This is a genomic window from Acidovorax soli, assembly GCF_900107605.1.
Lineage (GTDB): Bacteria > Pseudomonadota > Gammaproteobacteria > Burkholderiales > Burkholderiaceae_C > Acidovorax > Acidovorax soli.
Genome location: NZ_FNQJ01000011.1, coordinates 1 through 57194, shown reverse-complemented (window position 1 = coordinate 57194; position 57194 = coordinate 1). Strand labels below are relative to the sequence as shown.

Genomic DNA, 57194 nt, shown 5'->3' with positions numbered 1-57194 from the left:
GCCGCACCCAGTAGGCGCTGCCCACCGCGATGTTGCGGTCCTCGAAGTCGTAGCCCGGGTTGTGCACCATGCAGGCGCCATGGCCGCCGGTGGCTGCGTCGCCGTTGCCGATCAACAGGTAGCTGCCGGGCACGTCTTCCAGCATGAAGGCAAAGTCCTCGCTGCCGGTCAGGGGCTCGGCCTGCTCGGTTACCTGCGCGTCGCCCACCAGTTCGCGGCCCACCTGGCGCGCAAACTCGGTCTCGGCCGGGGTGTTGACCAGCACCGGGTAGCCACCGCGGAAGTCCACCTCGGCCCGCACGCCATAGCTCTGCGCCTGGGCTTCCACCAGCTCACGGATGCGGCGGTTGAGCAGTTCGCGCACGCCGCGGTCCAGCGAGCGCACGCTGAGCTTGAGCGTGGCCGTCTGTGGAATCACGTTGTTGGCCTCGCCCGCCTGGAACGCGCCCACGGTGATCACCGCCATCTGCAGGGGCGGCACGTTGCGCGCCACAATGCTCTGCAGGCCCAGCACGATGGCCGAGCCCGCCACCACCGGGTCGGCGCTGTGGTGCGGCATGGCGCCGTGCCCGCCCACGCCGTGCAGCGTGATGGTGATGTTTTCGCTGGACGCCATGAAGGCCCCGGTGCGAAACAGCAGGTGCCCTGGCGGGTGGCCGGGCATGTTGTGCATGGCAAAGAGTGCGTCGCACGGAAAGCGCTGGAACAGGCCGTCGTCCATCATCTTGCGGGCGCCGCCCAGGCCTTCCTCGGCGGGCTGGAAGATGAGGTTGAGCGTGCCGCTGAACTGCCCGTGGTGCGCCAGGTGGTGCGCTGCGGCCAGCAGCATGGCGGTGTGGCCGTCGTGGCCGCAGGCATGCATCAGGCCGGCGTGGCAACTGGCATGGGGCAGGCCCGTGGCTTCGGTGATGGGCAGCGCGTCCATGTCGGCGCGCAGGCCCAGGCGGCGGGTGCCGGCGCCGCGGCGCAGCTGGCCCACCACGCCGGTGCCGCCCAGGCCGCGCGTCACGGCATAGCCCCACTGCGTGAGCTTTTCGGCCACCAGGGCGCTGGTGCGCAGTTCCTGGAATCCCAGCTCGGGGTGGCGGTGCAGGTCGCGCCGCAGCGCCACAAAGGTGTCGGCCTGCGCGAGCAAGGCCTCGGGAATCGCACGGTCCATGGGTTTACTGCGCTTGAAGGTTGATGGACTTGGCAATCGCACGGAACTGCGCCGTGCCGTCGGTGTAGGCCTTGGCGGCCTCTGCGACGGAAAGCGTCGGCGCTGGCGTCTGGCTGGCGGCCTCGAGATTGGCGCGCACGGTGGGCTCGGTGAGCGTACCGGCGATGGCCTTGTGCAGGGTGGCGACCACGGCCTCGGGCGTGTCGCGCTTGACGAAGTAGCCGGTCCAGATGTTGAAGGTGAAGTCCTTGAGGGCCTTGCTCTCGGTGATGGCGGGGATGTCCTTGGCGGTATCGAGGCGGGCGGAGTTCAGCAGCGCCAGCACCTTGATGCGGCCGGCCTTGCGCAGATCGACGTGCTTGGTGGCAAAGGGCGACAGGAAGATGTCCACCTGGCCGGAAATCAGGTCCTGCTCGGCCGGGGCGCCGCCCTTGTACGGCACATGCACCATCGGGATGCCGGTGACCTTGGACAGGTGCTCGCCCAGCAGGTGGTAGAACGAACCCGGGCCCACGCTGGCGTAGGTGATGGGGCGGCCCTGCTGGGCCTGCTTGCGGGCGTATTCCACGAACTCGTCGATGCTGTTCACCGGCAGGTCGCCACGGGTGAGGAAGCCGATCTGCGCGGTCGCGATCATGTTCACCAGGCGGAAATCCTCGCTCTTGAACTTGATGGCCGAGATGGCCAGCGGCGCCAGGATCAGCTCGTTGGGCGAGCCCTGAAAGATCATGTGGCCGTCCGAGGGCTGGCTCAGCACCTTCTGCGCTGCGATGGAGCCGCTGGCACCCCCGAGGTTTTCCACGATGACCGGCTGGCCCAGCTGTTTGCCCAGCGTGTTGTTCACCGTGCGGGCGATCACGTCTGAAACCCCGCCGGCCGGATAGGGCACCATCAGCGTGACGGGCTTGGCGGGGTAGGTTTGTGCGAGGGCGCCCGCGCTCAGCAGCAGGCCTGCGACCAGGGCGGCCGTCCGGCGCGCCAGGCGGGAGGAGGAAGAGGGCATGGTATGTCTCCGTATCGATGGTTGTAAGCGCATCCTAGGGAGTGCAACGCTATGCGTCCAATGTATTATTTTTCTGAAAACCATTCGTTGAACTCATATATCGCATGAACCTGCGCCACCTGGAACATTTGCTGGCCGTTGCCGATACGGGATCGTTCAGCCGCGCGGCGGCGCGCCTGTTCATCACCCAGTCGGCGCTCAGCCGCAGCATCCAGGGGCTGGAGCTTGAACTCGGTGGCCCGGTGCTGGACCGCCTGGGCAAGCGCAACACCCTCACCCCGCTGGGGCAGGAGGTCGTGGCCCGCGCGCGGCCCATCCTGCGTGACCTGGAAGCCTTGCGCGACAGCGCTCGCCTGCTGCAGCAGGGTGACCTGGGACGCATCAGCGTGGGGCTGGGCTCGGGCCCTGCCGCGCTGCTTACCGTGCCGCTGCTGACAACGGTCGCGCGTGACCACCCGGGCCTGCGCGTTTCGGTCACCCATGGGCCGGCGGAGCTGCTGGTAATGCAGCTGCGCAACCGGCAGTGCGATGCGCTGGTGGTGGACCTGCGCCGCGTGGTGCCCGCGCCCGACCTGCAGATCGAGGCGCTGGCCGAGCAGCGCGCCGATTTCATCGTGCGCTCCGGCCATCCGCTGGCGGGTGCTGCGCGTGTGACACTGGCGCAGGTGCTGGCTTACCCCGTGGCCTGCACGCCGCTGTCGGACGAAGTGATCCGGCTGATGGTGGACCAGTTCGGGCTGCAGGCCCATCCGTCGGAGATGGTGCGGCTGGAGTGCGACGACGTGTCCGCCTTGCTGGCGACCGTGGAGCAGTCGGATGCCGTGTTCCTGGGCGTGCGCGCGGCTGCCCGCGCGGGGCTGGATGCGGGCCGGCTGGTCGCGCTGCCCATGCATCCGGACATGCGCGCCGGCGCCCGCTACGCCGTCATCACGCTGGCGGGCCGCACCACAGCGCCCGCCATGGCCAGCTTCCGGCAGATCCTGCAGACCCACCTGCACGACGACGCGCTCTAGATCGCCAGCGGGTCCACGTCCACCAGCCAGCGGATCAGTCCCTTGTGCTCGGGCTGGCTGCGCGTGGCCTGCAGCACCGGCTGCCACGCGGCCAGAAAACGCTGCAGGGTGGCGCGGCTGTGGCTTTCCATCAGCATCTGGGCGCGTTCCACATTGGCCACTCGCTGGATCGTGAGCGGCACGGGCGGGAACAGGATGACCGTACCGTCGGGCAAACCGGGCAGTTGTGCGGCGTGGGCTGCGGCGGTGGCAGCCGTCAGAAAGCCCTGCGCCACCTCCTGCGTGCGCGCATCGGCCCGCACCAGTGCCTGGTAAGAGAACGGTGGCATGGCGGCCTCTTCGCGCTCCTTGAGCTGCCGGGCGGCAAAGGCGGGGTAGTCGTGCGTGCGCAGCGCCTCGAACACCGGGTGCTGGGGGTGAAAACTCTGCACCCACATCTCGCACTGCGTGCCCTGGGCGGCCATGTAGGCGGCGTCGCGCCCGGCGCGGCCTGCCGCCTGCATCAGCAGCGCAAACAGCCGCTCGGCTGCGCGGAAGTCGCTGCTGAACAGCGCGCCGTCGGGTTGCACGGCGGCCACCAGCGTGATGCGGCGAAAGTCGTGGCCCTTGGCGATCATCTGCGTGCCCACCAGCACGTCCACCTCGCCCGCATGCACCTGCGCCAGCTGCGCCTCCAGCGCGCCCTTGGCCTTGGTGGTGTCGGCGTCGATGCGTGCGATGCGGGCCGGGTTGCCGTCGGGGCGCTGCACGTTGCGCAGCAGGGCGCCGAGCTGTTCTTCGAGCTGCTCGGTGCCCCGGCCCATGGGGTGGATGTCGGGGCTGCCGCAGGTGGGGCAGTGAAACGGCACGCGCACCGTGTAGCCACAGTGGTGACAGCGCAGGGTGCGGTCGGTCTTGTGGAACACCTGGTGCGCGCTGCAGTGCGGGCAGTCGCTCTTCCAGCCGCAGTCCACGCAGTGCAGCACGGGGGCGTAGCCGCGGCGGTTGAGCAGCACCATGCTTTGCTCGCCGCGCGCCACGCGCTCGGTGATGGCCTGCAGCAGCGGGGCGCTGAAGACGGTGCGCCGGGGCTGCTGGTTCATGTCCACGCGGCGCACGCGGGCCAGGGCACCCGCGCCGATGCGGCTGGGCATTTCCAGCCGCAGGTAGCGGCCCACGGCGGGGTCGCTGGCATGCCAGCTCTCCAGCGAGGGCGTGGCCGAGCCCAGCAGCACCTTGGCGCCCTGCTCGCGCCCGCGCCAGATGGCCAGGTCGCGCGCCGAATAGCGGGCGCCCTCCTGCTGCTTGTAGCTGGGGTCGTGTTCTTCATCCACCACGATGAGCTGCAACCCCGGCAGGCTGGCGAACACCGCCATGCGTGTGCCCAGCACGATGCGCGCGCTGCCGCTGTGGGCGGCCAGCCAGCTTTTCAGGCGCTGGGGGTTCGTCATGCCACTGTGCAGCGAGACCACGGCGCCGGGGCCGAAGCGCGGGGCAAAGCGGCCCACGAAGCGTTCTTCGAGCTGCGGTGTGAGGTTGATCTCGGGCACCATCACCAGCGCCTGGGCGGTCGGGTCGGCCTCCAGCATCTCCTGCACGCAGCGCAGGTAGACCTCGGTCTTGCCGCTGCCGGTGCTGCCAAACAGCAGGAAAGGACCATTTTCCGAGGCAATTCGGCCTCTTGCAATTTCCTGCTCGGTGGTGAGTGCTATGTTTTGAATAGCATCTTGTGAAACCTCCGATGCCGTGCCGGGGCGGCGCAGGCGGCGCGCCAGCTGCTCGGGCCGCAGGTCGCGCAGCTGCGGGGGCAGGGCGGCCAGTGCCACCTCGCCCAGGGCGCGCTGGTAGTAGCGCGCGGCAAATGCCACCAGGCGGCGCCAGGGCAAATCCAGCGGCGCCACGCCGTCGAGCACCCCGGCAATCGGCCGCAGGGTGGCGCCATCGGGCAGCTCGCCGGTGGCTTCGTCGGCATCCCACACCACGCCCAGCACCTCGCGGCTGCCCAACGGCACGCGCACCAGCGTGCCGGGCGCGAGCGGGCGCTCACTGGCGTAGCTCAGCAAATCGCCCACACCGCTGTGCGCAGGCGTCTGCAGGGCGATGTGGACGATGCAGGAGGGTGAGGACACGGAAAAGTGCGGGGTTGCAGCGGCTTGTGGATGCCGTGTGGAGATTGGGCGGCTAAGTGCTTGATTTGACGGGGTTCGCCAGGTCATCCCGGATTTCTGTGGATAACTTTGTTGACATCCTGCCCGGAAGCACTGCCAAGCCGCATGAATACTGGCTTGGGACAGATTGCCCGGAAAAAAGGCATGGGCAAAAAATCCTTATGAATCAATCGTCTGAAGAAATTCTGGTGCAAATTTTGTGCTAGCGCGTGCCGCCGCCATTTTGCTGCGCCGCACCACGGAAAGTGTGCATAAGTGGTACGGGCCGGGGACGTCAAGTGGGGGAAACGCCCCCGATTTGTGCTAGCCCTGGGTGGGTGTTCTTCAAGGTTTTCTTCAATTTGGCGTGCAAGTGCTTGATTTCATGGGGAATTTCCAGGAAATTCATGATTTCTGTGGATAACTTTGTTGATATCTCGGGGATTTGGCGCGCAAGTCCTTGAAATAACGCACTCTGGTTGATTTGCTTACAAAAAGAGCAAAAGTGCTCAATCGTTCAAAATCAACCACTTAGAATCGTTTTGCCGAATTCCCACAGATTCTTTAGCGCAGGTGCGGGGCCCATGCAGTGGCCCCGGTGGCTGCACCCGTTGTGTGCATAACCATGGCAGGAATGCCACAGCCAGCGGTGGGGCCATCAACCCTGGCGCTGCGCACGCGAATGGCTGTGCACCGCCTCGACCAGCGCCGCCACATGCTCGGGCGGGGTGAACTGGCTGATGCCGTGGCCCAGGTTGAAGATGTGCGTGGGGCCGGTGGTGCTGCGGTCGGTGTGCGGCTTGCCAAAGCTGTCGAGCACGGCGTGCACCTGGGTGACGATCTGCGCGGGGGGCGCAAACAGCACATTGGGGTCGATATTGCCCTGCAGCGCCTTGCCGGGGCCACCCACCTGGCCACCGACGGTGGCACGCGCCTTGCCCAGGTTGGCCGTCCAGTCCAGGCCCAGCACCTCGCAGTCGATGTCTTTCATGTCGTCCAGCCAGATGCCGCCGCCCTTGGTGAAGACGATGCGCGGTACGTCCTGCCCGTCCACGCCCGTGCGCTGGAGCTGCGCCAGCACGCGCCGGGTGTATTCCAGGCTGAATTGCTGGAAGGCGCCGTCGGCCAGCACGCCGCCCCAGCTGTCGAAAATCATCACGGCCTGGGCACCCGCATCGATCTGGGCGTTGAGGTAGGCCGCCACGGCGTCGGCGTTCACGGCCAGGATGCGGTGCATCAGGTCGGGGCGGCTGTACATCAGCGTCTTGACCAGGCGGTAGTCGTCCGATCCCTTGCCCTCGACCATGTAGCAGGCCAGCGTCCAGGGGCTGCCAGAGAAGCCGATCAGCGGAACCCGCCCATTCAGGGCCTTGCGGATGCTGGTGACGGCGTCGAACACATAGCGCAGCTTGTCCAGGTCGGGCACGGCGAGTTCGGCCACGGCAGCCTCGTCGCGCACCGACTTGGCGAAGCGCGGGCCCTCGCCCTCGGCGAACGACAGGCCCAGGCCCATGGCGTCGGGCACGGTGAGGATGTCGCTGAACAGGATGGCGGCGTCGAGCGGGAAGCGGGCCAAAGGCTGCAGCGTGACCTCGGTGGCGAAGTCCACGTTCATCGCCAGGCCCATGAAGCTGCCCGCCTGGGCGCGCGTGGCCTTGTATTCAGGCAGGTAGCGGCCCGCCTGGCGCATCAGCCACAGGGGGGTGTAGTCGGTGGCCTGGCGGCGGCAGGCGCGCAGGAAGGTGTCGTTGGTGAGGGGGGCGAAGGTGGTGCTCATGCCCGCAATTGTCGCAGGGCGGAAGGGAAGGCACCCCCTGAGACGCTTCGCGTCTTCCCCCTCTCCTGCGGGAAGGGGACGCGCCCGGTGGCCTGGCAAAGCCAGTTCCACGGGTGCACTGGCCTGGGCCGCGCCGGCTGTAACGCGCGGGCGGCTCGGGGGGAGCTATCTTTCAGCGATGTAGTGCGACATGCGCGCCGTTTCGCCGGGGGCCAGAAACGCCCGCACCTCGGTCTCCAGCGCCTGGTCGGCCATGGTGGCGCGGGCGCGCTGGTGCAGGTAGTCGGCCCAGGACTCGACGATGAAGCGCTCCACATAGCGCGAGGGCTCGCCCAGATCCTTGTACACGCGCCAGAAGGTGGCGCCGTCGCGGCGGCGCGGGGCCTTCATGCGGCTGATGGTGTCCAGGAAGGCCGCGTCGGTGCCGGGGGCAATGCGGTAGCCCACCTCGACGGCCACCGGGCCGGCTTCGGGCAGGGGCTCGGATTCGATGAACAGTTCATCCCAGGGCGTGGCCTGCGTCACCTCGTGCAGGGCGCCCATGCGCAGCGGCATCGGCTTGGCCAGCAGCAGGCTGGCCACCATCAGCGCGGCGGCCAGGCACAGCGTGGGCGTGAGGCCGATCAGGTCGGACGCAGCGCCCCAGAAGGCCGAGCCCATGGCAAACGCACCCAGCGCCGCCACCATGTGCATGGCCACGGCGCGCGAGCGCACCCACTGTGGCGCGCTGGCCTGGGTGGCGGTGTTGAAGGTGGACATGGACGACATCCAGGCCGCGCCCGCCAGCAGCATCCACAGGTAAATGAACCAGGCCACCTGCGTGAGCGCGGCAGCCAGCATGGCGGCGGCAAACACCCCGCCGCCGGTGCCCACGATGGCCTCCATGCCGAAGCGCGTCCGCAGCCGCCCCAGCACCAGGCCCACCAGCACGGCGCCCGTGCCCAGGCAGCCCATGAGCAGGCCAAAGCCCTGCGCGCCCGTGCCCAGGCGCTGGGCAATCACCGGCAGCAGCGCCCACAGGGCCGAGCCCGCCGCGCCGAAGGCCGTCACGCGCACCAGCTGCGCCAGGATCATGCGCGAATGCCAGGCAAAACGCAGGCCGCTGAGCGTGCCGCCCCACAGGCGCTCGGCCGGCAGCTTGGAAGGCGGGTGCGCCTTGGGCGGCCAGCGCCGAATCGACTCCCACATCACCAGCGTGGTCGCCACCGTGACGGCGAACACCCAGCCTGCCCCGAGCAGCGCGAACAGCAGCCCCGCCAGCGTGGGCCCCACGGCGCGCGCGGCGTTGTAGGCAATGCTGACGGCGGTGATGGCCTGCGGCCATTCGTCGCGCGGCACCGGGTCGATGACCGACGAGTTCCAGGCCGGCGTGAGCATGGCCGTGCAGCAGCCGCACACGAAGACGAGGAACAGCACCGAGGCCGGGCCGCTCCAGCCGCCCAGTGTGAGCAGGGCCAGCAGCGCGCAGGCGCCGGTCTGGGCCAGCAGCGCGCCCGCAATCAGGCGCCGGCGGTCGGTGGTGTCGGCCAGCACGCCGGCGGGCAGCGCCAGCAGGAACATGGGCATGAACACGGCCGTCTGCACCAGCGCCGCCAGAAACGACGAGCCCGTGAGCTCCACCATGAGCCAGGCGGCCGCCATGGTCTGCATGCCGTTGCCCACAAAGAACACGCCACCGCACATCCACAGGCCCCGGAAGGCGGTCTGGCGCAGGGGGCTCCACAAGGAACTTGAGGGCTGGGACATGAAACGGTGGGAGCGTGGACGGGCGGTGGGGTGGAGGCGGACGTCGTGGCGTACCGGCGGTGCCGATCCTGCCGGGCTTGAGGATATCGCCACCCGGGTGTTTTGGGGGAGTGCGCCGGGCTTGTCCCTTGAAGGCCACCGCCGTGGCAAGGTGTGCTGCGCCCCGCCGTGAACATTTGGCCGCCATTTTGGCCAAAAGCGCTGGATGGGTCAGCGCCAACAGCTATTCATCAAGGCGCGATCCGCGCTGCCCCATCTCCAGCGGCCGGGCCGCTACAGCGCCGCCAGCGCCTGCCGCACCTCGGCCACGCTGAGGATCTCGGTCAGCACCACCGGCGCCTTGCCGGGTGCGTACAGCACATACACCGGCACGCCGCTGCGCCCGAGCTGGGCGAGCGCGGCGGTGATGGCGGGGTCGCGGCGCGTCCAGTCGGCGCGCAGCAGGGCCACCTTGCGCTCGGCGAAGTCGGCCAGCACGCTGCTGTCGGTGAGGGTGGTGCGCTTGTTGTACTGGCAGGTCACGCACCAGGCGGCGGTGAAGTCCACAAACACTGGCTGGCCTGCGGTCATCAGTTCGGCCGTGCGCTCGGCAGACCAGGCATGCCAGGCGCTGTTGGCGCCCACCGCGACCTGGGCGGCACGCTCCACTGGTTTGGTGATGTTTTGGCCAATAGCGCTTGCCAGCCATGCGCCACCAGCTATTAAACAAGAAGCAATCACCATCCGGGTGCGGCCGCGCAGCGTGAGCGACCACACCAGCGCACAGCCCGTCACCAGCAGCGCCAGCAGCGCGCCGGCGCCGTCGATGCCGCTTTGCTGGCCCAGCACCCACACCAGCCAGACCACCGTGGCAAACATGGGGAAGGCCATGGCGTGGCGGAAGGTCGCCATCCAGGGGCCGGGCCGCGGCAGCCAGCCCACCACGGCCGGCACCAGGCTGGCCGCCAGGTAGGGCAGGGCCATGCCCAGGCCGAGCGCGGCAAACACCGCCAGCGCCTGCGCGCCGGGCATGGCCACGGCAAAACCCAGTGAAGCGCCCATGAAGGGTGCGGTGCACGGCGAGGCAATGGCCACGGCCAGCACGCCCGACAAAAACGCATCGCCTACCGGGTGGCGGGCCTGCAGCGTGGCCAGGCGCCCCGGCACGAACTGGCCGAACTCGAACAGGCCCGCCAGGTTGAGCCCGATCAGCGTGAACAGCGCGGCCAGCAGCGCCACCACGGCGGGTGATTGCAGCTGAAAGCCCCAGCCCAGCTGCTCGCCCGCCGCGCGCAGGCCCAAGAGCAGGCCGCCCAGCGCCAGGAACGACAGCACCACACCGCCGGTATAGGCCGCGCCGGCCAGGCGTTGCGCCCTCCGGTTGCTGCCATGCTGCGCAAAGCCCAGCACCTTGATGGCCAGCACCGGAAACACGCAGGGCATGAGGTTGAGCAGCAGGCCGCCCAGCAGCCCACCTGCCAGTGCCGCCAGCAGCGTACCCAGCGAAGCGCTGGTGGGGGCGGGTGTAGGGGAGGCGGCCTGGTTGGCCTCCAGCGCCGCCGCCAGCGCGGGCGACACGCTGGCGCGCGCGGCGGCGGCCCAGGTGCCGTTCACATCGGCCACGGTGCGCCAGGCATGGGGGGCCGCGCGGTCTGCGGGGCGCTGCTCCAGCGCCAGCACCAGCGGCAGGCGCTCGGGCGTGTCACCCCGCTGGGGAGACAGCGGCAGGTCGGCGGTCCAGGCATCGCCATCCCAGGCCTGGGTCCAGTCCTTGCCGGACACGGCGGCGGGAACCAGTACCTCGGGCGTTTCCGCGAACAGAGCCAGCGTCTGGCCGCGTGCCGCGGCGGGCAGTCCGTGCACGCGCAATTGCAGGCGCTCGCCCTGCACCTGGACCTGGCTTGTTCCGGCCAGCGCCAGCGGTTGATCGGCCTGGCTCTGGGCGAAGGCGGCAGCATGCAGCGCGGTGGAGCCGCGCACGGGCAGCTGCAGCGCAAATTCGCCTTCTTCGGGAATGCATTCGACGCGGCACACCAGCCAGGTCGCGCGCAGGCGCACATCGAGCGTGCCATTGCCCGCCAGCGGCGCCTTGAAGTCCGGGCCCACCTGCACCGGCACGGGCAGCAGCACCGTGCCTTCGTAGCCATGGTTGGCCAGGGTGCCGATGCGGATGGTGTGGGGCACGGGCCAGGCGATGTCGCCCGCCGTGAGGCCGGCGGGCAGCGTCCAGGCCAGCTCGGTGGGCAGGCCCGAGTCGCCGGGGTTCTTCCAGTAGGTGTGCCACTCGGGCTGGTGGGTGATTTGCAGGCCCAGCCACAGCGGCTGGCCGGGGCCCACGCCCTCGGGCGCGTGCGCCACGAGTTCGGCACGCACGCGGGGCGTGGTGACCACGCTGCCGGCACGGGCGCCGGGTTTTGGGTTGAATTGGGCGCTTGCGCCTGTCCATGAAGCGCTGGAAGCTATGAAAAGCAGAGCGAAGAGAAAGTGGGAGAGCAGGCGATGGGGCATGGTTACAGGGTGTGAGCGCTGGCGCTGCGGTTGGTTCCGGTGCGCCGTGCGCGGCCCGTTTATTGGGTGGCCAGGCTGAGCTGGGCCTGGGGCGTCCATTTTTCGTCCGGCGTGGCAGCCTTGGGGGCGGCCAGGAACAGGCGCTCCTCGGGCAGCTTCTGCTCGGCCAGGTAGGCCTTGACGGCCTGGCCGCGGTGCGTGGCCAACTCGGTCGCCAGCTCTTCGGTAGCGGCGGGCAGGTGGGCCAGCAGCAGGGCTTCCATCTCGGGCACGGGCAGGTCCTTGGCCATGCCCACCAGGTTGCGGGGCTTGGGCATGTCGGCGCGGCGGTACACCGCCTTGAGCAGCGCCGGGTATTCGGCGGCCTGCACGGGGGTGGTGTCGGCGGGGGTGGCGCGGCGCTTTTCGGCGCGCACCAGGTCTTGCAGGCGCTCGCGCTGGATGGCTTCGCGCTCGCGCGCCAGGCTGGCCGTGCCCGTCACGGTGAGCTTGAGCGCGGGCCGCTCGGCCAGGGCCTTGGCCACCTTGTCCAGGCCCTGCCGGGCCTCGGGCGTGAGGCTGGCGCTGCCGGGGGCGAAGGCCACGGTGCTCAGTTCATCGCCGCCCCCGAAAGCGCGGGCCAGCAGGCTGAAAGGGGCCGTGATGGCCTTGCCGATCAGGTTGACGATGATCTTGAAGATGACGGGGCCGATGCGGAACTGCGGGTCGTTCAGCGAGCCGCTGATGGGCAGGTCCAGATCGATCACGCCATGGCTGTCTGCCAGCAGGGCCACGGCCAGCCGCACCGGCAGGCTGTTGGGGGCCCCTTCCACGGGCTCGCCAAACGTGAGCTGGTTGAGCACCAGCTTGTTGCTGGCCGTGAGCTGGCCGTCGGGCAGCACCTTGTACGACACGTCCATGCTGAGCTTGCCGCGCTCGATGCCATGGCCCGCGTATTTCACCGAATAGGGCGAGAGGGGCGGCAGTTCGAGGTCGCGCACCTTGCCCACGATGTCCAGGGCCAGGGGCTTGGCCAGCGGGTTGAGCTTGCCGGTGATCTCCAGCGCGGCCGAGCCCTCGGCGCGGCCGCGCAGCTCCAGATCGGCCAGCACGGGCTCGCCGCCCGGGGGCTGGGACGAGAACGCGCTGAGCTTGCCGGTCAGCTCGGTCAGGTCGGCCGAGTAGTTGGGCCGGATGAAGTAGTCCGAGAACAGCACCTTGCCGTTGACCAGGCTCACCGGGCCGAACACCACCACCGGGGCCAGCGGGTCGGGCGGGATGGCTGGTGCCGGGGGCAGCGGGGCGCTGGCCGATGCCGTGGCGTCCGCGGGCGCCGACGGGGCGGGGGATGCGGTGTCTGCGGCCGGCGCCTGGTGGCTGACCTCCGCCGGGCTTTTGGCGATGTCGCTCAGGTTGATGCGGCCGTTTTCGTTGATGGTGACGCGCGCAAAGAAGTCGGCCAGGCTGGTTTCCTTCACCTCCACACGTGGGGCGGTGTTCGGTGCCAGGGCCACGGCCAGGCCGCGCAGGCCCAGGCTCTTCCAGGCCAGCAGTTCTTCGCCCACCTGTGCGGCGGTCTTGGGCGTGGCGGCGGCCGTGCTGTTGGCGCGCAGGTCGTCGATGGCGGCGTCGCCGTTCACGCGCAGCGTGGTGCCGCGCGCGCTCTGGGACAGGGCCACCTGGCCGCGAAAGCCCAGGTCGGCGCGCAGCAGTTCGATGGCCAGCTGGTCGGCCAGGTAGCCGTCCAGCGCGTACAGGGGCAGGCGGCTGGCTTCCAGGCGCCCTTGCGTGGCAAACGGCTGGGGGGTGAGCGTGCCGCGGTAGGTCAGCTGGCCGGCCTGGCCCCGGCGTGCAGCCACCCGGGCCGAGAGTTCGACGGCCTCGGGTTTGCTGCCGTCCGGCGCCAGGTTGCGGGCCTTCAGGCTCAGCGCCGACAGGTTCAATGCCACGGGGCGGGGCTGGGCGCGGTCGGCAAAGGCCACGCTGCCCTGGTCCACGGCCAGCTCGCCCAGGCGCACGCGCCAGGCGGGCGCGGCAGGCGCCTTTGCCTTGGCGGTGCCGGTGGTGGGCGCGGCCTTGAGCCAGCGCTCGTACATCCAGCGGCCGTCGGCGGCGCGTTCCACCGTGGCCTGGGGCTGGGTGATGGCCAGGCGCTCGACGTCCACGGTGCGCTGGTCCAGGTTGAGCTTCAGGCCATCCAGCGCCAGCTTGCCCACCCCGGCCAGTGCGGTCTTGTCCTGTTGCAGCGCCAGTTGTTCCAGCGCCAGGGGGCCGGCGCTGAGGGTCACGCCCGTGGCGCCTGCCTTGGCAGCGTCGCCGACCGGGGCCTGCCACTGCAGGGCCAGTTCACCGTTGACATGGCCGGTCAGCGCGGGCTCCAGTGTCTGGGCCAGGTAGGGCGCGGCCAGTTGCAGGGCCAGGCCTTGGGCCGACAGGTTCACCTCGGCCGCCCGGTCGGTGGCCTGGCCCTTGAAGGCCAGGGTGCTGCCTTGCAGGCCCAGCGCGCCCTGGAAGGTGAGGGGCGCCTGGAAGGGATAGGCCACATTGGCCACATCCAGCGTGAGCTCGGTGGCCTGCAGCGCGGCGGCGGGCCGGGTGCTCTGGTCGCTCCAGCGCACCTGGCCCTTGCGCACGGCGGCCTGCGCCACGGCCACGGTCCAGCCGGGGGCGGTGGCGGGCGGGGTGGCGGGCGGGGTGGCGGGCGGGGTGGCGCCGCTGGCGGGGGCCTGGGGTGCCGGTGCGGCAGGTGGTGGCGGGGTGGCCGCTGGTGACGCGGCCGGGGCCGACAGTTGCGCGAGGTTGATGGCGCCCTGGGCATTGCGCGTGGCCGTGACCACGGGCGCCGCCAGCTCCACGCTGGCCAGGCGCACCACCTGGTCGAGCGGCCGCACCTCGGCCATGTCCACCGTGAGGCGTTCGTAGGACAGCAGGGGCTGGTTGCCGCGGTCGGCGATCTGCACGTTGCGCGTCTGCACCTTGCCCGACAGCGTGACGGCCAGGCGGGGTCTCTGCTCGAACGCCAGCTTCACATCCAGGTCGAGCAGGGCGCCCTGCAACCGCACCGGCAGGCTGGCAGGCAGATAGGGCAGGTAGGGCGCCAGGTCGAGCCCCTCCCACTTCAGCGTGGCGTCGCCCTTGCCGGTCTGGGCAAACGGGGTGGCCTGGGCCGACGAGTCAAACCGGCTGTCGCCCACCGCAAACGACAGGTGGGGCGCCACCGTGATGTCGCGCTGCGCGGGCAGGGTGCTGATGAAAGGCACTTTCAGGGTCAGCTCGCGCACGGCGTGCACCTTGTCCACGGTGCGGTCGTCGAAGTCGATGGCGCCACCGGTCAGCACCAGGTTGTGCAGCGCCAGCCGCGCCGGGCCGCTGGCGGGTTGGTCGGAGGGGGCGGTGAGCCGGGCCAGGATGTCGTCCACGTCGTAGTGGCCGTCGGCCAGGTGCGTGAGCCGCAGATGGGGCGCATCGATTTCCAGGGCATCGACCACCGGCGCCAGGCGCAGCAGCGACTGCATTTCGGCATCGGCATAGATGCGCGCAATCTCCAGTTGGGGCGGGCCGCCCTGGGCGCCGCCGATGGCGATGTCGCGCAGCGTGACTTCGAGCGTCCAGGGCTTGAAATCGATGGCCCCCACGGTGACCGGGCGCCCCAGCTGTTCGCTGGCGATGCGCTCCAGCGGGCCCTTGGCCAGCGCCGGCACCGACAGCCAGCTCAGCAGCCACAGCAGCAACAGCGCCAGCAAGGCCCACAGGCCCCGGCGCACCCAGCGGTGGTGGCGCAATGTGGCAAGCGACGCGGAGGCAAAGGGCTGGGGCATGGGGCGTACAGGCTCTGGATGGTGCGAAATGCGGCACCAGGCCCATCGTGCCAGGTGGCGTGGGCTGGTGCATCTCTCGGATTATCCGCCCGCGCCGGTGCTCCACTACCATGGCGGGCATGACCGCCGCTGCCACCCCACCCCTGCCGTCGCGCTTCTGGGCCGACCTCACCACCCGCGACTTCACCCGGCTGCACGCCAGCGGCCAGGCCCGCCAGGCCGTGGCCGTGCTGCCCGTGGCGGCCATCGAGCAGCATGGGCCGCACCTGCCGCTGTCGGTGGATGCCACCCTGCTGCAGGGCGTGATCGACGCCGCCCTGCCGCTGCTGCCTGCCGCGCTGCCCGTGCTTTTCCTGCCGCCGCAGGTGGTGGGCCTGAGCCCGGAGCACATCCGTTTTCCGGGCACGCTCACGCTCTCGCCCGCCACGGTGATCGCGCTGTGGACCGAGATCGGCGAATGCGTGGCGCGCGCCGGGGTGAAAAAGCTCCTGCTGTTCAACGGCCATGGCGGCCAGGTCAGCGTGATGGACATCGTGGCGCGCGAGCTGCGCACGCGCAGCAAGCTGCTGGTGTACAGCAGCAGCTGGTTCAGCCTGCCGCTGCCCGATGCCGTGGCGGGCCAGTTCAGCGCCCAGGAGCACCGCTTCGGCATCCATGCAGGCGAGATCGAGACCTCGATGATGCTGCACCTGGCGCCGGGCACGGTGCACATGGCGCACGCGCGCGATTTCCGCTCCACCTCGCAGGACCGGGCCGAGCGCTATGCCATCCTGGGCAACGGCAAAAGCGCCAAGCTGGGCTGGCAGATGCAGGACTACCACGCTGCCGGTGCCGTGGGCAACGCCGCCGCCGCCACGGCCGACAAGGGGCGGGCGGTGGTGGATGCCGCCGCGCAGCAGCTGGTGCGTCTGCTGCAGGAGCTGCACGACCTGCCGCTGGCCACCCTGGTGGACGGCCCGGGCGGGCTGGATGAGTAACGAATTCTTGCGTTTTTTGGGGTTGTAGCGCTTATGTGGCCAGCGCCAGCAGCGCTGTTTGGGATGGTGACGGACTACATCACCCGACCGAACCACCACAGCGACAGCCCTGCCGCCAGCACCGCCAGTGCGGCGCCCACCAGTGCCAGCAGGGCCGAGATTTCGGTTTCGCGCTTTTCCACCGTGAGGCGCGAACTCAGGGTTTCATAGACCTTCTTCAGGTCGGCCGCCGTGGCGGCGTGGAAGTATTCGGCCTGGGTGCGCAAGGCCACCGCCTTGAGGGTTTCTTCATCCAGGCGCACGCGCATCGACCAGCCCTCGAAACCGATGGTCTCGCCCTGCAGCGTGCCCACGCCCACGGTGTACACGCGCACGCCCCGGTCGGCCGCCCACTGGGCGGCTTCGAGCGGGTCCACGCCCGTGGTGCGCTGGCCGTCGGTCAGCATGATGATGGCGGCCGAGTTGTAGGAGCCGGGCGCCACGGGCGTGAAGGTCTTGGCCGGGTCCTGCGTGGTCACCTCGTCGAGCGAGCGCGATCGCATGGCCTGGCCCCCGCCCAGGGCGGCGATGTCGATGCCCGCATCGGGGAACAGCGTGGCCAGCGCCACCATGATGCCGTTGCCCGTGGCGGTGCCGCGCTGCAGCTGAAAGCTGTCGATGGCCTTGACCAGGTCTTCATGGCTCTGGGTGGGCAGCTGCGCCAGCTGGGCGCTGCCCGCAAACGCCACGATGCCCACGCGCACATGGCGCGGCAGCTCGGCGATGAAGGCCTTGGCGGCGTCCTGCGCGGCGGTGATGCGGTCGGGCTGCACGTCGGTGGCGCGCATGCTGCCCGACACATCCATGGCCAGCATGATGGTCTGCTGCTCGGAGGGCAGCTTGATGACGGCCAGCGGCCGCGCCGCCGCCAGCAGCAGGGCCACCAGCGCCAGCAGCAAGAGCGCGGGCGGGATATGGCGGCGCAGGCGCTGGCCGGGGCCGAGCGCGGCGCGCACCAGGCCGAGGCTGGGGTAGTTCAGCGCTGCCTGCTTGCGCCGGTGCAGCAGCCAGGCATACAGCAGCACCAGCAGCGGCACTGCCAGCAGCAGCCAGAGCAGGTTGGGCCAGAGGAAAACCATGGTGGGAGCTTTCGGTGTCAGGGGTCAGCCAGCGGCATGCACGGCCGGCGGGCGGGGGGTGGGCTGGAAGGCGCGCAGCCGGGGCCCTGCACGGCGCTGGCGCAGGTCCATGAAGCGCAGCAGGGCGTCGATCAGGTCGTCATCGGTGCGCAGTTCCAGCGTGTCGGCGCCCGCGGCGGCCAGGCCCGCGCGCAGGGTGGCCTCGCGCTCGGCGGCCAGGCGGGCAAAGCGCTGGCGAAAGCCCTGGTCGTGTGTGTCGACCTGCAACTGCTCGCCGGTCTCGGCATCGCGCAGGAGCACCAGGCCGAGGTCGGGCAGCTCCAGCTCCAGCGGGTCGAACAGGCGCACGGCCACCACGTCGTGGCGCTGCGCGAGCTGGGCCAGCGGCTTGTCCCAGCCGGGCGCGCTGATGAAGTCCGACACCACGAACACGGTGGAGCGCCGGCGAATGGCGCCCAGGCCGGCCTGCAGCAGCACGCCCAGCTGGGTGCCGCCTGCGGGCTGGCCGGTGGCGGGCTGCAGCAGCTGGTGCATGAGCTGCAGCACCTGCGCGCGGCTGCTGCGCGGGGGCAGCACCGCATCCACCGCGCGCACGCCGTCGCGGCCGGTGCCATACAGCAGGGCACCCACGCGGTTGCCGTGGCGGGTGAGCAGGCGCGCCAGCACCGCCACAAAGCCGGTGAGGATGTCGCGCTTGGCGTGGCCCTGCGGGCCAAAGTGGATGGAAGGGCTCAGGTCCAGCAGAAACCAGGCCGACATTTCGCGGTCTTCGGTGAATACGCGCACATGGGGCGCGTTCAGGCGCGCCGTCACGTTCCAGTCGATGTGGCGCACATCGTCGTGGGGCTGGTATTCGCGCAGGTCGGCCAGGTCCAGGCCGCTGCCGCGCACCAGGGTGCGGTAGTCGCCCTGCAGCAGGCCGTCCAGCCGCCGGATCACCTTCCATTCCAGCGCGCGCAGCAGCCGGTCGGCCTGCCCCGGCAAGGGGTGCAGGGCCTGCACGGTGGCGGTTTCAGGCGGCTTTTTGTTCATGGTGCAAAGGCCTTGCGGGCGCCGGTATCTTGGCCATGATGCGGGCGATCAGCGCATCGGCGTCGAGCCCGTCCGACAGCGCCTCGTACGACAGCGACAGCCGGTGGCGCAGCACATCCAACGCCAGATCGGTCATGTCTTCGGGCAGCACGTAGGCGCGTCCGCGCAGCATGGCCAGGGCCTGGGCACCCTCGGCCAGGCAGATGGTGGCGCGCGGGCTGGCGCCGCAGGCGATGAAATGCGCCATGTCGCTGATGCCGTGCTGCGCGGGCGCCCGCGTGGCCGCCACCAGCTTCACCGCATACTGCAGCAGCGACGGGTCCACATACACGCTGCGGCATTCGGCCTGCAGCGCCGACAGTTGCGCCGTGGTGGCCACCGGCAGCACCTGCACGGGCGCATCGAGCGCGCGCTGGGCAATCACGAACTCTTCCTCCTCGGTGGGGTAGCCGAGCAGCACCTTCATCATGAAGCGGTCCACCTGGGCTTCTGGCAGGGCGTAGGTGCCTTCGGTCTCGATGGGGTTTTGCGTGGCCATCACCAGAAAGGGCTCGGGCACCCTGTGGGTCTCGCCGGCAATGGTCACCTGGCGCTCCTGCATCACCTCCAGCAGGGCGCTCTGCACCTTGGCGGGGGCGCGGTTGATCTCGTCGGCCAGCAGCAGGTGGGTGAACACCGGGCCCAGCGAGGTGCTGAATTCGCCCGTCTTCTGGTTGTACATGCGCGTGCCCACCAGGTCGGCGGGCACCAGGTCGGGCGTGAACTGGATGCGCTTGAAGCTGCCCTGGATGGTGCGGGCCAGCGTCTTCACCGTGAGCGTCTTGGCCAGGCCGGGAACCCCTTCGACCAGCAGATGGCCCTGGGCGAGCATGGCCACCATCACGCGTTCCAGGAAGCGGTCCTGCCCGACCACCACGCGCTTGACCTCGTAGAGCACCTGCTCCATCAGGGTGGCGGTGGAGGCGTTGTTCGTTGCGGCTTCCATGGGTTTCCTTCCGTGTCAGTGATCAACGATGCTGCGACCCGTCACCCGCCCAAGCAACTGGCGCGGCCAAGGCGAGGGACACCGAGCAAGGGCCGCCCCGACATGCAAATGTCGCCTCCGCTCTGGGTGAGGGTTTCGTCCCCCTGGAGGGGGAAGGCGCCGAAGGCGACTCAGGGGGCTTCATATCAGAACGGCGGCATGCCGATGGCGGCGGCTGCATTTTCAATGGGCACGGCAAAGCCGATGCCAATGAAGGTGCGCGCCTTGGTGGGGTTGAGGATGGCGGTGACGATGCCCACCACCTCGCCGTCCATGGTGACCAGCGGGCCGCCCGAGTTGCCGGGGTTGGCGGCGGCGTCGAACTGGATCAGGTGGGTCAGCGGACCGTTGCCCTCGGGCGAGTCGAATTCCCGTTCCAGGCCCGACACCACGCCCGCCGACGCCGACGGCCCGATGCCGAACGGAAACCCGATGGCCACCACCTGGTCGCCCGCCCGCAGGTTCTGTGTGGAGCGCAGGGGCGCGGCGGCCAGGTCGTCGGGCAGCTTGTGGGCCTGCAGCACGGCCAGGTCGTTTTCGGGCTGGACGCCGGTGACGCTGGCGGTGGTTTCCAGTCCGTCGTGGAAGGTGACGGTGACGCGGCTGGCCCCCTGCACCACATGCAGGTTGGTGAGGATGATTCCCGAATCCACGATCACCACGCCGGTGCCCACGCCGCGTTCGATCTCGGCCTTGCCGTTCTTGCTGCGCGCATAGCCCGCCACGCGCACCACCGACGGCGCCACGGCCTCCACGGCCCCTGCGGCGGGCGAGGGCAGGGTGGTGTTTTCCAGGGTGCGCAGCACGGCGGCGTCGATGTCGCCCTGCGTGATGCGGCGGGGCACCGCGCCCGGGTGCAGCCACAGGCTGGCCAGCAGCAGCGCGGTGAGCACCACCACGGCCGCCCACAGGGCGGGCAGGCGGCGGTGCGCCGCGGTGGGGAGGGTTGTGGCGGTGAGCGCCGCGGTGGGTGGTGCCCCCGGTGGCGCCGGCGTGCTGGCGACCTCGGCCGCCGGTTCTGCCGGACGCCGTGGGGGGCGGGAACTGCTGTAGAGGGCGGGCCGGGGCATCCTGTCACCTTCTGGTTCCATGGCCATTTCAGGCGCCGGTGTCTTGCACGCGGTGTCCAGAAACAGCAATTCGCGCCAGGGCAACGGCGCAGGGAATTGACAGTAGCACGGATCGCCCATTTCCGCATCCGCTGGCGGACGGGCGGGTTGCCGGTTGGGGCATCATGGCGGCATGCCCTCCTGGATCGACACCCACTGCCACCTGGACGCCGCAGAGTTTGCCGCCGACCGCGACACCGTGCGCCAGCAGGCCGCCGCTGCGGGCGTGGCGCACTGCGTGATCCCGGCCGTGGAGCGCGCCAACTGGGATGCCGTGCGCCAGCTCGCGCACCGCCATGGCGACAGCTACGCCCTGGGTATTCACCCCCTTTACACAGCGCGGGCAGCCGAGGCCGATCTGGCGCTGCTGGACCAGGCGCTGCAGCAGCACCGCCACGACCCGCGCCTGGTGGCCATCGGCGAGATCGGGCTGGATTTTTTTGCCCAAGGCCTGGACACCGCGCGCCAGGAGCAGATTTACCGCGCGCAACTGCAGCTGGCGCGCCGCTGTGATCTGCCGGTGATCCTGCATGTGCGCCGCTCGGCCGACCAGCTGCTCAAGGGCCTGCGCGAAACGGCCGTGCCGGGCGGCATCGCCCATGCCTTCAACGGCAGCCTGCAGCAGGCGCAGGCGTTCATCGCGCTGGGGTTCAAGCTGGGTTTTGGCGGCGCGCTGACCTACGACCGGGCGCTGCAGCTGCGCCGGCTGGCGACCGAGCTGCCCGCATCGGCCCTGGTACTGGAAACCGACGCGCCCGACATCCCGCCGCACTGGCTCTACACCCCGGCCGCGCAGCGGGCCGTCGGGCAACCGCAGGGGCGCAACGCGCCGGCCGAGCTGCCCCGCATCGCAGGGGTGATGGCAGGCCTGCGCGGCCAGTCGCTGGTGGATCTGGCGCGCAGCACCTCCGCCAATGCCTGTGCGGCGCTGCCACGCCTGGCAGGTTTGCTGCAGAAAATCTGATTTTTTTGGCCGCAAGCGAAATATGCACAAGCGCTGATGGCGATTGATTCCATAGTGCATGGGTGCATATCGGGTTTGCGGCCAGAATCGGGCCATGAAGGAAAACAAGGCGGCTCCCGGCCGCAGCACCGATCTGCCCCAACCGCGCCCGTCGCCCGGTGGCGAGCGGCTGACGGGCCTGGCGCCCGTGGTGTCCGAGGGCACGGTGGTGCTGGTGCTGGGCAGCTTTCCGGGCGCGGCCTCGCTGCGGGCCGGGCAGTACTATGCGCACCCGCAAAACCATTTCTGGCGCATCCTGCAGGCGCTCTGGCCGCAGCACCGGCTGCCCGACAGGGAGCACTACGACCAGCGCTGCAAATGGCTGCTGGCGCGGGGCCTCGGGCTGTGGGATGTGTACGCCAGCTGCGAGCGCGTCGGTAGCCTCGACACCCGCATCCGCAACGCGCAGGTGAATGACTTTGCCGCCCTGCGTGCGCGCTGCCCCCGGCTGGCGGCCATCGCCCACAATGGCGGGGAGAGCTTCCGGCACGCGCGCAGCACGGCGCAGCTGGGGGTGCCGGTGCACCGGCTGCCCTCCACCAGTCCGGCCAACGCCTCCTGGAGTTTTGAACGTAAATTGAACGCCTGGGCCGAACTGCTGGCCCGGCATGGATTGGTGTGAATGGCCCGCAAGAAAACAACCGATATCGAACTGCCCGAAGTGAGCGTCTCCGACGACGGCGAGGTGCGCCACCTGCACCTGGGAACCCCCTGGATCCAGGGCTCCATGCGCGTGGCCGAGCCGTTCGAGATTGAACTGCAATACGTGCAGCGCATGATGGCCTGGCTGCTGTTTGTCGAGCCTGCCAGCGTCACCAAGCGCCACGCCATGCAACTGGGGCTGGGGGCCGGGGCCATCACCAAGTTCTGCCACAAGAAGCTGCGCCTGTGCACCACGGCCATCGAGCTCAACCCCCAGGTGCTGGCGGTGTGCCGCCAGTGGTTCAAGCTGCCGCCCGACGGCCCCAAGCTGCGCGTGGTGCTGGCCGATGCGGCCGAGGAAATCCGCAACCCGATGTGGCAGGGCACCGTGGATGCCTTGGCCGTCGATCTGTATGACCACGAGGCCGCCGCGCCGGTGCTCGACAGCCCCGGTTTTTATGCCGACTGCCGCGCCCTGCTGACCGAGGACGGCTGCATGACCGTCAACCTGTTCGGCCGGGCGTCCAGCTTCGAGCGCAGCCTGCAAAGCATGGCCAGCGCCTTTGGCGAAGAGGCCCTGTGGGCCTTCAAGCCCACGCGCGAGGGCAACACCGTGGTGCTGGCCCAGCGTACGCCCAGCCGGCCCAAGCGCACCGAACTGGCCGCGCGGGCCGAGGCCATCCAGGCGCGCTGGGATCTGCCCTCGGCCAAGTGGATGCGCGTGTTCAAGCCCGTGGTGGGCTGATACGGTTTTGCCTTCAAACGTAAACGATAGTTGGTTCGCCTTGCCGTGCTAGAGCACTGCCTGCGGCTTCCCGCCTGGTTATCTGCTTGAATGCGAGACCGTATGAGGCGCAGAGCGCGCGTCGTGCCTCGCCACCGCGCAAACAACCACCCGGTGAAGATCTCCACTGCCTTCTGTCACGGCCAACCCCGAGGCGATTGCGCCGACGCCGCCACTGGCGTGATGGGTGATTTTGTCAGGGTAAACCCCGGTTTTTTGGGGCGCCGCAGGGCAGTGGGCGGTCATTGTGACGGGATGTAGGTGGAATCCACATCGGAGCCTGCCGACATTCCCCACACAATCGCAAGGTTGAGATTCCGCCAAGGAGACATTCGTGAAAATCAAGAGTCAAAAAGACTTTTTTGCCGGCCTCATGTTCATGGGCATCGGCGTGGCCTTCGCATGGGGCGCCACAACCTACAACGTGGGCAATGGCGCCCGCATGGGTCCGGGCTATTTTCCCCTGATGCTGGGGATTTTGCTGGCCATCATCGGTGCCGTCGTCACCTTCAAGGCCACCGTGGTGGAAACCGTGGACGGTGACAAGATCGGCAAATGGGCCTGGAAGCCGCTGTTCTTCATCCTGGCCGCCAACTTCGCCTTCGGCATCCTGCTGGGCGGCCTGCCCAGCATCGGTGTTCCGGCCATGGGCCTGATCGTTGGCATCTATGCGCTGACCTTCATCGCCAGCCTGGCAGGCAACGAGTTCAACGCAAAGGCAGTGTTCATTCTGGCCACCGTGCTGGCGGTGGGCAGTTATGTGGCATTCGTCTGGGCGCTCAAGCTGCAGTTCCCTGTGTGGCCGAGTTTCATTACAGGTTGAGCAGGAGCACCGACCATGGATTTGATTAACAACCTCTCGCTGGGTTTTGGCGTCGCCTTCACGTTCCAGAACCTGATTTACTGCTTTGTCGGCTGCCTGCTGGGCACGCTGATCGGCGTGCTGCCTGGTATCGGCCCGGTGGCCACCATCGCCATGCTGTTGCCCGCCACCTATGCGCTGCCGCCCGTGGCTGCGCTGATCATGCTGGCCGGTATCTACTACGGTGCCCAGTACGGCGGCTCCACCACTGCCATTCTGGTGAACCTGCCCGGTGAGTCGTCCTCGGTGGTGACCGTGATCGATGGCTACCAGATGGCGCGCAAGGGCCGAGCGGGGCCGGCGCTGGCGGCTGCCGGCCTGGGATCGTTCTTCGCGGGTTGCGTGGGCACGCTGATCCTGGCGGCCTTTGCGCCTCCGCTGACCGAAGTGGCCTTCAAGTTCGGCCCTGCCGAATACTTCTCGCTGATGACCCTGGGCCTGATCGGCGCCGTGGTGCTGGCCTCGGGCTCGCTGCTCAAGGCCGTGGCCATGATCGTGCTGGGCCTGCTGATGGGCCTGGTGGGTACCGACGTGAACTCGGGCGTCGCCCGCTTCAGCTTCGATATCCCTGAGCTGACCGACGGCATCGGTTTCGTGACCATCGCCATGGGTGTGTTTGGCTACGGCGAAATCATCGCCAACCTGTCGCGCCCTGATGAAGACCGCGAGGTCTTCACGGCCAAGGTCGAGGGCCTGTTCCCGACCAAGGAAGATTTCAAGCGCATGTTCCCCGCGGTGCTGCGCGGCACGGCCCTGGGTTCTGCCCTCGGCATCCTGCCCGGCGGCGGTGCGCTGCTGGCGGCTTTCGCGGCCTACACGGTCGAGAAGAAGACCAAGCTGCATCCGGGCGAAGTGCCGTTCGGCCAGGGCAACATCCGTGGCGTGGCATCGCCCGAGTCGGCCAACAATGCCGGTTCGCAGACCTCCTTCATTCCGCTGCTGACGCTGGGCATTCCGCCCAACGCCGTGATGGCGCTGATGGTGGGTGCCATGACCATCCACAACATCCAGCCCGGCCCGCAGGTGATGACCAGCAACCCCGAGCTGTTCTGGGGCCTGATCGCCTCGATGTGGATCGGCAACGCCATGCTGGTGATCCTGAACCTGCCGCTGATCGGCATCTGGATCAAGCTGCTCACCGTGCCGTACCGCTGGCTGTACCCGTCCATCGTGCTGTTCTGTGCGGTGGGTGTGTACTCCACCAACAACAACACGTTTGACGTATGGATGGTGGGTGCGTTCGGCCTGATCGGCTACATCTTCCACAAGCTGGGCACCGAACCCGCACCCCTGCTGCTGGGCTTCATCCTGGGCCCGATGATGGAAGAAAACCTGCGCCGCGCGCTGCTGCTCTCGCGCGGTGACTGGAGCGTGTTCGTCACGCGTCCACTGTCGGCCGGTCTGCTGGCGGCTGCTGCCCTGCTGCTCATCATCGTGCTGCTGCCTGCGGTGAAGAACAAGCGCGAAGAAGCCTTCGTCGAAGACTGACACTGCGCCCGGGGCCCGCTGTGCGGGACCCTGCATCAAGAACAACGGCACCTTCGGGTGCCGTTGTTTTTTGGGGCGGCGGTGCCGCGAGAAACCTGCAGGTCCGGTACACAATGGTGCACCGAGGACCGCATGCCACCATCCAATCACCCCATGCAGCACCCGCACCGGGTCATGCTGCACAACGAGATCCACGCCCGTCCGCCCGAGGCCCTGGCGGCGCCGCTGGCCATTGCCCACATCGTCATGCTGGCCGACGCCGCCGGCCGCGAAGCCAGCCGCACGCATGTGGCAGCGCTGCTGCGCGACCACCACATGGCGCTGCCCGACGCGCAGACCACGCACCTGCGCATGGATTTCGGCGCGTTCCGCATCCGCTGGGAACTGCACACCGAATTCGTTTCCTGGACCTTCATGGTGCCCACGCCTGCCGAGGCCTTTGGTGAGCGCGAGCCCGCCAGCGCCATCGATGCGGTGCCGCACGAATGGTTGGCCGCCCTGCCGGGGCAGTGCCTGTGCAGCCTGAACCTGTGGGTGTTGCCCACGCACCAGTTTGGCTCGGGCTCGCTGGTCAAGCATGTGCTGCACGAGGACACGCTGGTGGCCTCCACCGTGGCCGATGGCCATGGCGAGCTGTACACCGACTTTGCCATCCACGCCGATGGTTTTTCGCGCATGGTGCTGCTGGCCGGCGGCATGACGCCGCGCCGCCTGGGCCGCCTGGTGCAGCGCCTGCTGGAAATCGAGACCTACCGCATGGCCGCCCTGCTGGGCCTGCCCGCCGCGCGCGAGGCCGCCACGGTGCTGGCCTTTGCCGAGCGCGAGCTGGCCGCGCTGGCCGATGCCATCCGCACTGCCAACCGCGATGCCGAACCCGCGCTGCTCGATCGCCTGACCCGGCTGGCCGGGCAGGTCGAGAGCCAGTACGCCGCCACGCATTCGCGCTTTTCGGCCAGCAGCGCCTATTTTGAACTGCTGGACCGCCGCATCCAGGATATCGCCGAATCGCGCCTGGCGGGCATGCAGACCATCCGCGAGTTCATGGACCGCCGGCTCACGCCCGCGCGCAGCACCTGCGAATGGGCCACGCGGCGCCAGGATGCGCTGTCGCAGCGCGTCTCGCGCATGAGCAACCTGCTGCGCACGCGCGTGGAGATCGAGCAGCAGCAAAGCAGCCAGGCCCTGCTGGCCACCATGAACCAGCGCCAGGACCTGCAGCTGAAACTGCAGTCCACGGTGGAAGGCCTGTCGGTGGCGGCCATCACCTACTACATCGTCGGCCTGGTGAGCTACCTGGCCAAGGGTGCGCAAAAACTGGGCTGGCCCCTGTCGCCCGAGACCACGGCGGCCGTGGCCATTCCGTTGGTGGCGCTGGGCGTGTGGTGGTCGCTGCGCCGCATGCACCACCGGATGTTCCGCGCGCACTGACAATCCGGCACCCGCCTGCTGCGGGCCGCAGGCATGCGGCCGATAATCGCCGCATGCCTTTCAGCTACACCTCCCCCTATTCCAGCACCCGCTTGCCGGTGTTCGCGCGCAACCTCTGTTCCACCTCGCACCCGCTGGCCGCGCAGGCCGGCCTGCGCATGCTGCAGCAGGGTGGCAATGCGGTCGATGCGGCGGTGGCTGCGGCGGCGGCCATGGCGGTGTGCGAGCCTGTCAGCAATGGCCTGGGCAGCGACGCGTTCTGCATCCTGTGGGACGGGCAGGCGCTGCACGGCCTCAACGCCTCGGGCCGGGCGCCGCAGGCGTGGACGCCGGAGTATTTCCATCGCCGCTACGGCACGGGGGCGGCCACGCCGCCCCGGCGCGGCATCGATTCGGTCACGGTACCCGGCGCCGTGAGTGCCTGGGTGGCGCTGTCGGAGCGCTTTGGCAAGCTGCCCTTTGCCGACCTCATGGCGCCTGCCATCGAGATCGCCGAGCGCGGCTACCTGGTGCCCGTGGTGGTGCAGCAAAAATGGGCCGCCGCCGTGCCCGAGCTGCAGTCGCAACCCGGCTTTGCGCAGAGCTTCATGCCCTGGGGCCGTGCGCCGCAGGTGGGTGAACTGTTCCGGTTTCCGGCTGCGGCCCGTGCCTTGCGCGCCATCGGCGCCACGCGGGGCGAGGCCTTCTACACCGGCGAGATCGCCCAGGCCATGGCCGCCTTTGCGCAGGCCCAGGGCGGCAGCCTCGGTCTGGCGGACCTGGCGGCGCACCGCCCCGAGTGGGTGGCGCCCATCGCCCGCAACTACCGCGGCTACACGCTGCACGAGATTCCGCCCAGCGGCCAGGGCATCGCGGCGCTGATCGCGCTGGGCATCCTGGAGCAGTTCGACCTGGCCGGCCTGCCGGTGGACGGGCCCGAGGCCCAGCACCTGCAGATCGAGGCCGTCAAGCTGGCGTTTGCCGATGTGTACCGCTACGTGGCCGAGCCTTCATGGATGGAGGTGACCCCCGCGCAAATGCTCGATGACAGCTACCTCGCTTCCCGTGCCAGACTCATCCGCATGAACCAGGCGCAGGATTTCGGAGCGGGCAACCCGGTCAGGGGCGGCACCATCTACCTCACGGCCGCCGATGAGAGCGGCATGATGGTGAGCTTCATCCAGAGCAACTACCAGGGCTTTGGCTCGGGCTGCGTGGAGCCCAACTTCGGCATCAGCCTGCAGAACCGGGGCTTTGGTTTCAGCACCGATCCGGCGGGTGCCAACCGAGCCAACCTGGTGGCACCGGGCAAGCGCCCCTTCCACACCATCATCCCGGCCTTCCTCACGCGGGACGGCCAGCCTGTGATGAGCTTTGGCGTCATGGGCGCCAACATGCAGCCCCAGGGCCACCTGCAGACGCTGGTGCGCATGATCGATCACGGCCAGAACCCGCAGATGGCCTGCGACGCGCCGCGCTGGCGCTTCAATGCGGGCTTGTCGATCAACGTCGAGGCGTCGATGCCGGCTGCCACGGTGCAGGGCCTGCAGGCGCGGGGGCACCGCACCGAGGTGCTGCAGGATTCCTACCAGGACTTTGGCGCCGGCCAGTTCATCTGGCGCATGGGCGACCCCCAGGTGCATGGCTATCTGGCGGCCAGCGATGCGCGCCGCGATGGCCTGGCTGCCGGTTTCTGAACGCGTGGGTGAGAGTTCTAATTAAAAAAGTGCCTGTGGCCCCACACCAGAAAGCGCAAGCAGCCAGAAAAAACGTAGCATCCGGCCTCTTGCTGGCACTGTTTGGTGCCATCGCTTTCAGCGGCAAGGCCATCATCGTCAAGCTGGCCTACCGCCACGGGGTCGATGCGGTCACGCTCATCATGTACCGCATGCTGTTCGCGCTGCCCATCTTCGCCGTGATGGCCTGGTGGGCCAGCCGGGGCAAGCCGCCTTTGTTGCGCCGCGACTGGCTGGGCGTGGCGGGCCTCGGTGTCACGGGCTACTACCTGGCCAGCTTTCTCGACTTTGCCGGGCTGGCGTACATCAGCGCCAGCCTGGAGCGGCTCATCCTGTACCTCAACCCCACGCTGGTGATGCTGCTGGGCTGGCTGCTGTATGGCCGCCGCATCCACTGGGGCCAGGCGCTGGGCATGGCCATCAGCTACAGCGGCGTGGTGCTGGTGTTTGGCCTGGAGGCGCAATTGCAGGGCACCGATGCGGCCTGGGGCGCGCTGCTGGTGTTTCTGAGCGCCGTGAGCTACGCCATCTACCTCGTGTACAGCGGCGAGATGGTGCAGCGCATCGGCGCGCTGCGGCTGGTGGGCCTGGCCACCACGGTGGCCTGCCTGTGCTGCCTGCTGCAGTTCGTGCTGCTGCGGCCGCTGAGCGCGGCCGCGGTGGCGCCCGAGGTGGTCTGGCTGTCGGTGCTCAATGCCACGCTGTGCACGGCGGCGCCGGTGCTGATGGTGATGATGGCCGTCGAGCGCATCGGCGCCGGCATGACCGCGCAGACCGGCATGGTCGGCCCGCTGTCCACCATCCTCATGGGGGTGTGGATTCTGGGCGAGCCCTTCACGCTGTGGGTGGCCATGGGCACCGCGCTGGTGATGGCGGGCATCTTCGTGTTCACGCGCATGTCGCGCCGGTAGGCGCACCGGACCACCAGGGCAAGGCGGGCGGCCACCGACCGGGCTGCCAGGCCCCCTTTATGATTTGAAACGGCTGCGTGTTGCGGCCAAACATCGGGAGTTTTTATGGATCTGGGTATCGCGGGCAAATGGGCGCTGGTGTGCGGCGCCAGCAAGGGGCTGGGGTTTGGCTGCGCGCAGGCGCTGGTGCGCGAAGGGGTGAACGTGGTCATCAACGCGCGCAACGCCGATGCACTGCAGCGGGCGGCCGTCAAATTAACCACTGCTGGCGCAGATACGGCAGGCGCCCAGCCTGTTGTGCTGGCGGTGGCCGCCGACATCACCACCCCCGAGGGGCGTGCCGCCGTGTTGGCGGTGCCCGGCGGACCGGGGCGCGACTTCGATATCGTGGTGACCAACGCGGGCGGCCCGCCCACGGGGGATTTCCGCGATTGGGACCGCGACGCCTGGATCAAGGCGGTGGACGCCAACATGCTCACGCCCATCGAACTCATCAAGGCCACGGTGGATGGCATGGCCGCGCGGGGCTTCGGCCGCATCGTCAACATCACTTCCAGCGCGGTGAAGGCGCCGATCGACATCCTGGGCCTGTCCAATGGCGCACGCAGCGGGCTCACCGGCTTTGTGGCCGGCGCCGCGCGCAGCAAGCTGGCCGCGCAGGGCGTGACCTTGAACAACCTGCTGCCCGGCAAGTTCGACACCGACCGCCTCGCCACCACCCTGGGCGCGGCGGCCACCAAGACCGGCAAGAGCCTGGACGACGTGCGGGGTGCCCAGCAGGCGCAGATTCCGGCCGGCCGCTTTGGTACGCCCGAAGAGTTCGGTGCCATCTGCGCATTCTTGTGCAGCGTGCATGCCGGCTACATCACGGGCCAGAACCTGCTGGCCGACGGCGGCGCCTACCCGGGCGTGTTCTGAACGATTGAGCGGCGGGCCGGGGGCGCCGCGCGGCCAGTGGGTGCTGGTGTTCGGTTGTATGCTGCAACATCTTGTTGCAAATCTGTGCATTCCCATGGCCCAGCGGCTCAGGGAAACTGGTCTCCAGCACCTGGAGACTTTTCCGCCATGCATGCCACCGCCCCCACCTCCACCCTGTACCTCAGTGCCCCCGTGATGGCCGAGCTGATCGGCCGCAAGGGCGTGGGCCAATGCATTGCCTCGATTGCGGCCTGCATCCACGAAGATTTCCTGCGCTGGCCGCAGTTCGAGAAATCGGCGCGCACGGCCAACCATTCGTCCGAGGGCGTGATCGAGCTCATGCCCATTTCGGACGCCACCACCTACACCTTCAAATACGTCAACGGCCACCCGCGCAACACGCGGCTGGGCCTGCCCACCGTGATGGCCTTTGGCGTGCTGGCCGATGTGGCCACGGGCATGCCGCAATTGCTCAGTGAACTCACCTACACCACGGCCCTGCGCACCGCCGCCATGTCGGCCGTGGCCGCACGCGCCCTGGCGCGGCCGGACAGCCGGGTGATGGCCATCGTCGGCAACGGGGCGCAGAGCGAGTTCCAGGCCCTGGCGTTCCAGCACCTGCTGGGCATCACCACGCTGCGTCTGTTCGATATCGACCCGGCCGCCACCGCCAAGCTGGTGGCCAACCTCGAAGGCACCGGCCTGCAGTGGATGGCTTGCACCAGCGTGGCCGAGGCCGTGCGCGGCGCCGACATCGTGACCACCCTCACCGCCGACAAGGCCCGCGCCACCATCGTCACGCCCGCCATGGTGGAGCCGGGCATGCACCTCAATGCCGTGGGCGGCGACTGCCCTGGCAAGACCGAGCTGCATGCCGACCTGTTGCGCCAGGCGAGCGTGTTTGTCGAATACGCCCCGCAAACGCGTGTGGAGGGCGATATCCAGCAACTGCCGGCCGACTTTGGCGTGACCGAGCTGTGGCAGGTGCTGGCCGGCCACCAACCCGGGCGCACCCATGCCGCGCAGGTCACCGTGTTCGATTCGGTCGGCTTTGCCCTGGAGGATTTTTCCGCCCTGCGCTACATGCGCGATGCCGCCATCGAACTGGGCCTGGGCGAGCGCATTGCGCTGATCCCCGCGCTGGCCGACCCCAAGAACCTGTTTGGCGCGCTGCACCAGCCTGCGGCCACCGCCAGCCAGCGCGTAACCGGGCCGGGCGCGGTGGCCTGATTGCGCATGCCGGGAAAGTGCCGGAATGCTCTATTTTTTAAGAGCTTCTGGCGCTTGTTTGGCAAGCGCTGGCGCCAATTTTCAGCGCCGCGACGAGACCACGATGCCACCCACGATCAGCGCAAACGCCACAGCGTGGTAGGCGCTGGGTGCCTCGCCCAGAAAGGCCGCCGACAGCAGGGCAGCGAACAGCGGCGTCAGGTTGGAAAAGAAGCCCGCCACCGCAGGCCCCGCCCGCTGCACCCCGATGCCCCAGCTGCGGTAGGCCAGCAGGGCCGGTCCCAGGGCGATGAACAGCAGCGCCGCCGCCAGCGGCCAGCCCCAGTCGATGTGGGTGCGTCCCGTGGCCCACTCGGCGCTGGCCAAGGCGCCCGACCAGGCCAGGCCAAACACCATCTGCCCGGTCAGGAAGGCCGCCCAGTCATCGCGCAGGCTGGCGGGTTCGCGGGTGCGCACCAGCATCCAGCTGTAGAACGACCACGAAATGGTGGCCAGCAGCATGAACAGATCGCCTGGCACCAGGCGCAGCGCCAGCAGCTGACTCCACTCGCCCCGGCTGAGCACGGTGAGCACGCCCGCCATGGACAGGGATGCGCCGGCCAGCTGTCGGCGGGTGACGGCCGCGCCAAAAAACAGTGCGCCCACCGCCAGCATCCACACCGGCATGCTGGAGCCCACCAGCGTCACGTTGATGGGCGTGGAGGTCTGCAGCGCCAGGTATTGCAGTGCGTTGTACAGGCCCACGCCCAGCAGGCCCAGCACGGCAAAGCGTCGCCAGTGCGGCCACAGCGGGCTGCTCTTGCGCAGCACGCGGTGGGTGAGCGGCAGCAGCAGCGCCAGGGCCAGCACCCAGCGCAGAAAATTGAGGGTGATGGGCGGCACCAGGTCATGCACCAGGCGGCCCACCACGGCATTGCCGGCCCACAGCAGCGGCGCCGTCACCAGCAGCGCCACCGTGCCGGGCGTCAGTCTTTGAGTCATGGGCTGCACTGTAGCGGTGCATTGCCAGCAAGGCTTGCAGATTCATGGCAGGATGGCCACCGTTTGTTCCACCCGTCACACCCGTTATTCAGGAGCGTTTTGTCATGAGCCTCGCCGTCCAGATCCGCCAGCATGGCGGCCCCGAAGAACTTCACCTGGTGGACGTGGCCGTGGGTGAGCCCGGTCCGGGCGAGATCCGCATCCGCCACCACGCCATCGGCCTGAACTTCATCGACGTGTACCACCGCACGGGGCTGTACCCGCTCAGCATGCCCGCCACCATCGGCATGGAGGCGGCCGGCGTGGTCGAGGCCGTGGGCGAGGGCGTCACGCACCTCCAGGTGGGCGACCGCGCCGCCTATGCCAGCCAGCCGCCCGGCAGCTACTGCGAGGTGCGCGTGATGCCCGCCAAATGCGTGTGCAAGCTGCCCGACGCCATCAGCTTCGAGACCGGCGCGGCCATGATGCTCAAGGGCCTGACGGCGCAGTACCTGCTGAAGAAAACGCGGCCCGTGGAGGGCCTGCAGCCTGGCGACCATGTGCTGTTCCATGCCGCCGCCGGCGGCGTGGGTCTGATCGCCTGCCAGTGGGCCAAGGCCCTGGGCCTGCAGCTCATCGCCACGGCCGGCACCGATGCCAAGTGCCAGCTGGCGCTGGCCAACGGCGCGGCCCATGCCATCAACTACGCCACCGAAGACTTTGCCGCGCGCGTGAAGGAGATCACCGGTGGCAAGGGCGTGAAGGTGGTGTACGACTCGGTGGGCAAGGACACCTGGGACAAATCCCTCGATTGCCTGCGCCCGTTCGGCCTGATGGCCAGCTTCGGCAACGCCTCGGGGCCCGTGGCGCCGTTTGCGCCGGGCGCGCTGGGCGCCAAGGGCTCGCTCTATGTCACACGCCAGACGCTGTTCACCCACATCGCCACGCGCGAGAGCACGCAGGCCATGGCCGACGACCTGTTTGCCGTGGTGGCCAGCGGCCAGGTGAAGATCCACATCGCGCAGCGCTACCCGCTCGCCGAAGTGCAGCAGGCGCACCGCGACCTGGAGGCACGCAAGACCACGGGGTCGACCATCCTCACGCTGTGACGCCGGGCCCCGCAGCATCGGCCGCCGATTGGCTGGCCAGAGCCCGTGCGGCCGCCCGCCAGCCGCCTGCGCAGGAGCGTCTGCCCCTGTGGGTGGCGGGGCAGGCCGTGGGCTCGGTGGCGGCGGGTTTCTTGGATGAAATCGAAATGCAGCGCTTGTCGGATAAGCGCTATCAGATACTGATTCAGGAGCAATCGGGGGTGCCGGTGTGGCACCTGGACGTGGCGCCCGACGCGGCCACGTCCGCGCTCAACCTGCTGGCGCAGGCCCTGCACGCCCAGGGCCGCTGCGGCCCCTGGCGCAACGAGCAGCTGGCCGTGTGCAACGCCCGGGGCGAGCGGCTGGGCACCGTGGAGCGTGGCGCCGTGCGCGTGCTGGGCATCGCCACGCGGGCCGTGCACCTGGTGGGACTGGCGCCCGATGGCCGCATGTGGGTGCAGCAGCGCGCGCGCACCAAGCCCAACAACCCGGGCATGTGGGACACGCTGATGGGCGGCATGGTCGCCGCCACCGACAGCCTGCCGCAGGCGCTGGCGCGCGAAACCTGGGAAGAAGCGGGCCTCTTGCTGCCGGCACTGCACGGCGTGGAGTGGGGCGGACAGGTCGAGTTCAGCCGGCCCAGCCGCGAGGGCGGTGGCGTGGGCTACATGGTCGAGCGCATCGACTGGTTTCGCTGCACCGTGCCCGAAGGCCTGGCACCCCGCAACCAGGATGGCGAGGTGGAGCGGTTCGAGCTGTGGCGCCCCGAGCAGGTCCGCGAGCGCATCGCGGCTGGCGATTTCACGCTGGAGGCCGCGCTGGTGCTGGGCGCCTGCTTCGGGTGGTGAGCCGAATCTGAATCAGGCGTGCGTCACCCAGTCGGCGTGCTCGCGCCCGTTCAGGTGCGGCAGGGTGTTGAAGGTCTGCAGCATCAGCCGCTTGGGCGACACGCTGAACTCCGTCACGGCGCTGTTGCGGATGCGCATGTTCAGCGCAATGGTCACCTCGGGCGCCGTGCCCAGCACCTCGCCCACCGCCGCAGAAATCGGGCCGCCGCTGCTGACCAGCAGCACGTTGTGTCCCGCATGCTGGTGGCGCACATGCTCGAGCGCGGCCCGCACGCCGCCCGAAAATTCGTCCCAGCTGGGCATGCCCTGCGGGCTGATCACTCCTGCCATCCATTGCGCCAATGCGTCGCACAGCAGGCGGAAATGCTGGCGGTAGAGCTCGGGGGTGTCGGGTTTGGCCAGCGGCTGCGGGTGGACGGCGCGGATCAGCGCCAGGCTGTCGTATTCGTTCAGGCCGGGCAGCTGCAGTGGCTCGGGGCGGACCTGCAGGCCCTCGGCAATGCCTTCGAGGGTTTGCGTGTGGCGCCGCAGCGTACCGGTGAGGATGGCGTCAAACGCCTGGCCCTGCGCGCGCCAGTGCTCGCCCAGCCGTACCGCCTGCTCGCGGCCCCGTGGGCTGAGCTGGTCGTAATCGTCGGCACCAAACGAGGCCTGGCCGTGGCGCACGAGGTAAAGGGTTCCCATGGCGCAGATTGTGGCTTTCGGGGGGCTGCGCCTTTGTCACTGGCGCGACCGCTGCTATGGAACCGCGAGCGACCTCACGCACCGGCTTTGGGCAATGGGCGCCCCCATTGCTGCCGCACAAGTTTTGATGAATGAAACTTTATTTGAGTGCTTTGACGGGATGAGCATGAAGACATAGATTGACGCCATATCAACAGTTTCACCGAAAGAAACTCCATGCCTTCCCCCGCACGCCCCAAGGCCGTCATCACCCATGAGCGCGGCAGCACCTCGTCGGTAGAGCGCGCCATGCGTGTGCTGCGCGTCATGTCCGAGGGCGGCGGCGTGCGCCTGACCGACATTGCAGCGGCTGCCGACCTGGACAAGGCCACGGCCCTGCGCCTCTTGGATGTGATGGCGCGCGAGGGCTTTGTGGCGCGTGACGCGAAGAGCAAGCAGTTCACGCTGGGGCCTGAGCTGACGGTGCTGGGTGCGGCAGCGCTGCGCCGCTTCGACCCGCGCCCGCTGGCACGGCCCAGCCTGATGCGCCTGGCCGGTGTTTTCCAGGACAGCGTGGTGCTCTCGATGCGCAGCGGTGTGGAGTCGCTGTGCATCGACGTGGAAGAGGGGACCTATCCCATCCGCGCCAACTACCTCAACGTCGGCAGCCGCCGCCCGCTGGGCGTGGGTGCCGGCAGCCTGGCGCTGCTGGCTGCCTTGCCCGACGACGAGCGCGAGGCCGCGCTGGACACCCTGTGTGGCCAGCTGGAGCGCTACCCGCGCATCACCCCGGCGCTGCTGCGCGAGCGGGTAGCGCAGGCGCGCGAACGGGGCTGCGCCGTGTTGCTCGACGTGGTGGTCGAGCGCATGGGCGGCATTGGTGTCGCCATCCTCGATACCGAAGGCCGCCCGGTGGCGGCGCTGAGCATTGCGGCGCTGAACGAACGCATCCTCACCCGCGAGCCCGCGCTGGCGCAGGCGTTGCTGCACGAGGCCACGGTGTGCCAGGTGCGCTGGGCCGAGGCCACGCGCGCCGACCGACGACCCGCAACCACCCCCAAGGAGACACATTGATGAATGCAGCGTTACGTCCGGCGTATGTGCGCGGTGCCGGTGGCACATCGTTCGGGCGACACGAGGGGCGCAGTGCGCTCGACCTGATGGATGCCGCGGCCGCGCAGGCCATCGAGAGCGCCGGCCTTGCGCGCCATGAGATCGACGGCGTGCTCTGCGGCTATGCCACCACGCTACCGCACCTGATGCTGTCCACGCTGGTGTGCGAGCGGCTGGCGCTGCGCCCGCGCTACGCGCACGGCTTGCAGCTCGGTGGCGCTTCGGGCGCGGCCATGCTGATGGCAGCGCGCGAGCTGGTGCGTTCGGGTCGATGCCGCAACGTGCTTGTGCTGGGTGGGGAGAACCGGCTCAGCGGCCAGTCGCGCGACAGCTCCATCCAGACGCTGGCCCAGGTGGGTGACGCCGATTTCGAGGTGCCCAATGGCGCCTCCGTTCCCGCGTACTACGCGCTCATGGCCTCGGAGTACATGCAGCGCACGGGCGTCACATCGGCCGATCTGGCCGAGTTTGCCGTGCTCATGCGCGCCAACGCGGCGGGCCACCCCGACGCCCACCTGCGCACCCCGGTCACGCTGCAGGAGGTGCTGGCCTCCAAGCCCATTGCCTCGCCGCTGTCGCTGCTGGACTGCTGCCCGATCTCGGACGGCGCCATGGCGCTGGTGGTGTCGGCCGACCCCGCCGCGCAGGGCGCCGTGGTCATGGCGGGCGCGGGCCAGGCCCACCGGCACCAGCACCTCACGGCCATGGAGGATGTGATGCAGTGTGGTGCGGGCGAGGCGGCGCAGCAGGCCTTTGAAGAAGCCCGGCTGGGCCTGGGCGATGTGGACTACCTAGGGATTTACGACTCGTTCACGATCACGCTGGTGATGCTGCTCGAAGAGATCGGCTTCGCACCGCGCGCCGGCGCTGCCCAGCGAGCGCGTGCGGGGGACTTTGCGCCCACTGGGCCGTTGCCACTCAATACACACGGTGGCCTGCTGTCGTTTGGCCACTGCGGTGTGGCGGGCGGCCTGGCGCACACCGTGGAGGCATGGCGCCAGATGACGGGCCAGGCGGGTGAACGCCAGATCCAGCCCCCCCGCCGTGCCTTCATCCATGCAGACGGCGGCGTGATGTCGTCCCACGTCAGCCTGATCTTGTCGCGCGAGGACTGAGCCATGAACGCCATCGATTTCACCTCTGCCGGCCCGCTGGCCGCCCCCTTCACGGACGGCCAGCGCGACGGCGTGCTGCGCTACCAGCAGTGCACGGCCTGCGGCGGCGCGCAGACGCTGGCGCGCTATGCCTGCCAGCACTGTGGCGAGCGCGGCACGCTGCACTGGCGCGATGCGCAAGGCAGCGCCACCGTGCGCGCCGTCACCGTGGTGGCGCGCGCCCCATCCGACGCGTTCCGCGCGCTCGCGCCCTACACGCTGGTCATCGTGCAACTCGCCGAGGGGCCGCGCCTCATGGGCCACGCGAGCACCGGTGTGCGTATCGGCGACCAGGTGCAGGCGGGCTTCTTCGCCCACGAGGGGTGCACGCTGCTGCGCTTTGCGCCCGCGCCCTAGCGGCTTTCCTTGCACGTATTCCTTTCATACACCGGCATTCCAACAACACCACACCAGGAGACAAGCCATGATGAACATCCCTCCCCTTTCCCGCCTGACGTCCCGTCGCCACTGGATCGGCCTGGCCTGCGCCGCACTGTGTGCGGCGGGTTCCCCGCTGGCCTTTGCGCAGGACTACCCGAACAAGCCCGTGAAGCTGGTCGTGCCCTACCCACCGGGCGGCCCCACGGACATCGTGGCCCGCGCCGTCGCGCAGAAGCTGCAGGAGCGCCTGGGCCAGCCGTTTGTCATCGACAACAAGCCCGGTGCAGGGGCCAACCTGGGCGCCGAGGCCGTGGCCCGCAGCGCGCCAGACGGCTACACGCTGGTGGTGGCCACCACGGCGCACGCCATCAATCCCGCGCTGTTCGCCAAGCTCAATTACTCGCTGACCAAGGATTTCGCGCCGATCTCGCAGCTCACCGGCGGTCCGCTGGTGATTGTTGCCAGCCCGGCCCTGCCGGCCAACAACGTGGCCGAGCTCATCGCGCTGGCCAAGAGCAAAAGCGGCGGGCTGAACTACGGCTCGTCCGGCAATGGCCAGTCCACCCACCTCTCGGCCGAGCTGTTCAGCGCCATGGCCGGGATCAAAATGAACCATGTTCCCTACAAGGGCAGCGCGCCCGCGCTCACCGACGTGATGGGCGGGCAGGTCGATTTGATGTTCGACACCATGCTGTCGTCCATGCCCCACGTGAAGGGGGGCAAGCTCAAGGCCCTGGCCGTGACGAGTGCCCAGCGCTCCGCTGTGGCGCCGGATCTGCCCACCGTGGCCGAGTCCGGCCTGCCGGGCTACGAGGCCATCGCCTGGAACGGCCTGCTCGCCCCCGCTGGTACCCCCAGGGAGGTGATTGCGCGGCTGAGTACCGAACTCAAGGCCGTGCTTGAAAGCCCCGACATCCGTCAGCGTTTTGATGCCCAGGGTTTTGGCGCGGCCTGGAGCGCGCCGGCGGCGTATGGCGCCTTCCTGCAGGCTGAAGTGGACAAATGGGCCAGGGTGGTGAAGACCTCCGGCGCAAAGATTGACTAACCCCCTGAGTCGCCTTCGGCGCCTTCCACCTCAAGGGGGACGCCGCCCGTGCGGCGGGGCGGCCCTTGCACGGCGGCCCTGGCGTGCGCCGCGCCAGGCGCAACGGTCGCACGCTATGAACCACTGAGAAACACACAACAGCCATGACTGATCTTCTTACCTCCGCCCTCAACCCGCGTTCGGTCGCCATCATTGGCGCTTCGGACAACATCCACAAGATCGGCGGGCGTCCCATCTACTACATGCAGCGCCATGGCTACCAGGGCGCGGTCTATCCCATCAACCCGGCACGCGCGCAGATTCAGGGCCACAAAAGCTACGCCACGCTCGCCGACCTGCCCGAAGTGCCGGATCTCGCCCTGGTCGTGGTGGGTGGCGACAAAACCGTGGCGACGGTGGAGGAATGCGCGGCGCGTGGCGTCAAGTCGGCCGTCATCATTGCCTCGGGTTTCGGCGAGACCGGCCCCGCCGGGCGCGAACTGCAGGACCACATGGTGGCCAAGGCCCGCGCCGCCGGCATGCGGCTGTACGGCCCCAACACCCAGGGCCTGGCCAACTTCGGCACGGGCGCCATCGCGGGCTTTTCCACCATGTTCATCGAGGTGCCGCCCATGGACGGCCCGGTGGGGGTGGTGAGCCAGAGCGGCGGCATGAGCTCCATGATCTACGGCCTGGTGCGCGGGCGCGGCCTGGGCGTGCGCCATGTGCACGCCACGGGCAACGAGGCCGACGTGACCGCCGCCGAGATGGCCTGGGCCGTGGCCCACGACCCCGACGTGAAGCTGCTGCTGCTGTACCTGGAGAACATCGCCAACCCCGAGATGCTGGCCGCCACCGCCGCCTATGCGCGCGAGCGCGACCTGCCCATCGTCGCGGTAAAGGCCGGGCGATCGGCCAGCGGGCAGAAGGCCGCGTCGTCTCACACGGGCGCGCTGGCCAACGAGGACCGCACCGTGGACGCCTTCTTCAAGCACCACGGCATCTGGCGCGTGCGCGACCCGCACGAGCAGGCGCGCGCCGCACACGCCTACCTGAAGGGCTGGCGCCCCGAGGGCCGCCGCCTGGTCATCATCAGCAACTCCGGCGCCAGCTGCGTGATGGGCGCTGACGCGGCCGAAGACCTGGGCCTTCCCCTGGCGGAGCTGAGCACCGCCACCCAAGCCGACGTAGCCTCCAAGCTGCCGGGCTTTGCCACCGCCAGCAACCCCATCGACGTCACCGCCGCACTGCTGTCCAACAGCGGCCTGTTCGGCGACGTGCTGCCCGCCGTGGCGCAGGACCCGGCGGCCGACCTGTTCTTCCTGAACATTCCCGTGGCCGGTGCGGGCTACGACCTGGACCGCTTTGCCCGCGACGCTGCCGCCTTCGAGGCCGCCACAGGCAAGCCCGTGGCGGTGGCGGCGTGGCAAGAAAGCGTGGCCGCGCCCTTCCGCGCGCACGGGATCGCCACCTTCCCCAACGAAGGCGAGGCCATCGCCGTGCTGGCCCAGGTGGCCGGGCACACGGCACTGATGCGCCAGCCCCGCACAACCTGGCCCCAGCTGCCCGCGGTGCAGGTGCCGGCCGGCGCGCAGGGTTTTCTGAACGAGGTGGACAGCCTCGCCCTGCTGGCGCTCCACGGCGTGCCCACGGTGCCTATGCACCTGTGCCGCACCGCCGACGAGGCCCGCGCGGCGTTCGACGCCATCGGCGCACCCGCTGTGGTCAAGGCCTGCTCGGCCGAGGTGCCGCACAAGTCCGAGCACGGGCTGGTGGCCCTCAACGTGCAGACACGCGAACAGGCGGCCGAGCTGTTCGAGCGCTTCTGGTCCAAGATGGATGCCATGGGCGTGCAGCGCGATGGCGTGATCGTGGCGGCCACGCGCAAGGGCCAGCACGAATTCATGGTGGGCGCGCGCATCGACCCCGTCTTCGGCCCCGTGGTGGTGGTGGGCGACGGCGGCAAGTACGTGGAGGCGCTCAAGGACTGCGCCGTGCTGCTGCCGCCCTTCAGCCAGGACGAGGTGGTGCGCACGCTGCGCACGCTGCGCATTGCGCCGCTGCTCGATGGTGTGCGCGGCGAACCGCCGCTGGACGTGCAGGCGCTGGCGAACATCGCTGTGGCGGTCGGTACCGTGATTGCCGGCGCACGTGGCACCATCGCATCGGTTGACCTCAACCCCGTCATGGTGGGCGCTGTCGGTGACGGCGCCGTGGTCGTGGATGCCCTGGTGGAGTGCGCCGGGGCCGCCGCTCGTCCCTGATAAAAAATGTGAAGGAATTTGCCGCATGGACTTCACCCTTTCCCCGGAAATCCGCGCATTGCGCGACAAGACGCGCCAGTTCATCGCCGAGCAGGTCATTCCCCTCGAAAACGACGAACGCCAGTCGTCGCACGGCCCCAGCGAGGCGTTGCGCCGCGAGCTGGTAGCCCGCGCCCGCGTCGCCGGCCTGCTCACGCCCCATGCCTCGCGCGAGATGGGTGGGCTGGGCCTGAGCCATGTGGCCAAGGCTGCGGTGTTCGAGGAGGCGGGATATTCGTGGCTGGGCCCCACGGCACTCAATATCCATGCACCCGACGAAGGCAACATCCACCTCATGGAAGAAGTGGCCACCGCCGCGCACAAGGAGCGCTGGCTGCGCCCGCAGGTGGCCGGCCACATCCGCTCCTGCTTTGCCATGACGGAGCCCTCGCCAGGCGCGGGTGCTGACCCCTCCATGCTGGCCACCACGGCGGTACGCGATGGCAACGACTATGTTATCAACGGCCTCAAATGGTTCATCACGGGTGCCGAAGGTGCTGACTACGCCATCGTGATGGCGCGCATGGAAGACGGTTCGGCCACCATGTTCCTCACCGACATGGACCGCCCCGGCATCACGCTGGAGCGCAGCATGGATGCGATGGACGCGTGTTTCACCGGAGGCCACGGCGTGCTGCGCTTTGACAACCTGCGCATACCCGCCAGCGACGTGCTCGGGGAGATGGGCAAAGGGTTTCGTTACGCGCAGGTGCGCCTGGCCCCCGCACGCCTGACGCACTGCATGCGCTGGCTCGGCCAGGCACGCCGCGCTCATGATGCAGCGCTGGCCTACACCCGCAAGCGCCACGCCTTTGGCAAGCCGCTGGTCGAGCACGAAGGCGTGGGCTTCATGCTGGCCGACAACGACATGGACCTGCACACGGCCCGTCTGCACATCTGGCACACCGCGTGGCTGCTGGACCAGGGCGAAAAATGCAACTTCGAGTCGAGCCGCGCCAAGGTGGTGTGCTCCGAAGCGCAGTGGCGCGTGGTGGACCGCAGCGTGCAGATGCTGGGCGGCCAGGGGGTCACGTCCGATTCGCCGGTGATGCGCATCTTCACCGACATGCGGGCCTTTCGCATCTACGACGGCCCGAGCGAAGTGCACCGCTGGAGCATGGCGCGCAAGCTCGTGCACCTAGCAGAAAAGGCCGAAGCCGGGGGGCAGGCATGAGCGGCGCCATCGATCGCTTCCGGCTTGACGGCAGGGTGGTGTTGGTCACGGGTGCATCCAGCGGGCTGGGCACGCATTTCGCGCAGCTGCTGGCCTCGGTGGGCGCACGCGTGGCCGTGGCCGCACGCCGCGCGGACAAGCTGCAGACGGTGGTGGACGCCATCGTGCAGGCAGGCGGCCAGGCGCGGGCGCTGGCACTCGACGTGACCGACCCAGCCAGCGTGCGTGCCTGTTTCGATGCGCTGGCCAGCTGGGGCGCGCCCGACGTGGTCATCAACAACGCCGGTGTCACCGTTACCCGCCCGCTGCTGGAGCAGACCCCGGAAGATTTCGACCAGGTGCTGGACACCAACCTCAAGGGTTGCTGGCTGGTGGCCACCGAGGCCGCGCGCCGCATGGTGGCGGCCGGGCAGGGTGGCAGCATTGTGAATGTGGCTTCCATCCTGGGTGAACGGGTGGCCGGCGGGGTGGCTCCCTACGCGATATCGAAGGCCGGCGTGGTGCAGGCCACCAAGGCCATGGCGCTGGAGCTGGCGCGCCACCGCATCCGGGTGAATGCGCTGCTGCCGGGCTATGTGGTGACCGACCTCAACCGCGACTTCCTTACCAGCGAAGCCGGCGACAAGCTGCGCAGCCGCATTCCCAGCCGCCGCTTTGGCGAGCTGGGCGATCTCGATGGGCCGCTGCTGCTGCTGGCATCGGATGCCGGTGCTGCGATGTCGGGCGCGACCGTTGCGGTGGATGGCGCACATCTGGTGAGCTCGCTGTGAGCGCCGGCGCCGCATCCATGCCCCTCGGGCCGCTGACCGACTACCTGCGCGCTCAGGGTCTGGTCGGGGCTGAAGCGATCGAGGTGTCACCGCTGTCCGGCGGGCAATCGAACCCCACATTCCGCATCACGGCCGGTGACAACGCCTACGTGCTGCGCAAGAAGCCAGCCGGCCAACTCGCCCCGTCGGCCCATGCCATTGACCGCGAGTACCGCGTCATGCGGGCGCTGCAGGGCAGCGATGTGCCCGTGCCACGCATGCTGGCCTACTGCGAGAACGAGTCCATCGTCGGTACGCCGTTCTACCTGATGGATTTCCTGGAGGGCCGCGTCTTCATGGACCCGGCCCTGCCCGGCATGGACAAGGCCGAACGCGCCGCCGTCTACCGCGAGATGGGCCGCGTCATCGCCGCCCTGCACAGCGTGGACATTGCGGCCGTAGGCCTGGCCGACTACGGCCGCACGGGCCAGTACGTGCAGCGCCAGATCGACCGCTGGTCGCGCCAGTGCCGTGCGTTGCCGGTGCCGCTGGACCAGGCGATGCTCGACCTGATGGCGTGGCTGCCCGCGCACCTGCCCGAGGGCGACGAAACCACCCTGGTGCACGGCGACTACCGCATCGACAATCTGGTGTTCCACCCCACCGAGCCGCGCGTGATCGGCGTGCTGGACTGGGAGCTGTCCACGCTGGGCCATCCGCTGGCCGACCTGGCCTACCACTGCATGGCCTGGAACGTGCCGCCCGCGCTGTGGCGCGGCATGGGCGGGCTCGACTTCGCGGCGCTGGGCATTCCGAGCGAGGCGCAGTACCTGGCGGACTACCAGGCCGCCACCGGGCGCGATGCGCAGGGGCACTGGTCGTTCTACATGGCCTACAACCTGTTTCGCATGACCGCCATCCTCTACGGCATTGCGCAGCGCGCGGCCGATGGCAGCGCGGCCTCGGCCGACGCCGAGGAGACCGGGCGAAAGGCCGGGCCACTGGCACGGCTGGGCTGGGAATGGGCGCAGCGCCACGGCGCTGCGGGTTGACCAGCAGCCAAGCCGCCGGCGCGCGCAGCGACTGAACCGGCACTTGGGGCTTTCCTGTTTGGCAACACCGTGCGTGCACGCCCAAGGGTGGAGCTTGAAGCGGTGGTGCCGCGATGTGAGCGGGTCAGCGGCTGGGCAGGACGCGGCTGGCATGCGGTGTGCCATCCGGCAAACGCCCGGCGTTGGTGCTAGAGTGAAAGTCACTGAGGTAACGCCATGAAGATGACTGAAGAATCCATGAAGGTCCTGGAGGCCGGCATCCCTAAACTGGCTCAGGGTGCTTTTCAGCGCGCGCACTACCAGGCATTGACCACCAGCGGGAAAGTCATGCGCGCCGTCAACGGCCAGCTGGTCGAGACGCATGCCGACGGTACCGAGAAGGTGGTGCGCACCATCCACAGCCCTGTGAAGGTTGCCATGGGCGCCAAGTTCAAGCTCAAGCCCCGTGTGACCGCTGCTGGATGAGTGCCGTAAAGCCCCGGCTGCGCATGTTCGCAGGCCCGAACGGCTCGGGAAAAAGCACCCTCAAGGACGTGCTGGAACCCAACTGGCTGGGCGTCTATGTCAACGCCGATGACATCGAGGCCGAGATCCGTGCGCAGGGTTTCGCGTCGCTGAAACCCTACGGTGTCAACACCACACAGGCGGAGCTGCTGGCTTTCTTCGCGGGTTCTGACTTCCTGCGCCAGCAGGGGCTGGACGCCAGTGCACAAAAGATCCGGCTGGAAGAAGACCGTGTCATTTTTTATGCCGTGGCGGTGAATTCGTACTTCGCCTCGGTGCTGGTGGATTTCATTCGGAATGACCTGCTGCGCCGCAAGGAGTCATTCACCTTCGAGACGGTGATGTCGGCACGGGCCAAGGTGGATTTTTTCTGCCGTGCGCGCAAGCAAGGGTTCAGAACCTATCTGTACTACGTTGCGACCGAGGACCCCGAGATCAACATTTCGCGGGTGGCTCACCGGGTTCGCATGGGCAAGCACGATGTGCCGCGAGACAAAATCGTTGAACGCTACCACCGGTCTTTGGCTTTGCTGGCGGATGCTGTCACTTGTGCAGACCGGGCTTACCTGTTTGACAACTCGGGCAGCGAGCGTGTATGGGTGGCAGAGGTGACGGACGACGCCGATCTGGAAATGAAAACAGACTTGATGCCGTATTGGTTCAAGACCGCGTTGTTGGACAAGTTAGCCAGCGACGAGTAGGCGCAGCGACGAGCGCGGCAGCGCCAACCCGCCCGGTCACGCCCTCGTACGTGTGCATCTGCACGACCACCAAGGTGTGTGGCCGGCCATGGTCGTCATGGCCAGGCGGTGCGCGCGGCGCAGCCGCAGGCCCACGATGGTGCTGGTAATGCGCTCTATCTTCATGTCCGCGCTTGCGCGGCGCTGGGCAGCAGCCGGCGCTGCTGCAGCTGGCCAAACCATTTGCGGAACATGTCCTCGGTATCGATGCATGCCGCAAATCCGGCCTGGCGAATCTTGACCGAGCTCATGATCACCGGCGGCAAAGGACCTGTCTTGCCGTGGTTCATCTGGAAGTCCGCGTAGGTGGCGCCCTGGCCGATGAAGGCCGCCAGCTCGCGCGGCGCGGCCAGCCGGTATTTGTCCACGATGCGTTCCCAGGCCCGTTGCTGCCCCGCCAGGGTGGCACCGAGCGACTGCGGCTCGGGCTCCCCCACCGCCATGCCCAGCGCATCGGCAACGGTGGGCCAGACGTTCTGCCACACGAACACGTCGCCGTTCTCCACGTTGAAGGTTTCGTTGCGCGCGTTGGGCGACTGTGCGGCCCAGGCGCAGGCCTGGGCAATCAGGTCGGCGTCGATGGCCTGGTTCACGCGCGCGGGGCCGCCGGGGTAGGCCAGCGGCAGGCCTTGTTCGTGGCGCAGCCAGGCGTACACGCCAATGGCCGGGATGGGGTTCATGTGGCTGCCCATGGCATCGCCGAAAACGATGCGCGGCCGCATGATGGTGAAGTGCCAAGCATCGCCCGAGCGTGCCTGGCGCTCGCGGAGGAAATCTTCTTGCAGCCAATAGAAGTTTGCGTGGTCGTCGCGCGGCCAGCGCTCGCGTGCGGGCACGGCGATCTGCGGGTGGATATGCACGCCGTAGGCCTTGCCACCCTGCATGATGGTGACATGGCGCAGCGGGCCGCCGGGGCGGTCCAGCGGTTCGACGACGTTGCGCAGCATCTGCAGGTTGATGCGCATCTGGTCCTGGTCCTGCCAGCCCCCGACGAGGCCACCAGGTTTCTCGTAGACGGCGGTGTACACCACATGGGTGATGTCGTCGCGGCCTGCCAGCGCGGCCGCACAGGCGCCTGCGTCTTGCAGGTCTAGCTGCAGGCCTTCAGCGCCGGGCGGCGGCAGGATAGGGCGGCGTGCCACGCCGATCGCACGCCAGCCGGGCAGGCTGGCGAAATGGCGCAGGCAGGCCTGGCCCACCACGCCCGTGGCGCCGACGATCAGTGCAGTTTGCAGGGGTGTCGTCATGGCCGCACGGTCCTCACTTCTTGAGCATCGGGCACTTGGACTGCGACAGCGGCAGGAAGGCTTTGTCGCCCGGCACCGTGGCCACGAGCTTGTAGTAATCCCAGGGGTACTTGGATTCGGCCTGCGACTTGACCTCGAACAGGTACATGTCATGCACCATGCGGCCGTCCTCGCGAATGTGGCCGTTCTTGGCAAAAAAGTCGTTGATCGGCGTGGCCTTCATTTGCGCCATGACCTTGGCCGTGTCGTCGGTCTTGGCGGCCTGCACGGCCTTGAGGTAGTGCATGGTGGATGAGTAGGCGCCCGCCTGGCTCATGTTGGGCATCTTCTTCATCTTCTCGAAATAGCGTTTGGACCAGGCGCGTGTTTCGGGGTTCATGTCCCAGTAGAAGGCCTCGGTGAGCATCAAGCCGCCCGCCGTGCGCAGGCCGATGGCGTGGATGTCGTTGATGTACATGAGCAGGCCGGCCAGGGTCTGCTTGTTCTTGCCCTGGGTCAGGCCAAATTCGCGCGCAGCCTTGATGGTGTTCACGGTGTCGCCGCCGGAGTTGGCCAGGCCTATGACCTGGGCCTTGCTGTTCTGCGCGCTGATCAGGAAGGATGCGAAGTCCGTCGCGCCAATGGGGTGCCTGGCCGAGCCCAGCACCTTGCCCCCTTGGGCGGTTACAACGGCGCTGGCCTGTTCCTGCAGGCTGTGGCCGAAGGCGTAGTCAGCGGTGATGAAGAACCAGTCTTTGCCGCCGCGCTGCGTAATGGCGCTGGCCGTCACGTTGGCCAGGGCGTAGGTGTCGTAAACGTAGTGCACGGTGCTGGGCATGCACAGGTCGCCCGTGAGGCGGTCGGTGCCGGGGCCGTTGAAGACGATGACTTTCTGCTTTTGCTTGGCCACTTCCAGCACGGCCAGCGCCGGGGCAGAGACGGCCACGTCCATGATGGCATCGACCTTGCCGGTGTCGAACCATTCGCGGGCCTTGCTGGCGGCGATGTCGGCCTTGTTCTGGTGGTCCACCACCAGCAGCTCGATCTTCTTGCCCAGCACCTGGCCGCCGAAGTCGTCGATGGCCATCTGGATCGCGGCGGCGCTGCCCGGGCCGGTGATGTCGGCAAAGGGGCCGCCCAGGTCCGTGAGGATGCCCAGGCGCACGACGTCGTCGGAAATCCTGGCATCCTGCGCCGTGGCGGCCGTGGTCGCGGCGGCGATGGCCAAGCCGATACATGCCGCGCGGCAGGCGCGCTGCAAGGCGCTGCGGGGAGTGGAGGTGAGGGGGGTGAAGTGGCTCATGTTGTCTCCTGGTGTGTGTAGGGATGGTTGGTGGAATCAGAGGGTGGCGATGGGCGTGACCGGCGAGCCCACGGCACCGGGAAGGCGCAGGGGCGGCGCGGTGAGCAAAAAGCGGGTACGCCCCCGGGCGTGCAGTGCTTCGGCGAGCTCGTCGAGGTACCACAGCTCACCCAGCGGCAGCCCGAGCTTGAACAGGCAGTGCTCATGCAGCGGCAGCACGGGGTAGGGTGTGCCGTCCTGGGGAACGCGTGTGGGCGGGTGGCGCTCCACGGCGTAGTTGTCGGCCACCAGGGCGGCGATGCCGCTGTCGGTGATCCATTGCAGCAGCTGCTGGTCGCCGCCGTCGAGTGCGGCGCAGCTGTGGTGCAGGCGCTCGGCGTCGGGCTGGCCTTGCATGGACAGCACCAGCCCCGCAAAGCCGGTGCGCAGCAGCAGCATGTCACCCGGCTCTACCGTGGCGCCGCACTGCGCCATGGCGTGCATGAGCTGCTCGTAGCCGATGTCCTGGAAGTCGGTGCCCCAGATCCGGGCCAGGTCCACCAGCACTGCGCGGCCCTGCATGCCTTTTTTGGCCAGGTTCTCCACGCCCAGGGCACGGGCCACGCTGGCGTCGGCGGGGCGGCCCGCGCAGCACACAGGGCGGTAGGGGCCGGGTGCGCCTTGTGCGTCGCGTTGCGGCAGGCCATGGTCCACCGGTCCCAGCACATGTTCGTGGCCCCGGTAGCCGTTGTAGTAGGTGGTGCGCAGCTGGCCATCGCCCTCGGCGTCGAACAGCGAGCCCACATGGGCCAGCGAATCCCACTGCGTGGAGTACTGCAGCGACAGCAGCACCTGGTCGTCGCTGATCACGTCGGTGGCGCCCGCAACCACATGGCCCAGCGGGAAGTTGAGGTAGGGCCGATCGCCATTGCGCGTGGGCGATAGGCGCGGAGGGTGGCGCCGCGCGTTCAGGGCATTGCCACCGGGCAGATCCAGCGGCAGCGAGAGGCAATAGCTCAGTCCCTCACGCACTTCCTGCGCGCCCTTGCGAACCTGCTCAGGTCCGATCAGGTTGGCGCGCCCGAGCTGATCGTCGGGCCCGAAGTCGCCCCAGTTCGAACCTTGCGGGCGTTGTTTCCATCGCATGCTGTTGTCTCCTGCCGCTGGTGACCGCGGATATGGGGACTATGGTGTTGGGCGTGGCGGTGCACGTCAAACCGATGGGTGAAAATTTCAGGGAATGAAATCGAAGATGGGGTAAACCCTTCCGTCTGGTATGGAATTTTGCCCCGATGGATGCTTGTGGGAGCTATCTCAGGTCGGGTGGGTTTCGGTAGGCAAAACCGATGGATGGCTGTTTCAGCGTGCCGCGACCGTCTGCGCGAGCGCAAGCCCAGGTGGTTGCGGCAGGGCGGTGGAGTGACCTCGTGGTGGAGGGTGCCGTTACAGCAGCACCTCGCCGCGCACGCAGCTCACCGTGCTGCCGCCCACCCAGATGTCGCTGCCTTCCTGTGCGACATGCACCCGCCCGGCGCGGCCCAGCGCGGTGCCCTGGCTGGCCACGTAGTGCGTGGGAGCCAGGCCGGCGCCGATGAGCCATTGCGCCAGTGCGGCGTTCAGGCTGCCCGTGACCGGGTCTTCGGACAGGCCGTTGCTGCCGGGGAAGAAGGCGCGCACTTCGAAGGCAATGCCCTGTTCATCGCTGCTGCCCACCACGCCGACCTTGCCACGCGGCGCGGATGCGCCGCCTTCAGCGGTTGGCCCGACCACGCCCACATCCAGGCCGGCAAGGATGGCGCCGTCGGGCTGAAGGGCCAGCACCTGCGCGGCCGAGCGCAGCATCACGCCGCGCCAATTCGGGCCGTTGTCGCACCAGGCGTGGTGCAGGATGTCGCTGCGCGCCACGCCCAGGCCCTGGGCGATGCGGACCACGTCGGCTTCGTCGAGCGGGCCGCTGCGGACCAGGGGTGGTGCGGCAAAGGCCAGGCGGTCGCCGTCCTGGCGTAGCGTGACCAAGCCCACGCCGCATTCCTGCACCACGCGGCCCGCCGTCCGGGCCTGGCCACCGGCTTCGAGCCAGGCATGGCAGCTGCCCAGCGTGGGGTGGCCCGCAAACGGCAGCTCGCGGCCGGGGCTGAAGATGCGCACGCGGTAATCCGCCCCGGCCGCGCGGCCTTCCGGCGTAGGGGGCAGGAGGAAGGTAGCCTCGGACAGGTGGGTCCAGTCGGTGAACTGCTGCATCGCCTCGGTGGTGAGGCCTTCGCCGTCCAGCACCACGGCCAGCGGGTTGCCCCGGTAGGGCTGGGTGGTGAACACGTCCACCTGCCGGAAGGAGCGCTGGCGCATGGTGTCAGCCCTTCGTCTGATGGGCGCGGATGGCTGTCGCCAGCGCGGCGATGGCGGTGCGGATCTCGTCGCTGCTGGCCGTCACATACGACAGGCGCAGCGTGCGCGTGTCGGGGTGTTCGGCATAAAACGGTGCGCCGGGCACAAAGGCCACGTTGCGCTCCACCGCCTCGGCCAGCAGCGCCTGCGCGTTCACGCCCTCGGGCAGGCGCACCCACAGGAACATGCCGCCCGCCGGGCGCGTCCATGCCACGTCGAGGCCGGCCATTTCGTGTTCCAGCGCGGCCAGCATGGTGTCGCGCTGCTGCTGGTAGAGGGCGCGGATAGTGGGCACATGGCGGTCGAGGAAGCCGTCCCTGATCACCTCGGCCACCACGCGCTGGTTGAAGCCGGGGGTGTGCAGGTCGGCGGCCTGCTTGGCCTGCAGCAGCTTGGGGTAGATGGCCTTGGGTGCCACCAGAAAGCCCAGGCGCAGGCCCGGGGCCAGCACCTTGGAGAACGAGCCCATGTAGATGCAGCCATCGGGGTTGCGCGCCGTCAGGGGGGCGGGCGGGGCATCGCCAAACCACAGCTCGCCGTAGGGGTTGTCCTCGATCAGCGGAATGCCCAGCTCGGTGGCCTTGGCCACCAGCGCGGCGCGGCGCGCCTCGGTCATGGTGCGGCCCGTGGGGTTCTGGAAGTTAGGCAGCACATAGGCCAGGCGGGCCTTGTCGGCTCCGGTGCCGGCCTTGGCGGCAAAGTCTTCCACCAGGATGCCGTCGTCGTCGCTGGCCACGCTGACGGCAATGGGTTCCTGCGGCGCGAAGGCCTGTAGCGCACCCAGGTAGGTGGGTGTTTCCACCAGCATGCGGCTGTCCTTGTCGAGGAACACCTTGCCGATCAGATCGAGCGCCTGCTGCGATCCGGTGGTGATGAGCACCTGGTCGGGGTCCACCGTCCAGGGCAGCATGTCGGCCACGGCCTGGCGCAGGGGGGCGTAGCCCTCGCTGGTGGCGTATTGCAGGGCGGCGGCGCCGTCGCGCGCCATCACGGTGTTGCAGGCCGCGGTGAACTCCTGCAGGGGAAAAGTCTTGGGTGAGGGCAGGCCGCCGGCCAGGCTGATGATGCCGGGCTTGTCGGTGAGCTTGAGGATCTCGCGGATCGCGGAGGGGTTCATCTTGGCGGCGCGTGCCGCCAGGGTCCAGTTCGTCATGCAGTCATCTCCAGTGGCGCCCGCCAGGGGCGCTTGTCATCCATAAAAAAGCCGTTGTGCGGCGTGGTACCGGCCTGCGGGTGGGCCGATGGGGCTGCACTGTAACCCGCCCCATAACCCGCTTTGTCGCCGCCATTTCCTGGGGGCATCCTCATGCCGAGGCGGGCCGTGGCCGCACCGGCATGCGCCGGCCCAGCAATACGGTGGCCATCACGGCCAGGCCAAAGCCCACGCTCACCGTATCGAGGCCCTCGCCCAGCAGGGGCACGGCAAACAGCATGCCCAGAAAAGGTTGCACCAGCTGCACCTGGCTCACGCGCACCGTGCCGCCCAGTGCCAGGCCCCGGTACCAGGCAAAAAAGCCCAGCCACATCGAAAACACCGACACATAGGCCAAGCCGCCCCAGGCATGCACAGGCATGGGCGCAGCGGGCCATGACAGCGCCGCCAGCGGCCCCGTGGCGGGCAGCGAGATCACCAGCGCCCAGCAGATCACGAACTCGGCCCGCATGTGCTGCGACAGCCGTGCGCCAAAGCCGTAGCCCACGGCTGCGCACAGCATGGCACCGAGCAGCAGCAGATCGGCCGGGTGCAGCGCCAGCCCCGCACCGCCCGAACGCAGCACGGCAAAAGCCACGACCAGAGCGGTGCCCAGCAGCGCGCAGGCCCAGAACGCTGGCGACGGGCGCTGGCGGTGCAGCAGCGCGCCCACGGCGGCCGTGGCCAGCGGCAGCACCCCCACGATCACGCTGGCATGCACGGCGCTGACATGGCGCATGGCCATGGACGTGAGCAGCGGAAAACCAAACACCACGCCCAGCGCCGTCAGCACCAGCGGCCCCCAGTCGGCGCGTTGCGGCAGGGGGGCGCGCAGGGCCAGCAGCAGCGCGCCCGACAGCAGCCCGGCCACGGCCGCGCGCCCCATGGCGATGAACAGGCCCGACATCAGCGGGGCGTCGGGCGTGCCCACGGCCAGGCGCGTCATGGGCAGGGTCAGGGCAAAGATCATGACGCCCAGCAGGCCCAGGGCCAACCCACGGGCCTCGGGGGCGGTGCGCGGAGGGGGCACTGGCGTGGTGGCTGGCGCAGCAACGTCCGGGCTGGCAACGGATGCAGACACGGGCGTGCTCATGCGCGCACCATCCAGGCCGCCGTCACCACCAGGACCAGCGCCATGGCGCGGTTGAACCACAACAGGCGCCGGCCGCGCGCTAGCCAGTGGCGCAGCAGCGCGCCCACGGCGGCATACACAAAATTGCTGGACAGCGCATACAGCGCCATCACCGGCAGCACCACGGCCAGGCGCTGCAGGCTGTCGTCGCGCCCGATGATCCAGCCCGCCACGATGGTCAGCGACAGCAGCCAGGCCTTGATGTTCACGAACTGCAGTGCCGCACCCTGCCAGAAACCCACGTCCATGCGGGCCGCATCGGCTTCGCCGAGTTGGCCGCTCTGGCTGAGCTTCCAGGCCAGCCACACCAGGTAGGCAATGCCCACGGCCTTGATGCCCCAGCGCAGCGCCGGCACCGCCACCACGGCGGCCCCCAGGCCGCCCGTGCACAGCAGCAGCAGGGCGCTCCAGCCCACGGGCACGGCGCAGACAAAGCGCATGGCATGGCGCAAGCCCCGGTTGGCCGCCAGCGCGGTGGACAGCGTGGTGTTGGGGCCGGGGCTGAAGCTCATGGCGGTGGCCAGCGCCAGCAGGGCGGTGAATTCAACGGGTGGCATGGCGTTGTAAGAGGGGGCTGGCTGTTACTGTAGAAGCAATGGCAATACAGTGCCGATACAGTTTGACCGACAATGGCATGATCTGTAATGGCGATTGTGTCAGCACAGTTGACATTTCTGCACGAGGCCCCGCATGTTGACCCGTTCCAGCAACCACACCCTGACCGAGCAACTGGCCGAGCGCTTTGCCGAGCGCATCCGCTCGCGGCTGCTGCCCGCAGGCACGCGCCTGCCCTCGGTGCGCGAATGCGCGCGCCAGCAGGGCGTGAGCCCCTACACCGTGGTGGCCGCCTACGACCAGCTGCAGGCCCAGGGCCTGGTGGAGGCTCGCAACCAGCGCGGTTTCTATGTGCGTGATTTTGTACAGAATGGGGCTCTAGCGCAGGAGAAAAAAGCGCTTTCAGCTATACAAAATGCAGCAGTCGCGATGCCGGATGGACGCCGGGACTCCGGGCCTTTGCCCTCGGGTTCGCGCATCAACGCCACGGCGCTGATCCGGGGCATGTTCCACCAGGCCTCCACCCATCCGCAGCCGGGTTCCGGCGTGTTTCCTTCCGAATGGCTGGAGGCGGGTTTCATGGCGGCGGCGGTACGCAAGGTGACGGCCAGCCGGGCGCTGCAGGAGGGCTCGCTCCAGTATGGCGACCCCATGGGCGACCCCGGCCTGCGCCAGGTGCTGGCGCGCAAGCTGGCCGGGCTGGACATTCCCGCCCCGGCCGGGCAGATCATCACCACGGTAGGGGCCACGCACGCGCTCGACATTGTCAGCCGCACCCTGCTGCGCCCGGGCGACCCGGTCATGGTGGAGGAGCCCGGCTGGTCGGTGGAGTTTGCGCGGCTCGATGCCCTGGGCATGCGCATCCTGCCCGTGCCGCGCCGCGCCGACGGGCCCGACCTGGAGGTGATGGCGCGCTATTGCGAGGCCCATGCGCCCAAGCTGTTCGTGAGCGTGAGCGTGTTCCACAACCCCACGGGCTATTGCCTTGCGCCCGGCAGTGCCCACCAGGTGCTGCAGCTGGCGCAGCGGCACAACTTCCACATTGTGGAGGACGACACCTATAGCCACATCGCGCCCGCGCACGCCACGCGGCTCACGGTGCTCGACGGCCTGCGGCGCACCATCTATGTGAGCGGCTTCGCCAAGATCCTGGCCCCCAACTGGCGCGTGGGCTACCTGGCGGCGCCGCCCGATCTGGTGGAGCGGCTGCTCGACACCAAGCTGCTGTCCACCCTGACCACGCCGTCCATCCTGGAGAAGGCGCTGGCCCTGTGCATCGACCAGGGCCAGTTGCGCCGCCACGCCGAGCGCATGCGCTTGCGCCTGGCCCAGGCGCGCACGCGCAGCGTGCAGCTGGCGCTGGAGGCCGGGTGCGGTTTTGCGGCCGAACCGGCGGGGCTGTTCGGCTGGGTGGAGACGGGCGTGGACACCGACGTGCTGGCCCAGCGCATGCTGGACGAGGGCTACCTGCTGGCGCCCGGGGCCTTGTTCCATGCCAGCCGGCAGCCCTGTACGCTGATGCGCATCAACTTCACCACCACGCAGGATGCCGCCTTCTGGCGCGTGTTCCAGCGGGTGGTGGCGCAGAGCCGGTAGCCACGTTGCGCTGCAACGGGCCGCGCAGGTTCAGGCGGCTGTGCGTTCCACTTCGAGGTCGGCCAGCACCCGCGGCAGCGCACGATTGGCTTCTTCCATGTCCGTCGGGTGGGTTTTGCACAGCTTGCGGATGGCACGGGCCTCTTGCAGGCCTGGGCCATAGGGGCCGGTGTCCGGCGCGTTGGCATCGTCGATGCGTTCGGACAGCGGGACGCGGCGCTGGATGGCGCCAGGGGTTCGCATGGCATCGTCCAGTGGCGACAGCAGTCCGTACGGGTAGATCTCACGGCGCAGGTTGTTTTCCATGCCCTCATCGAGCAGATGCGTCATGCGCTGTGCCCGCGTCACCATGGTTTCGCGCGCGGGTCGCAGGTTCAGGTGGGTGCTGTAGAGGCCCTGGCCCAGGGTGCAGCAGACGAGGTCCTGTCCTGGAACCAACGCGATTGCGCGGAACCGCTGACCGCCCCCACCATCGGAACTGATCGGTTGCAGCAAGGCTCGGAGGGCGCCTTGCGTTGATCGGCCGTTCGTCAGGCAGAAAGTGCCGACCAGCGCTCCAGGGCGGTCATCAATTCTTCTTCGATCTCGCCTTCGCGCACATGCAGGGTTGCCGCACGGACTGGGTCCTGGCTGTAGAGCTGTCCGTCGGACAGCTCCTGTTGCAGGGCTTTCTGCTCGGTCTCCAGCTCGGCAATCCGTTCAGGCAACTGGTCCAGCTCACGTTGCTCTTTGTAGCTCAGTTTCTTTTTTGGGAGCTGTTCCGGCTTGTCTGGTGCGCGCTGGGGGGAATTTTTCTCTGAAATATCTGTTGCCCCCGAACGTGCCTGAGGCGCAGCGGCGGCCAGTGCCCGGCTGCGCTTGGACTGGACCAGCCAGTCTTGCACGCCGCCCTCGTATTCCCGCCACCGTCCGTCGCCTTCGAATGCAATGGTGCTGGTCACCACGTTATCGAGGAAAGTCCGATCGTGGCTGACCAGAAACACGGTGCCATCGTAGGACTCCAGCAGTTCCTCCAGCAAATCCAGGGTGTCGATGTCCAGATCGTTGGTGGGTTCGTCCAGCACCAGCACATTGGCGGGGCGGGCGAACAGGCGCGCCAGCAAAAGCCGGTTGCGCTCGCCCCCGGACAGGGACCGCACGGGGGAGTGCGCGCGCGCGGGTGAAAACAGGAAATCGCTCAGGTAGCTCTTGACATGCTTGCGCTGCCCGCCGATTTCAATCCATTCGCTGCCTGGGCTGATGAAATCCTCCAGCGTGGCATCGAGGTTGATGGCATGGCGCATCTGGTCGAAATAGGCGACCTGCAGGTTGGCTCCCTGGCGGATCGTTCCTGCGTCAGGCTGGAGCTCGCCCAGGATCAGCTTGAGCAGGGTGGTTTTGCCCGCGCCGTTCGGGCCAATCAGGCCCACCTTGTCGCCGCGGAGAATGGTGGCGCTGAAGTTGCGCACGATGGTCTTGTCGCCGAATGCCTTGCTGACCCCGCTCAGCTCGGCCACGATTTTGCCTTGGTAGCCGTTTTGCGAACCGGTGGCCACATCCATCTTCACGCTCCCCACCACATCCCGCCGCGCCTCGCGGCGCGCGCGCAGGTGCTCCAGCCGTGTGATGCGGCTTTGGCTGCGTGTGCGCCGTGCCTCCACGCCCTTGCGGATCCATATTTCTTCCTGGGCCAGCAACTTGTCTGCCTTGGCGGCGATCACCGCTTCCTGCGCCAGTTGCTCTTCCTTCTGGACGAGGTATTGCGCGAAGTTGCCCGGGTAGGAGCGCGGCTGACCCCGGTCGAGTTCCACAATCCGCGTGGCGACCCTGTCCAGAAAGGCCCGGTCGTGGGTGATGGTGACAACGCTGCCCGGGAAATCGAGCAACAGATCTTCGAGCCACTCGATGGAATCCAGATCAAGGTGGTTGGTGGGTTCGTCAAGCAGCAGCACGTCAGGCCGCGCCACCAGTGCCTGGGCCAAGGCGACGCGCTTCTTGGTCCCGCCCGAGAGTGTGCCAACTCTGGCATCCGGGTCCAGGTGCAGGCGCTGCAGCGTCTCCTCAACCCGCTGTTCCCAGTTCCAGGCATCGTAAGCCTCAATCACGGATTGCAGTGCGTCAAGGTCGAGACCTTCTGCTCCGGAAAGATACTGGTCCCGGATCGCAATGACATGCTGCAAACCTTCCGATGCCGCTTTGAAAATGGTGGCTTCCGGGCCCAGTGCGGGTTCTTGTGCAACGTAGGCGATGCGCACGCCTTGCTGTACCTGCAGGGTGCCATCGTCCGGTTTGGCCAATCCGCCAAGAATCTTGAGCAGGGACGACTTGCCAGCTCCGTTGCGCCCGATCAAACCAATGCGCTCCGCGGTTTCCAGGGAGAAGCCGGCGTGGTCCAGCAATGCAACATGCCCGAATGCGAGTTGGGCGTCCAGAAGGGTGATAAGTGCCATAGTGGCGCTGATTATCGTGGGCATCCATTTCTGTCCTGGGGCGATTGGCCTCCTCTGGTTCAGGAAAAAATAGCGCAGATCGTGGGAGTCTTGCCCCGGACGTGACTTTCCCGTGCTATAGTCTATGGCTTCGCTGCCGTGAGCCTTCTTCGTGAGGGCTCTGGATGCAGAGGAAAAAAAGAAGATGGTTTTGGGTTGGTCTGGGTAAAAACCCGGTATATAATTCAAGGCTTCGCTCGGTGGATCTGGTTGCTGCAAGCGGCTGGGGCCTGGAGAGAGAAAGTTTTCAAAAGTT

47 protein-coding genes (1 of these 47 running past the window's edge) are annotated in these 57194 nt (G+C 68.4%); 25 read left to right on the top strand and 22 right to left on the bottom strand.

The window, feature by feature from the left end; translation table 11 throughout:
- Positions 1 to 1159 carry the 5' portion of a M20 aminoacylase family protein gene (locus BLW02_RS09695; RefSeq protein WP_092698092.1) on the bottom strand. Its footprint begins 32 nt before the window's first position, so 1159 of the gene's 1191 nt are visible here — the first part of the coding sequence; it begins with the start codon at positions 1157 to 1159; its stop codon lies off the left edge, out of view.
- Positions 1160 to 1163: 4 nt separating this feature from the next.
- On the bottom strand, positions 1164 to 2162 hold the full coding sequence (locus BLW02_RS09690; RefSeq protein WP_092698091.1) for a tripartite tricarboxylate transporter substrate binding protein: 999 nt from the start codon (positions 2160 to 2162) through the stop codon (positions 1164 to 1166).
- A gap of 104 nt (positions 2163 to 2266) precedes the next feature.
- Here BLW02_RS09690 and BLW02_RS09685 point away from each other — a divergent pair, with 104 nt between their 5' ends.
- On the top strand, positions 2267 to 3175 hold the full coding sequence (locus BLW02_RS09685) for a LysR family transcriptional regulator (protein WP_092698090.1): 909 nt from the start codon (positions 2267 to 2269) through the stop codon (positions 3173 to 3175).
- Here the strand turns inward: BLW02_RS09685 and priA are convergent.
- The 5 genes from priA to BLW02_RS09660 all read right to left on the bottom strand — a co-directional run bounded on the left by priA (position 3172) and on the right by BLW02_RS09660 (position 15108).
- A complete protein-coding gene (priA, locus tag BLW02_RS09680; RefSeq protein WP_092698089.1) occupies positions 3172 to 5283 on the bottom strand; it encodes a replication restart helicase PriA in 2112 nt (703 codons plus the stop codon). The genes BLW02_RS09685 and priA overlap by 4 nt on opposite strands.
- Positions 5284 to 5959: 676 nt before the next feature.
- On the bottom strand, positions 5960 to 7078 hold the full coding sequence (gene hemE / locus BLW02_RS09675) for a uroporphyrinogen decarboxylase (RefSeq protein ID WP_092698088.1): 1119 nt from the start codon (positions 7076 to 7078) through the stop codon (positions 5960 to 5962).
- A 165-nt stretch (positions 7079 to 7243) separates the two neighbouring features.
- Positions 7244 to 8824, bottom strand: a complete 1581-nt coding sequence (locus BLW02_RS09670; RefSeq protein ID WP_092698087.1) for an MFS transporter — start codon at positions 8822 to 8824, stop codon at positions 7244 to 7246.
- A gap of 273 nt (positions 8825 to 9097) precedes the next feature.
- Complete coding sequence (locus tag BLW02_RS09665; RefSeq protein ID WP_092698086.1) at positions 9098 to 11311, bottom strand: protein-disulfide reductase DsbD family protein; 2214 nt, start codon at positions 11309 to 11311, stop codon at positions 9098 to 9100.
- 59 nt (positions 11312 to 11370) lie between these two features.
- On the bottom strand, positions 11371 to 15108 hold the full coding sequence (locus BLW02_RS09660) for a DUF748 domain-containing protein (protein WP_092698085.1): 3738 nt from the start codon (positions 15106 to 15108) through the stop codon (positions 11371 to 11373).
- Positions 15109 to 15227: 119 nt separating this feature from the next.
- Here BLW02_RS09660 and BLW02_RS09655 point away from each other — a divergent pair, with 119 nt between their 5' ends.
- Positions 15228 to 16085, top strand: coding sequence for a creatininase family protein (locus tag BLW02_RS09655; RefSeq protein ID WP_092698122.1), 858 nt, complete (start codon positions 15228 to 15230; stop codon positions 16083 to 16085).
- A 74-nt stretch (positions 16086 to 16159) separates the two neighbouring features.
- On the opposite strand, the gene BLW02_RS09650 is transcribed toward BLW02_RS09655, so the two are convergent.
- From BLW02_RS09650 to BLW02_RS09635, 4 genes are all read right to left on the bottom strand, one after another.
- The gene (locus tag BLW02_RS09650) at positions 16160 to 17203 is read right to left on the bottom strand and encodes a VWA domain-containing protein (RefSeq protein ID WP_092698084.1); all 1044 of its coding nucleotides are present in this window, start codon (positions 17201 to 17203) and stop codon (positions 16160 to 16162) included.
- A gap of 24 nt (positions 17204 to 17227) precedes the next feature.
- On the bottom strand, positions 17228 to 18235 hold the full coding sequence (locus BLW02_RS09645) for a DUF58 domain-containing protein (RefSeq protein WP_092698083.1): 1008 nt from the start codon (positions 18233 to 18235) through the stop codon (positions 17228 to 17230).
- Entirely contained in the window at positions 18216 to 19220 is a 1005-nt protein-coding gene (locus BLW02_RS09640; protein WP_092698082.1) for an AAA family ATPase, read from the bottom strand. Before BLW02_RS09640 ends, BLW02_RS09645 begins: the two co-directional genes overlap by 20 nt.
- A 185-nt stretch (positions 19221 to 19405) precedes the next feature.
- Positions 19406 to 20329 carry a S1C family serine protease gene (locus tag BLW02_RS09635; protein WP_092698121.1) on the bottom strand — a complete coding sequence of 308 codons (924 nt, stop codon included), beginning with the start codon at positions 20327 to 20329 and terminating at the stop codon, positions 19406 to 19408.
- A gap of 172 nt (positions 20330 to 20501) precedes the next feature.
- On the opposite strand from BLW02_RS09635, the gene BLW02_RS09630 reads away from it, so the two are divergent.
- From BLW02_RS09630 to BLW02_RS09585, 10 genes are all read left to right on the top strand, one after another.
- Positions 20502 to 21332 (top strand): TatD family hydrolase, encoded by an 831-nt coding sequence (locus BLW02_RS09630; RefSeq protein ID WP_026435270.1) that lies wholly within the window; start codon positions 20502 to 20504, stop codon positions 21330 to 21332.
- Positions 21333 to 21426: 94 nt separating this feature from the next.
- Positions 21427 to 21993 carry a DNA-deoxyinosine glycosylase gene (locus BLW02_RS09625; RefSeq protein WP_081679595.1) on the top strand — a complete coding sequence of 189 codons (567 nt, stop codon included), beginning with the start codon at positions 21427 to 21429 and terminating at the stop codon, positions 21991 to 21993.
- Positions 21994 to 22758 carry a class I SAM-dependent methyltransferase gene (locus BLW02_RS09620; RefSeq protein ID WP_026435268.1) on the top strand — a complete coding sequence of 255 codons (765 nt, stop codon included), beginning with the start codon at positions 21994 to 21996 and terminating at the stop codon, positions 22756 to 22758.
- Positions 22759 to 23131: 373 nt separating this feature from the next.
- Positions 23132 to 23620 (top strand): tripartite tricarboxylate transporter TctB family protein, encoded by a 489-nt coding sequence (locus BLW02_RS09615; protein WP_026435267.1) that lies wholly within the window; start codon positions 23132 to 23134, stop codon positions 23618 to 23620.
- Positions 23621 to 23635: 15 nt separating this feature from the next.
- Complete coding sequence (locus BLW02_RS09610) at positions 23636 to 25147, top strand: tripartite tricarboxylate transporter permease (protein ID WP_026435266.1); 1512 nt, start codon at positions 23636 to 23638, stop codon at positions 25145 to 25147.
- A 132-nt stretch (positions 25148 to 25279) separates the two neighbouring features.
- On the top strand, positions 25280 to 26575 hold the full coding sequence (locus tag BLW02_RS09605) for a DUF3422 family protein (protein WP_092698081.1): 1296 nt from the start codon (positions 25280 to 25282) through the stop codon (positions 26573 to 26575).
- A 53-nt stretch (positions 26576 to 26628) separates the two neighbouring features.
- Positions 26629 to 28251: a gamma-glutamyltransferase family protein gene (locus tag BLW02_RS09600; protein WP_092698080.1), complete on the top strand. Its 1623-nt coding sequence runs from the start codon at positions 26629 to 26631 to the stop codon at positions 28249 to 28251.
- Positions 28252 to 28286: 35 nt separating this feature from the next.
- On the top strand, positions 28287 to 29201 hold the full coding sequence (locus BLW02_RS09595; RefSeq protein ID WP_092698120.1) for a DMT family transporter: 915 nt from the start codon (positions 28287 to 28289) through the stop codon (positions 29199 to 29201).
- A gap of 105 nt (positions 29202 to 29306) precedes the next feature.
- Positions 29307 to 30119: an SDR family oxidoreductase gene (locus tag BLW02_RS09590; RefSeq protein WP_092698079.1), complete on the top strand. Its 813-nt coding sequence runs from the start codon at positions 29307 to 29309 to the stop codon at positions 30117 to 30119.
- Positions 30120 to 30266: 147 nt separating this feature from the next.
- Positions 30267 to 31349, top strand: coding sequence for an ornithine cyclodeaminase (locus tag BLW02_RS09585; RefSeq protein WP_092698078.1), 1083 nt, complete (start codon positions 30267 to 30269; stop codon positions 31347 to 31349).
- An 81-nt stretch (positions 31350 to 31430) separates the two neighbouring features.
- Here the strand turns inward: BLW02_RS09585 and BLW02_RS09580 are convergent, their stop codons facing one another.
- Positions 31431 to 32330 (bottom strand): DMT family transporter, encoded by a 900-nt coding sequence (locus BLW02_RS09580; protein ID WP_092698077.1) that lies wholly within the window; start codon positions 32328 to 32330, stop codon positions 31431 to 31433.
- A gap of 104 nt (positions 32331 to 32434) precedes the next feature.
- Between BLW02_RS09580 and BLW02_RS09575 the strand changes: the two genes are divergently transcribed.
- Together BLW02_RS09575 and BLW02_RS09570 are read left to right on the top strand one after the other, a co-directional pair.
- Entirely contained in the window at positions 32435 to 33418 is a 984-nt protein-coding gene (locus tag BLW02_RS09575) for a quinone oxidoreductase family protein (RefSeq protein WP_092698076.1), read from the top strand.
- A complete protein-coding gene (locus tag BLW02_RS09570) occupies positions 33415 to 34245 on the top strand; it encodes an NUDIX hydrolase (RefSeq protein WP_092698075.1) in 831 nt (276 codons plus the stop codon). Before BLW02_RS09575 ends, BLW02_RS09570 begins: the two co-directional genes overlap by 4 nt.
- Positions 34246 to 34257: 12 nt before the next feature.
- Here the strand turns inward: BLW02_RS09570 and BLW02_RS09565 are convergent, their stop codons facing one another.
- Positions 34258 to 34929, bottom strand: a complete 672-nt coding sequence (locus tag BLW02_RS09565) for a histidine phosphatase family protein (RefSeq protein ID WP_092698074.1) — start codon at positions 34927 to 34929, stop codon at positions 34258 to 34260.
- Positions 34930 to 35145: 216 nt separating this feature from the next.
- On the opposite strand from BLW02_RS09565, the gene BLW02_RS09560 reads away from it, so the two are divergent.
- The 10 genes from BLW02_RS09560 (at position 35146) to BLW02_RS09515 (ending at position 45063) form a co-directional block, all read left to right on the top strand.
- The gene (locus BLW02_RS09560) at positions 35146 to 35982 is read left to right on the top strand and encodes an IclR family transcriptional regulator (RefSeq protein ID WP_092698073.1); all 837 of its coding nucleotides are present in this window, start codon (positions 35146 to 35148) and stop codon (positions 35980 to 35982) included.
- Positions 35982 to 37136: a thiolase family protein gene (locus tag BLW02_RS09555; RefSeq protein WP_092698072.1), complete on the top strand. Its 1155-nt coding sequence runs from the start codon at positions 35982 to 35984 to the stop codon at positions 37134 to 37136. Before BLW02_RS09560 ends, BLW02_RS09555 begins: the two co-directional genes overlap by 1 nt.
- A gap of 3 nt (positions 37137 to 37139) precedes the next feature.
- On the top strand, positions 37140 to 37532 hold the full coding sequence (locus BLW02_RS09550; protein WP_092698071.1) for a Zn-ribbon domain-containing OB-fold protein: 393 nt from the start codon (positions 37140 to 37142) through the stop codon (positions 37530 to 37532).
- A 67-nt stretch (positions 37533 to 37599) separates the two neighbouring features.
- Positions 37600 to 38601 carry a tripartite tricarboxylate transporter substrate binding protein gene (locus BLW02_RS09545; RefSeq protein ID WP_092698070.1) on the top strand — a complete coding sequence of 334 codons (1002 nt, stop codon included), beginning with the start codon at positions 37600 to 37602 and terminating at the stop codon, positions 38599 to 38601.
- A gap of 143 nt (positions 38602 to 38744) precedes the next feature.
- Entirely contained in the window at positions 38745 to 40844 is a 2100-nt protein-coding gene (locus BLW02_RS09540; RefSeq protein ID WP_092698069.1) for an acetate--CoA ligase family protein, read from the top strand.
- Between the two features lie 25 nt (positions 40845 to 40869).
- Entirely contained in the window at positions 40870 to 42057 is a 1188-nt protein-coding gene (locus tag BLW02_RS09535; RefSeq protein ID WP_026435250.1) for an acyl-CoA dehydrogenase family protein, read from the top strand.
- The gene (locus BLW02_RS09530) at positions 42054 to 42827 is read left to right on the top strand and encodes an SDR family NAD(P)-dependent oxidoreductase (RefSeq protein ID WP_026435249.1); all 774 of its coding nucleotides are present in this window, start codon (positions 42054 to 42056) and stop codon (positions 42825 to 42827) included. Before BLW02_RS09535 ends, BLW02_RS09530 begins: the two co-directional genes overlap by 4 nt.
- Before the next feature lie 17 nt (positions 42828 to 42844).
- Positions 42845 to 43858 (top strand): phosphotransferase family protein, encoded by a 1014-nt coding sequence (locus tag BLW02_RS09525; RefSeq protein ID WP_092698068.1) that lies wholly within the window; start codon positions 42845 to 42847, stop codon positions 43856 to 43858.
- A 216-nt stretch (positions 43859 to 44074) separates the two neighbouring features.
- Positions 44075 to 44323 carry a hypothetical protein gene (locus BLW02_RS09520; RefSeq protein ID WP_092698067.1) on the top strand — a complete coding sequence of 83 codons (249 nt, stop codon included), beginning with the start codon at positions 44075 to 44077 and terminating at the stop codon, positions 44321 to 44323.
- Positions 44320 to 45063, top strand: a complete 744-nt coding sequence (locus BLW02_RS09515) for an ATPase (protein WP_092698066.1) — start codon at positions 44320 to 44322, stop codon at positions 45061 to 45063. Before BLW02_RS09520 ends, BLW02_RS09515 begins: the two co-directional genes overlap by 4 nt.
- Before the next feature lie 161 nt (positions 45064 to 45224).
- On the opposite strand, the gene BLW02_RS09510 is transcribed toward BLW02_RS09515, so the two are convergent.
- The 7 genes from BLW02_RS09510 to BLW02_RS09480 form a co-directional block, all read right to left on the bottom strand.
- Positions 45225 to 46349 carry an SDR family oxidoreductase gene (locus BLW02_RS09510; protein WP_208859714.1) on the bottom strand — a complete coding sequence of 375 codons (1125 nt, stop codon included), beginning with the start codon at positions 46347 to 46349 and terminating at the stop codon, positions 45225 to 45227.
- Between the two features lie 13 nt (positions 46350 to 46362).
- Positions 46363 to 47631, bottom strand: a complete 1269-nt coding sequence (locus tag BLW02_RS09505) for an ABC transporter substrate-binding protein (protein WP_092698065.1) — start codon at positions 47629 to 47631, stop codon at positions 46363 to 46365.
- 36 nt (positions 47632 to 47667) lie between these two features.
- The gene (locus BLW02_RS09500) at positions 47668 to 48756 is read right to left on the bottom strand and encodes a cyclase family protein (protein WP_092698064.1); all 1089 of its coding nucleotides are present in this window, start codon (positions 48754 to 48756) and stop codon (positions 47668 to 47670) included.
- Between the two features lie 297 nt (positions 48757 to 49053).
- Positions 49054 to 49956, bottom strand: a complete 903-nt coding sequence (locus BLW02_RS09495; protein ID WP_092698063.1) for a PhzF family phenazine biosynthesis protein — start codon at positions 49954 to 49956, stop codon at positions 49054 to 49056.
- Positions 49957 to 49960: 4 nt separating this feature from the next.
- Positions 49961 to 51148 (bottom strand): aminotransferase-like domain-containing protein, encoded by a 1188-nt coding sequence (locus tag BLW02_RS09490; protein ID WP_092698062.1) that lies wholly within the window; start codon positions 51146 to 51148, stop codon positions 49961 to 49963.
- A 151-nt stretch (positions 51149 to 51299) separates the two neighbouring features.
- Complete coding sequence (locus BLW02_RS09485; protein ID WP_092698061.1) at positions 51300 to 52280, bottom strand: DMT family transporter; 981 nt, start codon at positions 52278 to 52280, stop codon at positions 51300 to 51302.
- Positions 52277 to 52876 (bottom strand): LysE family translocator, encoded by a 600-nt coding sequence (locus BLW02_RS09480; protein WP_092698060.1) that lies wholly within the window; start codon positions 52874 to 52876, stop codon positions 52277 to 52279. Before BLW02_RS09480 ends, BLW02_RS09485 begins: the two co-directional genes overlap by 4 nt.
- A 133-nt stretch (positions 52877 to 53009) precedes the next feature.
- Here BLW02_RS09480 and BLW02_RS09475 point away from each other — a divergent pair, with 133 nt between their 5' ends.
- The gene (locus BLW02_RS09475) at positions 53010 to 54470 is read left to right on the top strand and encodes an aminotransferase-like domain-containing protein (RefSeq protein WP_092698059.1); all 1461 of its coding nucleotides are present in this window, start codon (positions 53010 to 53012) and stop codon (positions 54468 to 54470) included.
- 30 nt (positions 54471 to 54500) lie between these two features.
- On the opposite strand, the gene BLW02_RS09470 is transcribed toward BLW02_RS09475, so the two are convergent.
- Positions 54501 to 54908, bottom strand: a complete 408-nt coding sequence (locus BLW02_RS09470; RefSeq protein WP_092698058.1) for a hypothetical protein — start codon at positions 54906 to 54908, stop codon at positions 54501 to 54503.
- A gap of 92 nt (positions 54909 to 55000) precedes the next feature.
- Positions 55001 to 56899, bottom strand: coding sequence for an ATP-binding cassette domain-containing protein (locus BLW02_RS09465; protein WP_092698057.1), 1899 nt, complete (start codon positions 56897 to 56899; stop codon positions 55001 to 55003).
- Positions 56900 to 57194 lie beyond the last annotated feature (295 nt).

Excerpts from the sequence above, each read along its gene's own strand:
- BLW02_RS09630 (WP_026435270.1), top strand. The coding sequence starts at position 20,502 with ATGCCCTCCTGGATCGACACCCACTGCCACCTGGACGCCGCAGAGTTT.
- BLW02_RS09580 (WP_092698077.1), bottom strand. The coding sequence starts at position 32,330 with ATGACTCAAAGACTGACGCCCGGCACGGTGGCGCTGCTGGTGACGGCG.
- BLW02_RS09510 (WP_208859714.1), bottom strand. The coding sequence starts at position 46,349 with ATGACGACACCCCTGCAAACTGCACTGATCGTCGGCGCCACGGGCGTG.
- BLW02_RS09480 (WP_092698060.1), bottom strand. The coding sequence starts at position 52,876 with ATGCCACCCGTTGAATTCACCGCCCTGCTGGCGCTGGCCACCGCCATG.
- BLW02_RS09600 (WP_092698080.1), top strand. The coding sequence starts at position 26,629 with ATGCCTTTCAGCTACACCTCCCCCTATTCCAGCACCCGCTTGCCGGTG.
- BLW02_RS09650 (WP_092698084.1), bottom strand. The coding sequence starts at position 17,203 with ATGGTTTTCCTCTGGCCCAACCTGCTCTGGCTGCTGCTGGCAGTGCCG.
- BLW02_RS09515 (WP_092698066.1), top strand. The coding sequence starts at position 44,320 with ATGAGTGCCGTAAAGCCCCGGCTGCGCATGTTCGCAGGCCCGAACGGC.
- BLW02_RS09520 (WP_092698067.1), top strand. The coding sequence starts at position 44,075 with ATGAAGATGACTGAAGAATCCATGAAGGTCCTGGAGGCCGGCATCCCT.
- BLW02_RS09550 (WP_092698071.1), top strand. The coding sequence starts at position 37,140 with ATGAACGCCATCGATTTCACCTCTGCCGGCCCGCTGGCCGCCCCCTTC.
- BLW02_RS09505 (WP_092698065.1), bottom strand. The coding sequence starts at position 47,631 with ATGAGCCACTTCACCCCCCTCACCTCCACTCCCCGCAGCGCCTTGCAG.
- BLW02_RS09545 (WP_092698070.1), top strand. The coding sequence starts at position 37,600 with ATGATGAACATCCCTCCCCTTTCCCGCCTGACGTCCCGTCGCCACTGG.
- BLW02_RS09535 (WP_026435250.1), top strand. The coding sequence starts at position 40,870 with ATGGACTTCACCCTTTCCCCGGAAATCCGCGCATTGCGCGACAAGACG.
- BLW02_RS09560 (WP_092698073.1), top strand. The coding sequence starts at position 35,146 with ATGCCTTCCCCCGCACGCCCCAAGGCCGTCATCACCCATGAGCGCGGC.
- BLW02_RS09645 (WP_092698083.1), bottom strand. The coding sequence starts at position 18,235 with ATGAACAAAAAGCCGCCTGAAACCGCCACCGTGCAGGCCCTGCACCCC.
- BLW02_RS09590 (WP_092698079.1), top strand. The coding sequence starts at position 29,307 with ATGGATCTGGGTATCGCGGGCAAATGGGCGCTGGTGTGCGGCGCCAGC.
- BLW02_RS09640 (WP_092698082.1), bottom strand. The coding sequence starts at position 19,220 with ATGGAAGCCGCAACGAACAACGCCTCCACCGCCACCCTGATGGAGCAG.
- BLW02_RS09525 (WP_092698068.1), top strand. The coding sequence starts at position 42,845 with ATGCCCCTCGGGCCGCTGACCGACTACCTGCGCGCTCAGGGTCTGGTC.
- BLW02_RS09635 (WP_092698121.1), bottom strand. The coding sequence starts at position 20,329 with ATGCCCCGGCCCGCCCTCTACAGCAGTTCCCGCCCCCCACGGCGTCCG.
- BLW02_RS09485 (WP_092698061.1), bottom strand. The coding sequence starts at position 52,280 with ATGAGCACGCCCGTGTCTGCATCCGTTGCCAGCCCGGACGTTGCTGCG.
- BLW02_RS09540 (WP_092698069.1), top strand. The coding sequence starts at position 38,745 with ATGACTGATCTTCTTACCTCCGCCCTCAACCCGCGTTCGGTCGCCATC.
- BLW02_RS09585 (WP_092698078.1), top strand. The coding sequence starts at position 30,267 with ATGCATGCCACCGCCCCCACCTCCACCCTGTACCTCAGTGCCCCCGTG.
- BLW02_RS09605 (WP_092698081.1), top strand. The coding sequence starts at position 25,280 with ATGCCACCATCCAATCACCCCATGCAGCACCCGCACCGGGTCATGCTG.
- BLW02_RS09500 (WP_092698064.1), bottom strand. The coding sequence starts at position 48,756 with ATGCGATGGAAACAACGCCCGCAAGGTTCGAACTGGGGCGACTTCGGG.
- BLW02_RS09690 (WP_092698091.1), bottom strand. The coding sequence starts at position 2,162 with ATGCCCTCTTCCTCCTCCCGCCTGGCGCGCCGGACGGCCGCCCTGGTC.
- hemE (WP_092698088.1), bottom strand. The coding sequence starts at position 7,078 with ATGAGCACCACCTTCGCCCCCCTCACCAACGACACCTTCCTGCGCGCC.
- BLW02_RS09655 (WP_092698122.1), top strand. The coding sequence starts at position 15,228 with ATGACCGCCGCTGCCACCCCACCCCTGCCGTCGCGCTTCTGGGCCGAC.
- BLW02_RS09475 (WP_092698059.1), top strand. The coding sequence starts at position 53,010 with ATGTTGACCCGTTCCAGCAACCACACCCTGACCGAGCAACTGGCCGAG.
- BLW02_RS09625 (WP_081679595.1), top strand. The coding sequence starts at position 21,427 with ATGAAGGAAAACAAGGCGGCTCCCGGCCGCAGCACCGATCTGCCCCAA.
- BLW02_RS09670 (WP_092698087.1), bottom strand. The coding sequence starts at position 8,824 with ATGTCCCAGCCCTCAAGTTCCTTGTGGAGCCCCCTGCGCCAGACCGCC.
- BLW02_RS09555 (WP_092698072.1), top strand. The coding sequence starts at position 35,982 with ATGAATGCAGCGTTACGTCCGGCGTATGTGCGCGGTGCCGGTGGCACA.
- BLW02_RS09610 (WP_026435266.1), top strand. The coding sequence starts at position 23,636 with ATGGATTTGATTAACAACCTCTCGCTGGGTTTTGGCGTCGCCTTCACG.
- BLW02_RS09490 (WP_092698062.1), bottom strand. The coding sequence starts at position 51,148 with ATGACGAACTGGACCCTGGCGGCACGCGCCGCCAAGATGAACCCCTCC.
- BLW02_RS09660 (WP_092698085.1), bottom strand. The coding sequence starts at position 15,108 with ATGCCCCAGCCCTTTGCCTCCGCGTCGCTTGCCACATTGCGCCACCAC.
- BLW02_RS09530 (WP_026435249.1), top strand. The coding sequence starts at position 42,054 with ATGAGCGGCGCCATCGATCGCTTCCGGCTTGACGGCAGGGTGGTGTTG.
- BLW02_RS09620 (WP_026435268.1), top strand. The coding sequence starts at position 21,994 with ATGGCCCGCAAGAAAACAACCGATATCGAACTGCCCGAAGTGAGCGTC.
- BLW02_RS09685 (WP_092698090.1), top strand. The coding sequence starts at position 2,267 with ATGAACCTGCGCCACCTGGAACATTTGCTGGCCGTTGCCGATACGGGA.
- BLW02_RS09565 (WP_092698074.1), bottom strand. The coding sequence starts at position 34,929 with ATGGGAACCCTTTACCTCGTGCGCCACGGCCAGGCCTCGTTTGGTGCC.
- BLW02_RS09665 (WP_092698086.1), bottom strand. The coding sequence starts at position 11,311 with ATGCCCCATCGCCTGCTCTCCCACTTTCTCTTCGCTCTGCTTTTCATA.
- BLW02_RS09465 (WP_092698057.1), bottom strand. The coding sequence starts at position 56,899 with ATGGCACTTATCACCCTTCTGGACGCCCAACTCGCATTCGGGCATGTT.
- BLW02_RS09575 (WP_092698076.1), top strand. The coding sequence starts at position 32,435 with ATGAGCCTCGCCGTCCAGATCCGCCAGCATGGCGGCCCCGAAGAACTT.
- BLW02_RS09495 (WP_092698063.1), bottom strand. The coding sequence starts at position 49,956 with ATGCGCCAGCGCTCCTTCCGGCAGGTGGACGTGTTCACCACCCAGCCC.